The sequence below is a fragment of the Kribbella sp. NPDC050470 genome, assembly GCF_044458365.1.
Classification (GTDB): domain Bacteria; phylum Actinomycetota; class Actinomycetes; order Propionibacteriales; family Kribbellaceae; genus Kribbella.
Window position 1 is genome coordinate 558,791 of sequence record NZ_JBITHV010000005.1, and the last position, 55,742, is coordinate 614,532.

General features: G+C 69.4%; 53 protein-coding genes (1 of these 53 cut by a window edge). 28 read left to right on the forward strand and 25 right to left on the reverse strand.

From position 1 onward, the window contains the following. Together ACIBGM_RS17885 and ACIBGM_RS17890 are read left to right on the forward strand one after the other, a co-directional pair. Positions 1-1,217, forward strand: the 3' portion of a protein-coding gene (locus ACIBGM_RS17885; protein ID WP_396386192.1) for an AAA family ATPase. The gene continues 1,540 nt to the left of window position 1, outside the view; the window shows 1,217 of its 2,757 coding nt (coding positions 1,541-2,757); its start codon lies off the left edge, out of view; its stop codon occupies positions 1,215-1,217. Between the two features lie 166 nt (positions 1,218-1,383). After that, on the forward strand, positions 1,384-1,620 hold the full coding sequence (locus tag ACIBGM_RS17890; protein ID WP_360537549.1) for an SCO4848 family membrane protein: 237 nt from the start codon (positions 1,384-1,386) through the stop codon (positions 1,618-1,620). On the opposite strand, the gene ACIBGM_RS17895 is transcribed toward ACIBGM_RS17890, so the two are convergent. After that, entirely contained in the window at positions 1,592-2,383 is a 792-nt protein-coding gene (locus ACIBGM_RS17895; RefSeq protein ID WP_396386193.1) for an AraC family transcriptional regulator, read from the reverse strand. The genes ACIBGM_RS17890 and ACIBGM_RS17895 overlap by 29 nt on opposite strands. A gap of 24 nt (positions 2,384-2,407) precedes the next feature. Between ACIBGM_RS17895 and ACIBGM_RS17900 the strand changes: the two genes are divergently transcribed. Together ACIBGM_RS17900 and ACIBGM_RS17905 are read left to right on the forward strand one after the other, a co-directional pair. Then, positions 2,408-3,238, forward strand: a complete 831-nt coding sequence (locus ACIBGM_RS17900) for a M55 family metallopeptidase (protein ID WP_396386194.1) — start codon at positions 2,408-2,410, stop codon at positions 3,236-3,238. A gap of 1,353 nt (positions 3,239-4,591) precedes the next feature. Beyond that, a complete protein-coding gene (locus tag ACIBGM_RS17905; RefSeq protein ID WP_396386195.1) occupies positions 4,592-4,975 on the forward strand; it encodes a DUF2000 family protein in 384 nt (127 codons plus the stop codon). Here ACIBGM_RS17905 and ACIBGM_RS17910 read toward each other — a convergent pair. The 4 genes from ACIBGM_RS17910 to ACIBGM_RS17925 are packed head-to-tail and all read right to left on the reverse strand — an operon-like array spanning position 4,950 to position 8,653. Then, positions 4,950-6,206 carry an NAD(P)/FAD-dependent oxidoreductase gene (locus tag ACIBGM_RS17910; RefSeq protein ID WP_396386196.1) on the reverse strand — a complete coding sequence of 419 codons (1,257 nt, stop codon included), beginning with the start codon at positions 6,204-6,206 and terminating at the stop codon, positions 4,950-4,952. The genes ACIBGM_RS17905 and ACIBGM_RS17910 overlap by 26 nt on opposite strands. A gap of 8 nt (positions 6,207-6,214) precedes the next feature. Further along, positions 6,215-6,985 carry an amino acid ABC transporter ATP-binding protein gene (locus ACIBGM_RS17915; RefSeq protein ID WP_396386197.1) on the reverse strand — a complete coding sequence of 257 codons (771 nt, stop codon included), beginning with the start codon at positions 6,983-6,985 and terminating at the stop codon, positions 6,215-6,217. Further along, the gene (locus tag ACIBGM_RS17920) at positions 6,982-7,710 is read right to left on the reverse strand and encodes an amino acid ABC transporter permease (protein ID WP_360534655.1); all 729 of its coding nucleotides are present in this window, start codon (positions 7,708-7,710) and stop codon (positions 6,982-6,984) included. Before ACIBGM_RS17920 ends, ACIBGM_RS17915 begins: the two co-directional genes overlap by 4 nt. A 10-nt stretch (positions 7,711-7,720) precedes the next feature. After that, positions 7,721-8,653: a transporter substrate-binding domain-containing protein gene (locus ACIBGM_RS17925; RefSeq protein ID WP_360534653.1), complete on the reverse strand. Its 933-nt coding sequence runs from the start codon at positions 8,651-8,653 to the stop codon at positions 7,721-7,723. Positions 8,654-8,778: 125 nt separating this feature from the next. Here ACIBGM_RS17925 and ACIBGM_RS17930 point away from each other — a divergent pair, with 125 nt between their 5' ends. Beyond that, positions 8,779-9,948: a CdaR family transcriptional regulator gene (locus ACIBGM_RS17930; RefSeq protein ID WP_396386198.1), complete on the forward strand. Its 1,170-nt coding sequence runs from the start codon at positions 8,779-8,781 to the stop codon at positions 9,946-9,948. 62 nt (positions 9,949-10,010) lie between these two features. On the opposite strand, the gene ACIBGM_RS17935 is transcribed toward ACIBGM_RS17930, so the two are convergent. The 5 genes from ACIBGM_RS17935 to sdhC all read right to left on the reverse strand — a co-directional run bounded on the left by ACIBGM_RS17935 (position 10,011) and on the right by sdhC (position 13,690). Beyond that, entirely contained in the window at positions 10,011-10,235 is a 225-nt protein-coding gene (locus ACIBGM_RS17935; RefSeq protein WP_396386224.1) for a peptidase inhibitor family I36 protein, read from the reverse strand. 190 nt (positions 10,236-10,425) lie between these two features. Beyond that, complete coding sequence (locus ACIBGM_RS17940; RefSeq protein WP_360534649.1) at positions 10,426-11,130, reverse strand: succinate dehydrogenase iron-sulfur subunit; 705 nt, start codon at positions 11,128-11,130, stop codon at positions 10,426-10,428. Then, complete coding sequence (gene sdhA, locus ACIBGM_RS17945; protein WP_396386199.1) at positions 11,130-12,884, reverse strand: succinate dehydrogenase flavoprotein subunit; 1,755 nt, start codon at positions 12,882-12,884, stop codon at positions 11,130-11,132. The genes ACIBGM_RS17940 and sdhA overlap by 1 nt, the downstream gene beginning before the upstream one ends. Positions 12,885-12,897: 13 nt before the next feature. After that, a complete protein-coding gene (locus ACIBGM_RS17950) occupies positions 12,898-13,356 on the reverse strand; it encodes a succinate dehydrogenase hydrophobic membrane anchor subunit (protein ID WP_396386200.1) in 459 nt (152 codons plus the stop codon). 1 nt (position 13,357) lies between these two features. Next, positions 13,358-13,690: a succinate dehydrogenase, cytochrome b556 subunit gene (sdhC, locus tag ACIBGM_RS17955; protein ID WP_396386225.1), complete on the reverse strand. Its 333-nt coding sequence runs from the start codon at positions 13,688-13,690 to the stop codon at positions 13,358-13,360. Positions 13,691-14,009: 319 nt separating this feature from the next. Between sdhC and ACIBGM_RS17960 the strand changes: the two genes are divergently transcribed. Further along, entirely contained in the window at positions 14,010-14,825 is an 816-nt protein-coding gene (locus tag ACIBGM_RS17960; protein WP_360534643.1) for an MBL fold metallo-hydrolase, read from the forward strand. Positions 14,826-14,872: 47 nt separating this feature from the next. On the opposite strand, the gene ACIBGM_RS17965 is transcribed toward ACIBGM_RS17960, so the two are convergent. From ACIBGM_RS17965 to ACIBGM_RS17990, 6 genes are all read right to left on the reverse strand, one after another. Further along, positions 14,873-17,899: a hypothetical protein gene (locus ACIBGM_RS17965; protein WP_396386201.1), complete on the reverse strand. Its 3,027-nt coding sequence runs from the start codon at positions 17,897-17,899 to the stop codon at positions 14,873-14,875. A gap of 100 nt (positions 17,900-17,999) precedes the next feature. Continuing rightward, entirely contained in the window at positions 18,000-19,106 is a 1,107-nt protein-coding gene (locus ACIBGM_RS17970) for a glycosyltransferase (protein ID WP_360534639.1), read from the reverse strand. Continuing rightward, a complete protein-coding gene (locus ACIBGM_RS17975; RefSeq protein WP_360534637.1) occupies positions 19,103-20,227 on the reverse strand; it encodes a glycosyltransferase family 1 protein in 1,125 nt (374 codons plus the stop codon). Before ACIBGM_RS17975 ends, ACIBGM_RS17970 begins: the two co-directional genes overlap by 4 nt. A gap of 161 nt (positions 20,228-20,388) precedes the next feature. Then, positions 20,389-21,105 carry a hypothetical protein gene (locus ACIBGM_RS17980; protein ID WP_360534635.1) on the reverse strand — a complete coding sequence of 239 codons (717 nt, stop codon included), beginning with the start codon at positions 21,103-21,105 and terminating at the stop codon, positions 20,389-20,391. A 34-nt stretch (positions 21,106-21,139) separates the two neighbouring features. After that, positions 21,140-21,949, reverse strand: coding sequence for a hypothetical protein (locus ACIBGM_RS17985; protein WP_360534633.1), 810 nt, complete (start codon positions 21,947-21,949; stop codon positions 21,140-21,142). Positions 21,950-21,966: 17 nt separating this feature from the next. Then, the gene (locus tag ACIBGM_RS17990) at positions 21,967-23,334 is read right to left on the reverse strand and encodes a hypothetical protein (protein ID WP_360534631.1); all 1,368 of its coding nucleotides are present in this window, start codon (positions 23,332-23,334) and stop codon (positions 21,967-21,969) included. A gap of 175 nt (positions 23,335-23,509) precedes the next feature. Here ACIBGM_RS17990 and ACIBGM_RS17995 point away from each other — a divergent pair, with 175 nt between their 5' ends. Continuing rightward, a complete protein-coding gene (locus ACIBGM_RS17995) occupies positions 23,510-25,090 on the forward strand; it encodes a methylmalonyl-CoA mutase family protein (protein WP_360534629.1) in 1,581 nt (526 codons plus the stop codon). A gap of 39 nt (positions 25,091-25,129) precedes the next feature. Here ACIBGM_RS17995 and ACIBGM_RS18000 read toward each other — a convergent pair whose 3' ends face one another. Next, complete coding sequence (locus ACIBGM_RS18000) at positions 25,130-26,317, reverse strand: amidohydrolase (protein ID WP_360534627.1); 1,188 nt, start codon at positions 26,315-26,317, stop codon at positions 25,130-25,132. 233 nt (positions 26,318-26,550) lie between these two features. Between ACIBGM_RS18000 and ACIBGM_RS18005 the strand changes: the two genes are divergently transcribed. From ACIBGM_RS18005 to ACIBGM_RS18030, 6 genes are all read left to right on the forward strand, one after another. After that, positions 26,551-27,606: a BMP family ABC transporter substrate-binding protein gene (locus tag ACIBGM_RS18005; protein WP_360534625.1), complete on the forward strand. Its 1,056-nt coding sequence runs from the start codon at positions 26,551-26,553 to the stop codon at positions 27,604-27,606. Between the two features lie 116 nt (positions 27,607-27,722). Next, entirely contained in the window at positions 27,723-29,234 is a 1,512-nt protein-coding gene (locus tag ACIBGM_RS18010) for an ABC transporter ATP-binding protein (RefSeq protein WP_360534623.1), read from the forward strand. Further along, positions 29,234-30,343 (forward strand): ABC transporter permease, encoded by a 1,110-nt coding sequence (locus ACIBGM_RS18015; RefSeq protein ID WP_360534621.1) that lies wholly within the window; start codon positions 29,234-29,236, stop codon positions 30,341-30,343. The genes ACIBGM_RS18010 and ACIBGM_RS18015 overlap by 1 nt, the downstream gene beginning before the upstream one ends. Further along, positions 30,340-31,602, forward strand: coding sequence for an ABC transporter permease (locus ACIBGM_RS18020; protein ID WP_360534619.1), 1,263 nt, complete (start codon positions 30,340-30,342; stop codon positions 31,600-31,602). The genes ACIBGM_RS18015 and ACIBGM_RS18020 overlap by 4 nt, the downstream gene beginning before the upstream one ends. Positions 31,603-31,606: 4 nt before the next feature. Then, positions 31,607-32,017, forward strand: coding sequence for a cytidine deaminase (locus ACIBGM_RS18025; RefSeq protein ID WP_396386202.1), 411 nt, complete (start codon positions 31,607-31,609; stop codon positions 32,015-32,017). Further along, a complete protein-coding gene (locus ACIBGM_RS18030; RefSeq protein WP_360534615.1) occupies positions 32,014-33,294 on the forward strand; it encodes a thymidine phosphorylase in 1,281 nt (426 codons plus the stop codon). The genes ACIBGM_RS18025 and ACIBGM_RS18030 overlap by 4 nt, the downstream gene beginning before the upstream one ends. A 22-nt stretch (positions 33,295-33,316) precedes the next feature. Here the strand turns inward: ACIBGM_RS18030 and ACIBGM_RS18035 are convergent, their stop codons facing one another. Beyond that, positions 33,317-33,976, reverse strand: a complete 660-nt coding sequence (locus ACIBGM_RS18035; RefSeq protein ID WP_360534613.1) for a hypothetical protein — start codon at positions 33,974-33,976, stop codon at positions 33,317-33,319. A 97-nt stretch (positions 33,977-34,073) separates the two neighbouring features. Further along, the gene (locus tag ACIBGM_RS18040; protein ID WP_360534611.1) at positions 34,074-34,673 is read right to left on the reverse strand and encodes an ATP-binding protein; all 600 of its coding nucleotides are present in this window, start codon (positions 34,671-34,673) and stop codon (positions 34,074-34,076) included. An 83-nt stretch (positions 34,674-34,756) separates the two neighbouring features. On the opposite strand from ACIBGM_RS18040, the gene ACIBGM_RS18045 reads away from it, so the two are divergent. After that, positions 34,757-35,188, forward strand: coding sequence for a hypothetical protein (locus ACIBGM_RS18045; RefSeq protein ID WP_396386203.1), 432 nt, complete (start codon positions 34,757-34,759; stop codon positions 35,186-35,188). Here the strand turns inward: ACIBGM_RS18045 and ACIBGM_RS18050 are convergent. Both ACIBGM_RS18050 and ACIBGM_RS18055 read right to left on the reverse strand, forming a co-directional pair. Then, on the reverse strand, positions 35,148-35,933 hold the full coding sequence (locus tag ACIBGM_RS18050; protein WP_360534607.1) for a phosphotransferase: 786 nt from the start codon (positions 35,931-35,933) through the stop codon (positions 35,148-35,150). The two genes, ACIBGM_RS18045 and ACIBGM_RS18050, sit on opposite strands and share 41 nt — an antisense overlap. A 6-nt stretch (positions 35,934-35,939) precedes the next feature. Then, complete coding sequence (locus ACIBGM_RS18055; RefSeq protein ID WP_360534605.1) at positions 35,940-36,893, reverse strand: sugar-binding domain-containing protein; 954 nt, start codon at positions 36,891-36,893, stop codon at positions 35,940-35,942. 156 nt (positions 36,894-37,049) lie between these two features. Here ACIBGM_RS18055 and ACIBGM_RS18060 point away from each other — a divergent pair, with 156 nt between their 5' ends. The 7 genes from ACIBGM_RS18060 to ACIBGM_RS18090 all read left to right on the forward strand — a co-directional run bounded on the left by ACIBGM_RS18060 (position 37,050) and on the right by ACIBGM_RS18090 (position 44,290). After that, on the forward strand, positions 37,050-38,414 hold the full coding sequence (locus ACIBGM_RS18060) for a sugar ABC transporter substrate-binding protein (protein WP_360534603.1): 1,365 nt from the start codon (positions 37,050-37,052) through the stop codon (positions 38,412-38,414). A gap of 93 nt (positions 38,415-38,507) precedes the next feature. After that, entirely contained in the window at positions 38,508-39,461 is a 954-nt protein-coding gene (locus ACIBGM_RS18065; RefSeq protein ID WP_360534601.1) for a sugar ABC transporter permease, read from the forward strand. Between the two features lie 76 nt (positions 39,462-39,537). Then, the gene (locus ACIBGM_RS18070; protein ID WP_360534599.1) at positions 39,538-40,383 is read left to right on the forward strand and encodes a carbohydrate ABC transporter permease; all 846 of its coding nucleotides are present in this window, start codon (positions 39,538-39,540) and stop codon (positions 40,381-40,383) included. Further along, positions 40,380-41,843: a mannitol dehydrogenase family protein gene (locus ACIBGM_RS18075; RefSeq protein ID WP_396386204.1), complete on the forward strand. Its 1,464-nt coding sequence runs from the start codon at positions 40,380-40,382 to the stop codon at positions 41,841-41,843. The genes ACIBGM_RS18070 and ACIBGM_RS18075 overlap by 4 nt, the downstream gene beginning before the upstream one ends. Positions 41,844-41,853: 10 nt before the next feature. Then, positions 41,854-43,311, forward strand: coding sequence for an FGGY family carbohydrate kinase (locus ACIBGM_RS18080; RefSeq protein ID WP_396386205.1), 1,458 nt, complete (start codon positions 41,854-41,856; stop codon positions 43,309-43,311). A gap of 129 nt (positions 43,312-43,440) precedes the next feature. Beyond that, a complete protein-coding gene (locus ACIBGM_RS18085; protein WP_396386206.1) occupies positions 43,441-43,815 on the forward strand; it encodes a DUF3592 domain-containing protein in 375 nt (124 codons plus the stop codon). Then, positions 43,802-44,290, forward strand: a complete 489-nt coding sequence (locus ACIBGM_RS18090; protein WP_360534591.1) for a DUF3592 domain-containing protein — start codon at positions 43,802-43,804, stop codon at positions 44,288-44,290. Before ACIBGM_RS18085 ends, ACIBGM_RS18090 begins: the two co-directional genes overlap by 14 nt. A gap of 87 nt (positions 44,291-44,377) precedes the next feature. On the opposite strand, the gene ACIBGM_RS18095 is transcribed toward ACIBGM_RS18090, so the two are convergent. After that, complete coding sequence (locus ACIBGM_RS18095; protein WP_396386207.1) at positions 44,378-46,393, reverse strand: hypothetical protein; 2,016 nt, start codon at positions 46,391-46,393, stop codon at positions 44,378-44,380. Between the two features lie 175 nt (positions 46,394-46,568). On the opposite strand from ACIBGM_RS18095, the gene ACIBGM_RS18100 reads away from it, so the two are divergent. Together ACIBGM_RS18100 and ACIBGM_RS18105 are read left to right on the forward strand one after the other, a co-directional pair. Further along, complete coding sequence (locus ACIBGM_RS18100; protein ID WP_396386208.1) at positions 46,569-47,483, forward strand: aminoglycoside phosphotransferase family protein; 915 nt, start codon at positions 46,569-46,571, stop codon at positions 47,481-47,483. A 553-nt stretch (positions 47,484-48,036) separates the two neighbouring features. After that, a complete protein-coding gene (locus ACIBGM_RS18105; protein ID WP_396386209.1) occupies positions 48,037-48,858 on the forward strand; it encodes an alpha/beta fold hydrolase in 822 nt (273 codons plus the stop codon). 180 nt (positions 48,859-49,038) lie between these two features. On the opposite strand, the gene ACIBGM_RS18110 is transcribed toward ACIBGM_RS18105, so the two are convergent. Together ACIBGM_RS18110 and ACIBGM_RS18115 are read right to left on the reverse strand one after the other, a co-directional pair. Further along, positions 49,039-50,298 carry a HAMP domain-containing sensor histidine kinase gene (locus ACIBGM_RS18110; protein ID WP_360534583.1) on the reverse strand — a complete coding sequence of 420 codons (1,260 nt, stop codon included), beginning with the start codon at positions 50,296-50,298 and terminating at the stop codon, positions 49,039-49,041. Further along, on the reverse strand, positions 50,295-50,987 hold the full coding sequence (locus tag ACIBGM_RS18115; RefSeq protein ID WP_396386210.1) for a response regulator transcription factor: 693 nt from the start codon (positions 50,985-50,987) through the stop codon (positions 50,295-50,297). The genes ACIBGM_RS18110 and ACIBGM_RS18115 overlap by 4 nt, the downstream gene beginning before the upstream one ends. 126 nt (positions 50,988-51,113) lie before the next feature. Here ACIBGM_RS18115 and ACIBGM_RS18120 point away from each other — a divergent pair, with 126 nt between their 5' ends. The 5 genes from ACIBGM_RS18120 to ACIBGM_RS18140 all read left to right on the forward strand — a co-directional run bounded on the left by ACIBGM_RS18120 (position 51,114) and on the right by ACIBGM_RS18140 (position 55,379). Continuing rightward, on the forward strand, positions 51,114-51,404 hold the full coding sequence (locus ACIBGM_RS18120) for a hypothetical protein (RefSeq protein WP_360534579.1): 291 nt from the start codon (positions 51,114-51,116) through the stop codon (positions 51,402-51,404). Between the two features lie 140 nt (positions 51,405-51,544). Then, a complete protein-coding gene (locus ACIBGM_RS18125; protein ID WP_360534577.1) occupies positions 51,545-52,555 on the forward strand; it encodes a MoxR family ATPase in 1,011 nt (336 codons plus the stop codon). After that, positions 52,552-53,496, forward strand: a complete 945-nt coding sequence (locus tag ACIBGM_RS18130; protein ID WP_396386211.1) for a DUF58 domain-containing protein — start codon at positions 52,552-52,554, stop codon at positions 53,494-53,496. Before ACIBGM_RS18125 ends, ACIBGM_RS18130 begins: the two co-directional genes overlap by 4 nt. Then, on the forward strand, positions 53,493-54,431 hold the full coding sequence (locus ACIBGM_RS18135) for a VWA domain-containing protein (RefSeq protein WP_360534573.1): 939 nt from the start codon (positions 53,493-53,495) through the stop codon (positions 54,429-54,431). Before ACIBGM_RS18130 ends, ACIBGM_RS18135 begins: the two co-directional genes overlap by 4 nt. 18 nt (positions 54,432-54,449) lie before the next feature. Then, entirely contained in the window at positions 54,450-55,379 is a 930-nt protein-coding gene (locus tag ACIBGM_RS18140) for a trypsin-like peptidase domain-containing protein (protein ID WP_360534571.1), read from the forward strand. On the opposite strand, the gene ACIBGM_RS18145 is transcribed toward ACIBGM_RS18140, so the two are convergent. After that, complete coding sequence (locus ACIBGM_RS18145; protein ID WP_396386212.1) at positions 55,372-55,593, reverse strand: ArsR/SmtB family transcription factor; 222 nt, start codon at positions 55,591-55,593, stop codon at positions 55,372-55,374. The two genes, ACIBGM_RS18140 and ACIBGM_RS18145, sit on opposite strands and share 8 nt — an antisense overlap. Positions 55,594-55,742: the final 149 nt, after the last annotated feature.

The window sequence follows — 55,742 nt, forward strand, 5'->3', positions numbered from 1 at the left end:
ACACCGAGGCGATCGTCGACGCGTTGAGCGCGGCCTCGTCGGTGCAGATCGCCCGCGACGCCGAGCAGACCGCGGACGCGCTGCTGCAGCAGGCGGCGGAGCTGTCGCGCGACCTGCCGCTCACGAAGACGGTGGTCAACGCGCGGCAGATGGCGGCGATGCGGGAGCTGTTCCGCGGCCGGACCGCGGAGGCGATCTCGTCGATCAGCGCGCTGGTGGACGAGGTCCGTGACGGCGGGGCAATGCGGTGGCTGGCGTCCGTGCTGATCTCGGCGACCGCGATCTACGAACGCAGCGGGCGGGGCGCGGACGCGCTCGCCGCAGGCCACGAGTGCTACCAGTTGATGCAGGACATCGGCGAAGAGGCCGAGGTCGGCATGATCATCGCGAGCCGCGCGGAGTGGGCCGGCGGCACGGCGGCGATGGGTCGGCAGTTGGCCGAGGCCGCGCTGGAAGGTGTCCGGCTGGTTGGGAACGATGAGTGGACCGGACCCGCCCTGGCTTCGCTCGGGTTGATCGGCGTACTGACCGGGGATCCGCAGCGTGCGGTGGAGGCGTTCGACGCGATCGCGGACTCGGGGGAGGCGGCGATGCCGTTCGACCCCGCCGTCATCCCGTGGCACGCGGACTACGCGGAGGCGTTGGTCGCGGCCGGGCGGCTGGAGGACGCGGCGACGCTGATCGCGGACATCCGCAGTCGTGCCGAGACGCTGGACCGCGCGGTCGTGCGGGTCGGGCTGGCCCGGTCCGAGGCGTTGCTGATCGCCAAGCAAGGCGACCCGGCCGCGGCGTTGGACTTGCTGGAGGCAACGATCAGTACGGCGGGCGACCGCGTCTACCCGCTCGACCTGGCTCGCTGCGAGCTCACCCGCGGCCGCGTCGCCCGGCAGGCCCGCCGGCGCTCGGTCGCCCGGACGGCGTTCCTGGACGCGATCGAGCAGTTCGAGGCGTACGGCGCCCCGGCGTGGCGTGAGGTGGCGGAGACCGAGCTGGCGCGTCTCGACGTACCGAGTCGCAGCCGTCAGCCGTCGGAGCTCACCGACAACGAGCAGCAGATCGTCTCCATGGTCCGCGACGGCTCCACCAACCGCGAGATCGCGGCCGCGCTCTACCTCAGCGTCAAGGCGGTCGAGTCCCAGCTGACGCGGCTCTACCGGCGCTTCGGCGTGGCCAACCGGACGCAGCTCCTGCGCATGGTCGATCGGCCCAATCCGTAGTTGAACGTCGTACCGGTCTGCAGGGAAACCCTTGAGTAACCCGTCGGTAGCTTTCCGCATCTTGCCGTGCGCTCTCCGATGGACGAATGTCGTTCGCAGTGAGCTCGCCCCTCGCGCCGGGGCGGCCGAGTGAGGCGCGGCCGCCCCGTCTTGGGACAATGTGTTGGTGAAACTCGAACGCAAGCACGCTCTCGTCCTGATCGGCATCGCGGTCTGGAACGTGGTGACCTACCTGCGCTTCATCAAGGCGCTGGCCGACACCGAGGGGCGACCGACCGGGTACTACGTCGCGCACACGATCCTGATCGTCGTCAACCTGCTGATCGCCGGGGTGCTCGGCAGTTGGGGCGTGAAGGCGTACAAGGCGTCGAAGGTCAACGCTTCACAAAACTCGCCGGCGTGACGCCGAGCATCTTCCGGAAGTGCCGGTTGAGGTGTGACTGGTCGTAGAAGCCGGCCAGCGTCGCCACCTCGGCCGGTGGGCAGCCGTCGAGCAGGTACCGCCGCGCCAGGTCCACCCGTCGGCCGGTCAGGTAGCGGTGGGGCGGCATTCCGTACTCGCGGCTGAACGCCCGGACAAGGTGGGTCGGATGGGCGTGCACGAGCTTCGCGGCGTCGTCCAGCGTGATTCCTGCCGGGACGTGGCCGTCCAGTACGTCGCGTAGTCGGCGCGCGAGCCCGGGGTCGCGTCGATCCGGCGGGTCGGTGACGTTGCGGCGCAGGTGCTGGCGCAGGCGCTCCTCGATCAGGATCAGCCGGCTTTGCGCTTCCAGGTCCTCCTTGCCGTCTCGGAGTACGCCGTGGAGTTGGTGGATGCGGTGTCGCAGGACGGGGTCGACGTACTCGGGCTGGTCCACGGCGGCGCCGATCACGTTGTCGCCGAGGCGATCGGGCTCGAGGTACAGGACGCGTTTGCGGAAGCCCTCGGGATGGACCGAGCGGCCGTCGTGCGGGACGTTCGGCGGTAGCAGGGAGACCTGTGCCTGGGCCAAGCCGTGCTCGCGGTGGTCCAGGTCGTACCGTACGGCGCCTTCGTCGACGATCAGGACGGTCCAGGCGTCGTGCGTGTGGCTCGGGTACGCGTGCGACCGGAAGTGGGCGTGCAGCACCTCGACGACCCCGCTCAGCGCGGGCCGCCAAGCCCTGACCTCGGCGCCGGCGTTCACCCTTCAGAACATACGCTGCCTGCCGTGAAGGTCTATCTGAGCGTGGACATGGAAGGCATCACCGGGCTGGTCGACGCGGAGGACGTCCAGCCGCCGGGACGCGACTACGAACGCGGCCGGGTGCTGATGACCGAGGACACGAACGCGGCCATCCGGGGCGCCTACGAGGCAGGAGCGACCGCCGTACTGGTGAACGACGCGCACGGCCCGATGCGCAACCTGCTGCCCGACCTCCTCGACCGCCGCGCCACGCTGATCAAGGGCCGGCCGAAGCCGATGGGCATGATGGAGGGACTGACGAGCGAGTACGACGCCGCCCTCTGTATCGGGTACCACGCCCGCGCCGGTGTGCTCGGCGTGCTCAGCCACAGCTTCATGGGCCACGAGATCGAGGACATCTGGCTCGACGACCAGGTCACGGGCGAGATCGGCCTCTTCCACGCCGCCGCCGCCGCGTACGGCGTACCCGTCGCAATGCTCACCGGCGACGACACAGCCTGCGCCGAAATGACCGCCTGGGACCCGAATGTCGCCGTGGTCCCGGTCAAGTACGCCAAGGACCGCTTCGCCGCCGAACTCGTCCCCGTCCCCGACGCCCAAGCCGCCATCGAGCAAACCGCCGCCACCGCCCTCGCGGCCCTCCCGCCTCTCCCGTTCAACCGCTCCGCCAGCCGTGAACTGACCGTCCGCTGGCAATCCGCCTCCGTCGTCTCCCACCTCACCGCCATCCCCGGCGTAACCCGCCGCGACGACCGCACCATCACCGTCCAAGCCGACATGCCCCACCTCTACCGCCTCTTCAACCTCTTCCTCCGCGTAGCCACCGCAGTAACCACCAACCCGCCGTACTGCTAACCCCCCGCCGACTTACTGCCACGGACACCGCCCAAAGGACACCACCTTCGGCGGCGGCTGTTTGTTCGCCGCCTGCGGCGTCGCCGCACACCGTACTCACACGTCACGCGCTCGGCGAGCGGCCTGTGCTCGGGGTCGAGGTGGCTAAAGGACACCGCCTCCGGCGGCGGCTGCTATTGGCCACCTCCGGCGCGCCGCCGAGTGTGATCACGCGGGCAGGTGTTCGGCGAGTGGACTGGGCTCCGGTGTCGGGGGAACGGCCGCGGCCGGCCCTCTTGCAACTCCAGGGGATAACCATGCGGATGGTGGGTTATCTGCTCGTATCCGAGTAGATAACCCAGCATTTGGAGGGATATCCGGCTCTGGTGACGGATGTGTGGGTGGGTCTGGACGCCCGGAGGTGAGCCGCAAGCACCTGTTGGTGTCAGGCCGCATGCGGCGGCACCGCGGGGTGTGGTCGCGCGGGCTGGTGGTCGGCGGGTGGACTGTGCTCGGGCGTACGGGTGGCTAAGGGACACCGCCTTCGGCGGCGGCTGTTTGTTGGCGGCCTGCGGCGGCGCCGCGGAGTGTGGTCGCGCGGGCAGGTGGTCGGCGAGTGAACTCGGCTCCGGTGTTGGGTGGACTGCTGCAGCGGACCACGCAACTTCAGGGGATAACCACGCGGGTGGTGGGCTATCTGCTCGTATGCGAGTGGATAACCCAGCGTTTGGAGGGATATCCGGCTCTGGTGACGGATGTGGGTGGTTTCGACGGCCCGGAGGTGAGCCGGAAGCACCTGTTGGGGTGAAGCTGGGAAGGGTCACCGCCTTCTGCGGCGGCAGGTTCCTGGCCGCCTCTGGCGGCCGCGGGTTCCTGGCCGCCTCCGGCGGCGCCGGGGTGTGGTCGCGCGAGCTGGTCTTCGGCGGGTGGACTGGGCTCCGGTGGTGGGTGAACGGCTGCGGCTGGCCCCCGGCAACTTCAGGGGATAACCATGCGGATGGTGGGTTATCTGCTCGTCTGCGAGTGGATAACCCAGCGTTTGGAGGGATATCCGGTTCTTGTGGTGGATGTGTGGGTGGGGCGAGCGGGCGCATGCCGTTGGGTGGGTTGGGCGTTGTCGAGAAGCAGGGGGCGGATCGCCAGGCCATCACAATCGGGTGCTGTCGGCGGTGTCAGGCGGGCAGCGGGAGGTAGGTGGTGATTGTGATGGGCTGGCGGTCCGCCGCGTCGGGGGCCCGTTCACGGGGTGGCACGTTGGGCGTGCCGGGGGCGGGAGGCGCTAGGAATGTACAAGCCGGGGGGATGGGAGTGCGGGATGGTGGTGGGGTGGATGACGTTAGTGAGCCGGTGCGGTTTGAGACGAAGATTGCTGTGGTGTTGCGGGAGGATTTGGCCGCCTGGCAGCGGGTCAATGTGGCGGCGTTCCTGGTGAGTGGGATTGCGGGGACGCATCCGGAGGTGGTGGGGGACGACTACGAGGATGCGGACGGGCAGACGTATCTGCCGATGTTTCGGCAGCCGGTGATGGTGTTCGAGGGGGCCAAGGAGTTCATGCGTACGGCGCATGAGCGGGCGCTCAAACGGGAGCTCGAGTGTGCCGTGTTCACGCAGGAACTGTTTGCTACGGGCAATGATCGGGACAACCGGGCCGCGGTGAAGGCGGTGCGGACCGCGGAGCTCGACCTGGTGGGGATCGCGGTGTACGGGCCGAAGAATGCGGTCGACAAGGTGCTCAAGGGCGCGGCCAAGCACCCCTGAGGAGGTAGCGCTCGAGGGCGAAGGGCTTGAGTTCGGGTGCGCGCTCGTCGGACAGGATCAGGGGTACGACGTGGCGCGCCGTGCCGGGCGCCAGCGTGAGGCCGAGCATGCCGTGGCCGGTGGCGACGTACAGGCCGGGGTGACCGGGGACGGGACCGATCAGCGGCAGGCTGTCCGGGGTGGCTGGGCGCATGCCGGCGAACGTTGCTGTCGACAACCCGGGCCGCCAGTCGGCGAAGTACGGCCTGGTGCGGTTGACGATGGTGGACAGGAGGCGTTCGGCGATCGGGCCGCCGGGCCGGCCGAGGTCCAGACGAGCGGCCACGCGGACGCCGTCGGCGAACGGCGTGATCGCGATACTCGGCTCGACCAGCTTCACGGCCAGCTGCGGGGCGCGGCCGGTACCCGGTGTGGTGATGCTGTAACCAGTTGCCGCCAGCAACGGAAGTCGTACGCCGAGCACGGCCAGCAACTCGGTCGACCACGCACCCGCCGCCACGAGGAGCCGGTCACAGTCGAAGCTCCCCGCACTGGTCTCCACCCGCCAGCCGACCCCGTCCGGTCCCAGCCGGCTCGCCGTACCACTCACCAACCGGCCACCCGCGTCGGCCAGTTGCTTGTGCAGGGCACGCAGGACCTGTTCCGGCCGCACCTGCACCTCGTCAACGGCATGTACGGCGCCACTGACCGCAGAACCGAGCGCTGGTTCGCGCGAGCGAGCCGCGGACCCATCGAGCACCTCGTAGCCGCCCTTGTACCCGGCAGCCGTCGTAGCCTCGGCCAACTGCGCCACCTCGTCCAGCCCGGCCTGCGTGACCGCAGCCATCAGCAGACCGGTCTGCCGAAGCTCCAAATCCGCTGTCTCCTGCAACCGCGCGAAGTCGACCACACACCCGGCACCAAGATCCAGTACGGCGCGCAACCCGGCCGCATACCGACCAGCGGACCCGCTGCGCACGAATCCGACAAGCCAGCGCAGCAACGTCGACGTGAGCCGCGGAGCGACACTGAACGGCGCCTCCCGATGCAATGCCTGGCGTGCCGAGTGCAGCAGTACGCCGGGACCGGACAACGGAGCCGACAGCGCCGGCACGACCCACCCGGCCGCAGCAGGGGACGCGAAGCCCGCCTGCGGCCCGGCGTCCAGCACGGTCACGTCGGCCCCGGCTCTGGCCAGCTCCACAGCCGACCAGAGCCCGATCACGCCGCCGCCGATGACGATGATCCGCATCGCGCCGCCTACTGCCCGGCCGCGTACGACGCGAGGAACGTCCGCGTCCGCAGCTCACGCGGCATGCCGAGCACCTCGGCCGGCTCGCCCTGCTCGACGATCCGCCCGCCGTCGACAAACACGACCCAGTCGGCCACCTCCCGCGCGAACGGGAGCTCGTGCGTCACCAGCACCATCGTCATCCCGTCGTCGGCCAGTTCGCGCATCACTCGCAGTACCTCCGCGGTCGACTCGGGGTCCAGGGACGACGTGGGCTCGTCGAAGAGCAGGACGTTCGGCCGCAGGGCCAGCGCCCGGGCGATGGCGACCCGTTGCTGCTCACCACCCGACATCTGTTCCGGATAAGCGATTCCGCGATGGGCGAGCCCGACCCGCCGGAGCAGCTGGACCGCGCGCTCCAATGCGTCACGTTCCGGGATCCCGGCCCGCAGTTGCGCCAGCATCACGTTCTCCACCGCGGTCAGGTGCGGGAACAGGTTGAACCGCTGGAACACCATGCCGACCGACTGCCGCAGCTTCGCCAGGTCGCGGCAGCGCACCTCGTCCTCGGCGAAGATCGTCTCGCCGGCCACTTCCAGCAGGCCGTGGTCCGGTTGCTCGAGCAGGTTCAGGCAGCGCAGCAGCGTGGTCTTGCCGCCGCCGCTCTGGCCGATGATCGCGACGATCTTCTTGTGCCGGACCGTCAGGCTCACCCCGTCGAGCACCAGTCGCCCGTCGAAGGACTTGCTCAGGTTCTCGATCCGTACGACGACGTCCGGGTGCGCCACGCTGAGCTTCATGCCGACGGTCCTTCCAGGAGTGCACGCGCAGCCGCGAGCCGCCGGCGCCGCCGGGGAGTGAGCGGCACACCGGCCCGGATCCGTCGCTCGAGCCAGAGCAACCCTTGGGACAGCGGGTAGCAGAGCGCGAAGTAGATCGCCGCGATCACCAGGTAGACCTCCAGCGCGCGGAACGTCGCCGACGTGATCAACCGGCCCTCGGACATCAGCTCCGCCGCCGAGATGGTGACCAGCAACGACGTCGACTTCAGCAGGTCGACCAGCATCGTGTTCGTGCCGGGCAGCGCCGATCGCAGTGCCTGCGGGAAGACGACGTACGCGAAGGTGCTGATCCGGCCGAGGCCGAGCGCCTCCGCGGCCTCCTGCTGGCCGCCGTGCACACCGGCGATCGCGGACCGGAAGATCTCCGACAGGTAGGCGGCGTAGAAGACGATCAGGCTCACGCAGCCGGCGCTGAACACGTCGAGCTTCAGGCCGGCCGAGGCCAGCCCGAAGTAGGTGACGAAGATGATCGCGAGCAGCGGGATGTTCTTGAACACCTCGGTGTAGACGGCGGCCGGCGCCCGGAGCGCGCGGTGCCGGCTCACCCGCAGCAGCGCCAGCACCAGACCGAGTACGGCGGCGCCGGCGAAGCTCGCGACCGTGTAGGCGACGGTCCGGCCGAGGCCGTCGAGCAGGGCCGGTGAGTAGTCCGACCAGGGCACCTCGAAGAGTTGGGTCAGCATCAGGGGCTCCTCAGATCGACGGGGGCTGCCAGTCGGCCGGCCGGTCGACGCCACGCCGGGTCACGGCGATCTCCGGCGCCGGCTTCAGGAACTGGTCGGGCGCGCCGCCGTACTTCTCGATCAGCTTGGTCAGCTCGCCGCTGGCGTACATCGCCCGGATCTGCTCCGAGATCGCCTTCTCCAGCGCGGTCGCCTGCTTGGGCAGGTAGAAGCTGGTCATGTACGAACGGAAGTACTCGTACTGCGGACGCGCCTTGACCTCCGCATCGGTCGGCGGCGTCAGGTACTGCGTCTCGACCTTGAGCTCCGGTCGTTCCTTCTGCGCGGCGAGCACCAGCAGCGGGTCCAGGAACCCGACGTTGATGCGCCCGGCCCCGAGGTCGTCGAAGACCCCGTTGCCGTCCGGGTACGCGTGCAGCTTGGCGCCCGGCACGGCCTGGATCGACTTGACCCACACGTAGCCCTCGACGGTCCCGAGATCCTTGCCCTGCAGGTCGTTCACGGTCTGGTAGTGCTCACCGCTGCGGACTGCCATCGCGGGAGGCGAGTAGTACGGCGGGTCGGTGAACAATCCCTGCTTCTGCCGATCCGCGGTCCAGGCGACACCGCCGATGGTGATGTCGACCCGCCGGGACTGGACGTTGGCCAGCATCCCGGCGAAGTCGGTGAGCTCGGGTTTGACGGTCAGCCCGAGCTTCCCGGCCACGGCGTTGAGGATGTCGGCGTCCAGGCCGGCCATCTTGTCACCCACCATCGACGTGTATGGCGCGTACGGCTGGATGGCGACCTTGAGGACGCCGGGCTCGATCGTGCCGAGCGCGGCGGCCGCGTCGGAGACCGGCGCCTTGGACTCGCCGCCGCACGCGGTCAGCGTGCCGATCAGCAGTGCGGCGGCGGTGAGCAGTGGAGCGACCCGGGACCGGGCCAGAAGTGCCTTCGACATGGCGTGCCTTTCCGTGTCTCGACCCCGATTTCTTCAAGGCTAGAGACGCCGTCGGACCACGTCATTGGACGGCTGATCCAGGAATCGACGATCATCGGGGCACTTCGCTGTACGCTTCGTACAAGATGCTGTCCGCTCCGTTGGCCCAGCAGATCGCCCGGGAGACGTCCGAGGTGATCGGCTACAACGTGCTCATCACCGACGACCACGGCATCGTCATCGGCAGCGGCGACACCAGCCGGCTGGGCAGCTTCCACGAGGCATCGGTCGACGTACTGGCGTCCCAGCAGGCGGCGTGGCACACCGCGGCCGAGGCGCAGCGGCTGCGTGGGGTCAAACCCGGGATGACGCTGCCGATCGTGATCGACGGTGCGGCGGTCGGGACGGTCGGCATCACCGGGTCGCCGCGGCAGGTGCGGCGGTTCGGCCTGGTGGTCCGGCGGCAGACCGAGATCCTGCTGCAGGAGTCGGTTGAGCTCCGGTCCCGACTGCTGCGCGAGCGGGCGCTCGAGGAGCTCCTCCGCGACATCGGATCCTTCGACGCCGACGTGGTCGACCCGGCGTTCCTGGCCGGCCGGGCGAAGGAACTCGGCTTCGACCTCACCGCGCAGCGCACAGTCGTGATCGTCGAGGTGGACGAACCCGTGCCGGCCGGCGGCGGCGTACCGGATGTCGCGACGCTCCGGCCCGAGGTGCTGCGGACCTTGCGCCAGACCTTCGGATCGGCCGATCTGGTGGCCGCGATGACGGCCGGGCGGTTCGCCGTGCTGCCGGTGCTCGGACGCCGGAGCCGGGGGACCGCCGAAGACCGGCTGCGGCTGGGGCAGGTCGCCGTACGGGCGATCGCGTCCGAGCACGGGTTCGCGTCGCGGGCCGGGGTGGGCGGAGCCGCGCGCGGGATCGCGGCGTTGCGGGAGGCGTACGCCGATGCCGGCGACGCGCTCCACCTCGGCAAGGGGTGCGAGCCGGACGAGACGGCGTACGTGATCGATGGGCTGCGTGGGCACCAGGTGCTCGCAGCGGTCGGTCATCGAGCACGGTCCCGGCTGGTGTCACTGGTCGCAGGTCCGCTCGCGACCCAGGCGGACTGGCCGGAGCTCCGGGCCACCCTGATCGCCTGGTGCGAAAGCGGCTTCAACCTGGTGCGGACCGCCGATGCCCTGCACATCCACCGCAACACGCTGATCTATCGCCTGGAGAAGATCGAACGCCTCACCGGCCGCCCCTGGCGCGACCACCGCAGCACCCTCACCCTCTACCTGGCCTGCCACGCCTCCCAGCTCGATAGCCCCTAGCGCGAAACGCAACCAACCTCTGCCCGGACGATTCCCGGTAGACAGAGGTTGGTTGCGTCAGTTCAGCAGACGAATTCGTAGCTCTCGGCGTCGTTGTCGAAGCCCTGCAGCTCCAGGTTGTTGTACGACGTGTTGGCCTTGAGATCCACGCTCCGGCCGCCGAGGTTGTCGTCGGCGTACAGCCGGACGATGCAGTTGGTCTCGTTGCGGACCGACGAGATCTCGTTGTCGCCGTCCCAGCCGTCGATGTCACAGCCGTCCGGGCGGGTGTCGGGGGTCGTGTCGATGTACTGACTGCCGGTGTTGGTGGTTCTGCATCACCTCCAGCCAAAGCGCCCGGACTTTCAGATCACTTTCAGTCAGCTTTCGCAATCCCTCCGTGACGAAGCCGAGACAGAGCCGACGGACGGCCGTCACCCAGGCGACGAAAAGCCCCTGGACCGGACCGGTCCAGGGGCTTCAGAGGTGTCGCAGGGGTCAGACGCGCCGGAAGATCAGCGCCCGCTTCACTTCCTGGATCGCCTTGGTGACCTCGATACCGCGCGGGCACGCGTCGGTGCAGTTGAAGGTGGTCCGGCAGCGCCAGACGCCCTCCTTGTCGTTGAGGATCTCCAGCCGCTGCTCGGTGCCCTCGTCGCGGCTGTCGAAGATGAACCGGTGCGCGCCGACGATCGCCTGCGGGCCGAAGTACTGGCCGTCGGACCAGAACACCGGGCAGGACGTCGTACACGCTGCGCACAGGATGCACTTGGTGGTGTCGTCGAACCGGTCCCGGTCGGCCTGCGACTGGATCCGCTCCCGGGTCGGCTCGTGGCCGCTGGTGACCAGGAACGGCATCACCGAGCGGTACGCGTCGAAGAACGGCTCCATGTCGACGACCAGGTCCTTGAGCACCGGCAGGCCCTTGATGGGCTCGACGGTGATCTCCTTCTCCGGGTTCAGGTCCTTGATCAGCGTCTTGCAGGCCAGCCGGTTGCGGCCGTTGATCCGCATCGCGTCGGAGCCGCAGACGCCGTGCGCGCAGGACCGGCGGAAGGTGAGCGTGCCGTCCTGGTCCCACTTGATCTTGTGCAGCGCGTCCAGGACGCGGTCGGTCGGCTGCAGCGTGACCGAGTAGGTCTTCCACTCGGACTCGTCGACGACCTCCGGGTTGTACCGCAGGATCTTGACCTTGACGTCCATCAGTACTTGCGCTCCATCGGCTTGTAGCGGGTCTGCACGACCGGCTTGTAGTCCAGCCGGATGTTGACTGTTTCCTTGCCGCCTTCGGCAACCGAGACTTCGCGGTACGCCATCGTGTGCCGCATGAAGTTGACGTCGTCGCGCTTGTCGTAGTCCTCGCGGAAGTGGCCGCCGCGGGACTCCTTGCGGGCCAGCGCGGACACCACCAGCACCTCGGCCAGGTCGATCAGGAAGCCGAGCTCGACGGCCTCCAGCAGGTCGGTGTTGAACCGCTTGCCCTTGTCCTGGACCGCGACGTTCGCGAACCGTTCCTTCAGCGACTCGATGTCGACCAGCGCCTGCTTCAGCGAGCCCTCGGTCCGGTACACCTGCGCGTTCAGGTCCATGGTCGCCTGCAGGTCGCTGCGGATCGCGGCCACCCGCTCGTCACCGGTCGCGTTCCGCAGCCCCTCGACCAGGTCGACGACGAACGTCTCCGGGGTGTCCGGAAGCTCCTCGAAGACCGCGGTCTCGGCGTACTCGGCGGCCGCGATGCCGGCCCGGCGGCCGAACACGTTGATGTCGAGCAGCGAGTTCGTGCCCAGCCGGTTCGCGCCGTGCACGGACACGCAGGCGACCTCACCCGCGGCGTACAGGCCGGGGATCACGTCGTCGTTGTTGGCCAGCGCCTCGCCCTTGATGTTGGTCGGGATGCCGCCCATCGCGTAGTGCGCGGTCGGGAACACCGGGATCTGCTCGGTGTACGGCTCCACCCCGAGATAAGTCCGGGCGAACTCGGTGATGTCCGGCAGCTTGGCGTCGATGTGGGCCGGTTCCAGGTGCGTCAGGTCGAGCATCACGTAGGCGCCGTCCGGGCCGCAGCCGCGGCCCTCGCGCACCTCGTTCGCCATCGCCCGGGCGACCATGTCGCGCGGCGCCAGGTCCTTCACGGTCGGCGCGTAGCGCTCCATGAACCGCTCGTTGTCCTTGTTCCGCAGGATCCCGCCCTCACCGCGGGCCGCCTCGGACAGCAGTACGCCGAGACCCGCCAGGCCGGTCGGGTGGAACTGGAAGAACTCCATGTCCTCCAGCGGCAGGCCCTTGCGCCAGACGATGCCCATCCCGTCGCCGGTCAGCGTGTGCGCGTTCGACGTGGTCCGGAAGACCTTGCCGAACCCGCCGGAGGCGAACACGACGGACTTGGCCGAGAAGATGTGCAGCTCGCCGGTGGCCAGCTCGTAGGCGACCACGCCGCTGGCCCGGCCGTCGGTCATCAGCAGGTCGAGGACGTAGAACTCGTTGAAGAACTCCACGTTCTGCTTGATGCACTGCTGGTACAGCGTCTGCAGGATCATGTGACCGGTGCGGTCGGCCGCGAAGCACGAACGCCGTACGACGGCCTCGCCGTGGTTGCGGGTGTGGCCGCCGAAGAACCGCTGGTCGATCTTGCCCTCGGCGGTCCGGTTGAACGGCAGGCCCATCTTCTCCAGGTCCAGGACCGCGTCGACGGCCTCGCGGCACATCACCTCGGCCGCGTCCTGGTCGACCAGGAAGTCACCGCCCTTGACCGTGTCGAAGGTGTGCCACTCCCAGTTGTCCTCCTCGACGTTGGCCAGCGCGGCGCACATGCCGCCCTGGGCCGCGCCGGTGTGCGACCGGGTCGGGTAGAGCTTGGTGAGCACCGCGGTCCGGGTCCGCTTGCTGGACTCGAGGGCGGCGCGCATACCGGCTCCGCCCGCGCCGACGATGACGACGTCGTACTGATGGCGCTGCATTTTCCAGAGATCCTTACTTGCTGCAGACCGACAGCGTGCTGTTCGGGTCGAGGCAGGGGTCGAAGGTGAAGATCACCAGGGTGCCGAGCACGACGATCACGATCGACGCGGTGATCAGCAGGGACTTCAGCCAGAACCGGGTCTGGTCCTTCTCGGCGTAGTCGTTGATGATCGTGCGCAGTCCGTTGGTGCCGTGCAGCATCGCCAGCCACAGCATCAGCAGGTCCCAGACCTGCCACAGCGGGTTGGCCCACTTGCCGGCCACGAAACCGAAGTCCAGCGCGTTGATCCCGTCGCCGAGCATCAGGTTCACGAACAGGTGGCCGAGCACCAGGACGACGAGGGCGAGGCCGGACAGCCGCATGAACAGCCAGCTGTACAGCTCGAAGTTGGTCTGCCCGGACCGGTTCCGGCCGCCGCCCTTCAGCGAGCGGGAACGGGAACTGGAGCGGGGGGCTGCGATCTCGGACATCTCAGCCTCCGAAGACGTGGGAGAGGTGCCGGATCACGAACGGCACGAACAGGACCACCCAGATCACGCCGACGCCGATCATCAGCTGGCGCTGGTAGCGCGGGCCCTTGGCCCAGAAGTCCACCAGGATCAGCCGGATGCCGTTGAACGCGTGGAACAGGATGGCCGCCACCAGGCCGACCTCGAGCAGGCCGACGATCGGGTTCTTGTAGGTGCCGATGACCTCGTTGTACGCCTCCGGGGAGACCCGGACCAGCGCGGTGTCGAGCACGTGCACCAGCAGGAAGAAGAAGATCCCCACGCCGGTGATCCGGTGCGCGACCCATGACCACATGCCCTCCCGGCCGCGGTACAGCGTGCCGGCTGGTTTGCTGGGCAAACCGATCCTCCGATCGGACGTCTGACCGAGAGCCGTGCGGCTGCCGCGACCGGCTCGACCCGGGCGAAAACCAGGCCGCTTCGATGCTAGTCCTGTGATCAGGCTCGAAATGTCCTGACAGGTGTGAGATCGGTCGCGTCGGTGGCCCATCCGACCGGTCCGCGACTGGCCCTCGACGGTGACCCGGAGATCGTCTTGACTTCAACCGGGCTTGATTGTCGAGACTTCCGGGAGGCCGGGGATGTCGCCCGGGTCACATCGAGGGGAGAACACGGTGAGTTTCTGGATCTGTGCGACCTGTGCGGTCGAGCACTCCGAGCAGGTCGAGGTCTGCGCGATCTGCGCGGACGAACGCCAGTGGGTGCCCGCCGACGGGCAGCACTGGACCACGCTGGACGAACTGGCCGCCGCCGGTACCGAGGTCACCGTCGACGAGGTCGAGCCAGGCCTGTACGGCGTACAGTCGAAGCCGCCGGTCGGGATCGGGCAACAGTCGATGCTGCTCACGACCGCCGAGGGCAACCTGCTCTGGGACCCGATCGGGTACCTCGACGACGACGCCGTACGCCGGGTCCGCGAGCTTGGCGACGTGGTTGCGATCATCGCCAGCCACCCGCACATGTACGGCGTCCAGGTGGAGTGGAGCCACCGGCTCGGCAACGCGCCGGTCTACGTGTCCGAAGCGGACGCCGAATGGGTCGCCCGCCAGGATCCGGTCATCCAGACCTGGTCCGGCAAGCTCACCCCGCTCCCCGGGGTGACCCTGATCCAGCCTGGCGGGCACTTCCCGGGCAGTGCGGTCGTGCACTGGGCGAACGGTGCCGACGGCAAGGGCGTGGTCCTGTCCGGCGACACCATCTTCGCCAACCCCGACCGCACCTCGGTCAGCTTCATGCGCAGCTACCCGAACCGCATCCCACTGTCCGGCGCCGTCGTCGACCGAGTCGCCCGCTCCCTCGACCCCTTCGACTACGACCGCCTCTACAACAACTTCGGCTCCGTCATCCCGGTCGACGCCAAGGCGATCGTCCGCCGCTCCGCCGACCGCCACGCCGCCTGGACCCGAGGCGACTACGACCACCTGACCTGATGACAGCCCGGACCGCCCCCACGGCAAGGGGCGGTCCGGGGGCTGGGTCAGGTGCGGCCGACTGCCAGGCCGTCGATCTGGATGAGTTTGCCACTCGTGGCGGACACGAACTTGAGGGTGCCGCTGAACAGGGTGGTTTGCACGGGGAGGCCGAGAACGACCTGGCGGTGGGTGGTCGGGTAGGCGAGGTTGACCGTGGTCAGGTACCTGTTGCCTGCGTACACCGCGACCGAGCCACAGGTCGGGCACCGGGTCGCGATCAGGAAGAACCGCTTGCCCTGCACAGTCCGCGTCAGCGACTTGCCGTACGCCGTCGTCTGCGTCGTCGTGCCGTAGTAGAACGTCGACCCGGTAGCCCGCGTCCAGCCGGTCGAGGCCAACGTCAAAGACCGATCGTCCAGCGGCCGCGAGAAGCACCTTTCCGCACTCCACTGGCCGATGTTCCCGAGCTTGTCCTTGGCCCGCACGGACACGCAGTACTCATACCCAGCCGCAACCGCGAGATTCATCGACGTAGCGGTCGTGTTCGTCCACGGCTGTACATAAGCGCCGTATGGCCCGGCAGACGTGGCCCGGCGGTACTGCACGTCGTACGACGCAACCCCATTGGCATCCGTGGCCGACACCGTCAAGGTCGCCGTCGCGGCCACCGACGACTGGTACGTCGGCGCCACCATCCGCGCCACCGGGCCGTCCGCGTCGACGGTGATGTCCCGGTACGCGGAGGCGCCCGTTCCATCCGGTGCGCTCGCCCCGATGACGACCTGGTAGTCCCCGGACCGCAGTTCTTTCGCCGTGAAGGGCGAGGTGCACGGCGCGGCGGGCACGAACGATCCCTTCACCTCGCAGCGGAATGTGGTACCCGCAGGGAAGGCCGAACCGTCGAACGGAATCGAGATGTCCGGCCCCATCAGCGCCGGAGTCGGCTTGATCGTCAAGCCGAGCCGCTGCCAGGCCACGTCCGCTCGATTCGTCACGCTTTTCAGCCCGCTGTACACGTACAGGCCGCCGCCGATCGACGTGCCGAGCTGGTAGACGCGGCCGCTGGCCGTCAGCGCCAGGATCCAGCTGCGGCCGGACGGATCAAGGGTGATCTCGCGCACGTCGGCGTCGAGCGTTGGGGTCACACCCCCGGTGTCCCCGGCCAGTTGCACGGTCGAGCCGTCGCCGTAGGCGACCCACTTGCCGTCAGCCGAGACTCGAACCGGCCGGTCGGCCGGCACCTCGGCCTGACCCGGCCAGGTGGCGATCCGGGTCCCACCGGCCGTGGCGTCGATCTTGGCGAGCCGGCTCGGCGTGAGGCGGTGGTCGGACACCACCAAGGTGCGGGCGTCCGGCATCCAGCTCGGGCTGGACAGCCCGCAGGCGATCTTCGTCGGCGTACCGCCGGTGGCCGCGATCACGTACACGCACGGGCTATCGTTCTCGGGCGCCTGGAACGCGATGCGGGTGCCGTCCGGCGACCAGTCCAGGCGGGTGATCGGCGCCGCGGAGCTCCAGAGTTTCACCGGTACGCCGAGCTCACCCGGGGCGACCTTCTGCGTCCACAGGGTTCGCTCGGTGGTGTTCGTGACGTAGACGAGCGACTGCCCGTCCGGGGAACTGGTGACGGCCTCCTTCGGCTTGACCGAGTTCGGATCCGCCGGGAACGGGACGACGTAGCCGAACTTGTCCGCGGCCGCCAGGTCCCGGCTGTCCGGCTCGCCCTGCGTCACCACGATCTGCTCGTTCGTCCGCGGGACGGCCAGACGCGCGCTGACCGGTCCCTCGCCGACCTCGTTGACGACCGAGACGGCGTACTCGATGCCGGGCTTGGCGGTGGGCTCGGGGACGACGAAGTCGCCGGTCGTCCTCTCCGGGAACCACTCCTTCGTCTCCGCGCCGTTCAGGTAGCGGTGCAGGTTGTAGCCGAGAACCGGTGTACCACCTGCGGTCTGCAACGACCGCCAGCTGACCGTGTTGCCGTTGTACGTCGGCCGCACGTCCACATTCTGCGCCTGGGCGACATCGACTCCGTAGCCAGTGAGCTTCACGCTGTGCCGGCCCAATGAGGTGGAGTCGTGGACGGTCATCGTCGTCGACTCCGGACCGGGCACCTGGGGCATGAATCGCACGGTAGCGGTGCAGGTCGCCCCGGGCGGCAACGTTTGCGAGCAGTTGTGCGGGAATTCCGGGTCCATTCGCCAGTCGATCCACTCGTTGGCGACCAACACTCCGGAGATCCGGACCGGATCGATTCCCGTGTTCTTGACGGTGAACGAGGTCCTTGTGGCCACACCGACGCGGACCCTGCCGAAGTCGTACTTCTCCGGCGTGACGGTCAGCGCCTGGTAACCGATCGTGCTGCGGTAGCGAAGGTCGATCGCGGTGACGGCCATGCTGCCCGCGCAGTCGGTCACGCGCAGTTTCGCAGCGAGGGTTTCGAGCTCGAGGGCGGCGGTGTAGGCGACCGCCGTGACAGACAGGTATCCGTCGGCGGTGCAGCTGCGGTCGCCTTGGGTGAGGTCGAGCTCCGATGGCCCCAGCGAGTAGTTGCCAGGCCCGCTGATGAAGGCCGGGAGCCGCAGCTTCACGGTGCCCGCCGACAGCGTGCGGGACCCGTTTGCCGGCGCGGATGCCGTCACCGTTCCGGCGATCTCGTTGTGCGGCCAGGTCATGCCGGAGGTCGGGTCGACGGCGAGTACGTCGATGTCGCCGACGGCCGGGGCCTCGGCTACGCGGGTGGCCTTGACCTCGGGGCTGATCACCGGGTCGGTGTCGGAGGTGGCGATGACGCGGTAGTCGGCGGTGGTGCCGGCGGGGATGGTTTCGTCGATCCAGGTGGTCGTCGAGTCGGTCAGCGCACCGCTCACGTCCTGCCAGTCGGCGGTCTGCTTGCGTTCGACGCGGTAGCCGGTGGCGTCCACGTCGTTCCAGGTGACGCCGATGCCGGTGCGGGTCGGGAAGACCTGGGCGGTCGGGGTGGTGACCGTCTCTTCGCCGAAGGCGGCGTGGGCGAGGAACGGGATGGTGATGGCCGCGAGGGCTGCGGCGAGGGCATAACGGAACAAGGCAGATCTGCGGGCGCGGCGCATCGAATCTCCAGGCAGGGGGATTCCGGTGCGCCCCGATCACACCGGCGAGAAAGGAAAGAAATACCGCGATTGCGGTCTTCACCGCAACCCGGTTGCAGCTTTATGCAGCCATGCGGGACTGGGCCAGGCGGTGGTGGAGGGCGAGCATGCGGTCTACGCAGGTCTGCCAGTCGTAGAGCTCGGCTCGGCGGCGGGCTGCGGCTCGGCGGCCGGGGAGCTCGGACAGGGCCAGGACGGCGTTGGCCAGGGCTGAGGGGGTTGCGGGGGCCCAGCGGCCGCAGGATTCGTCTACCAACTCGCGGGCGCCGCCGGTGGAGGCGGTGACGACCGGAGTGCCGGCGGCCAGGGCTTCCAGGACGGCCAGACCGAAGGTTTCGCCGGGGCAGACGGAGAGCGCGATGTCGGCCTCGGCGAGGTGGCGGGCCAGGGTCCGACGGCCGTCGACGTACCCGTGGAAGGTGACGGGGGCCGAGCCCGCGATGGCGATCAGCTCGTCCAGGTGAGGGCCGGAGCCGTAGACGTCCATCCGCATGTTCACGCCTCGCCGGTACAGCTCGGCTGCGGTGGCGACGGCCAGGTGCGGGCTCTTCTCGCGGGACAGGCGGCCGGCGTGCACGAGTTTGAGTACGCCGTCGTCCGCCGGCGACGCCAGGGACGGGTGGAACGTGTCCAGGTCGACGCCGAGCGGGATCCGGACGAGTGGCGTGGTCACCTCGTCGAACTCCGCCGCCGCGTAGCGGGACGTCACCACGACAGCGTCGTACGTCCGGCTGAGCAGTTTGTAGAGCGCGCCGACTCCGGCGGCGACACCGAGCTGGCGGCCGGTGCGTAGTGACAGCATCGCGTCCAGGCGCTCGTGGCTGAACAGGATCGCGCCGATGTCGTTCTTGCGCGCCCACCGGGCCACCGGCAGCAACGTCGACTTGTCCGAGATCTCCACCGTGGTGGGACGGAAGCGCTCGAGCGTGTCGATCACGCGCCACGGGTCGGTGATCAACCGGTAGCCGCCGCCGACCTTCGGGGCCTTCATCCGGATCACGGTGCCGACCTCGGTCTCGGTCACGGTGTCGCGTTCGCCGGGCGTGATCACGATCCGTTCCGCGCCGGCGTCGGCGTACCCCTGGCCGAGGTGCTCGATCGCGGTCCGCATCCCACCCGAGGTCGGTCCGACGAAGTTGGCCAGCTGGGCGATGCGCAATTGGGTCATGCGACCCGCCGTACGGCCGCCGCCTCGCGGAGGACCTCGGCGTAGTGCCGGTCCACAAGGTCGTCGACCACCGCCGGCCAGGTCCGGCTCTGCACCCGTTCCAGTCCGGCGGCAGCCATCCGGCCGCGGGCAGTCGGATGGTCGAGCAGGGTCTTGACCGCGTTCCGTAGCGAGCCGGGCTGACCGGGCTCGAACAGCAGCCCGTTGTCACCCGGACGGATCAGGTCGAGCGGACCGCCTGCGGCCGGGCCGACCGTGGCGACCCCGGAGGCCTGTGCCTCCTGGATGGTCTGGCAGAAGGTCTCGTGCTCGCCGGTGTGCACGAACACGTCCAGCCCGGCGAAGATCGATGCCAGGTCGGCGCCCCGGCGCATCCCGAGGAACGTTGCATTGGGCAAGGAGTGCTCCAGGGTGGCGCGGTCCGGGCCGTCGCCGACGACGACGATCCGGCAGTCCAGGTCGGTCAGCTCGGCGAGCCGCCGGACCTTCTTCTCCGCGGCCAGCCGGCCGACGTACCCGACGATCGGCCGGCCGTCCGGGGAGATCTCCCGGCGCCAGGCCTCGTCGCGGTGGCTGGGGTCGAACAGGTCCAGGTTCACGCCGCGCCCCCACAGGTGCACCCGCGGTACGCCGCCCTGCACGAGCTGCTGGACCGACGAGGTGGACGGCGCCAGGGTGCGGTCGGCGCGGGAGTGCACCCGCCGTACCCAGCGCCAGACACCGCGGTCGGCGGCCGCGAACCAGGGGTACTGGCGGGCGAACCCGGCGATGTCGGTCTGGAAGATCGCGACCGTCGGCAGGCCGAGCTTCCGTGCGCTGCGCAGGCCGTAGGCGCCGATGATGAACGGCGAGGCCAGGTGCACCAGGTCGGGCCGGAACTCGGCCATCGCCCGCTCGATCGAGGGATCGGGCAGACCGACCGGAAACTCCTTGTACCCCGGGATCCCGAAGCTCCGCGCCCGCAGCACAGGCACGTCGCGGTAGGTGTCGGGACCGGGCCCGGCGGCGATGATCAGCAGCTCGTGCCCGCGGGCGAGCAGCCGGTCGGCGACGTGGCGAACCGTGTTCGCGACGCCATTGATCTGCGGCAGGAAGGACTCAGCCACCATCACGATGCGCACGCTCCGAAGGTTCCCCACCGTGCATGAACCCTCGGCGACACTCTCGTGACACCGCGTCGATTCCCTGTCGACGCGTACAGAGACGTGAAGTGTCCTTCAGGTTGCCACCAAGCGCCTGTTCGTTAGTGCGGCGCGAACACTGGGAATCGGCTGGGCTGATGTCATCCGGAAAATGGCAGGGCGAGGTAGGCCTTGAGGCTGCCGCAGCCTTGGCTTGCTGCTTGTTGCGCGGACTTGGACAGCGGAGTGTTCACGGTCTGCAGGTTGGGGATCGTCGTGACGCCCAGCTCGACCGCCGCCAAGGCCTGTTGCGGTTGTCCGGCGGGTGGTTGGTCCCAGTGGATGCAGACGATCCCGACGGTGATGGCCTCGTTGTTCAGATTTCGCAACTCGACGGCGGCGAACGGCCCGAACTTCGTCGTCGGGCGCCGGTACCCGTTCATGGCCTGCGGATCGGCGACCTCGAGCGGGATGGCGTAGTTCACGGAGACCAGGTCCCGCACCTTCACCCGGACGTCGACCACCCGGGCGACGTCAGCGCCGCTGAAGGCGAGAACGTCCCAACCCTCTCCTCGCCACGAGACGACCACCTGGCCCCGATCCGATCCGTAGGCCGTGCGCACGGTGATGCCCGGAACCGGTGCCCCGGTGCTGTCCAGCGGCGTGATCTCCAGGGTCGGGGCGACGGCGGACGGCCCTCTGTTGAGGATGGTCAGAACCTGGTCCATGCGACCGGGCCCCCCGAACCGCTGATAACCGAAGAACAGTTGGTCCGGCTTGGTGGTCATCGGACGCTCAGGAGCCGGCGAGCAGCCGGTGATGCCAAGGGCAACCGCGATCAGTGCCAAGGCTGCCGGGATCAGGCCACGCACGCGCATTCGTACTCCGCTTCTGGAGGTGAACAGGAAGTGGTCAGCTCATGACCAGCCAGACTTCCTCGTTGAAGAGGGTCAATCGGACCTGTTGACCCACCGGCTTGAGGTCAACCCGCCAGCCGGCCACGTAGGCGGTGTGGGAACGACCGTCGAGGTGCTGGTTCGTCCACTCCCGCACGGGCTGTACGGCGCTGCCGCTCAGGTGTCCGAGGACCTTCTCGAAGTCCTTTGGAGCGGCAGCGGTGGCGACCAGATAGGTGATGCCGCTGTCCGGCCCCGAGAACTTCAGCGCCAGACCGGGTTTGCGTTCACAGGTGTCGTTGTCGGCTGTGCAGGACAAACCGTCGGCACGCAGAGCGTCGGCCAAAGTCGATTCGGTGGTGTCGAGGTGGAGTACCGGGACCTTGAGTTGGGTGCTGTTGAGCTTCGCCGCGCTGACCTCGGTCTTCTCACCCCGGCCGATGATCTGGTAGTTGCCCCAGGAGCCGTCGACCCATCCGCCCCAGGCCCGCAGCACGTTGTTCACCCGCGGTAGATCCGTGGGGAACACGATCTCCCCCACCGTGCCGGCCAGCGACCGCAGCGCAGGGCCGGTTTCGCCGGTGCCCCTCACCTTGATGGTCAGCCCGGTGACGCTGCCGTCCGGCCGGTACTGGAAGACGACGTCGGAGGTGACTCGGCCGGTCGCCTGGAAGGCGAAGCAGCCGCTGTGCCCGCCGTCCGGTGCGGTGAAGCGCACGCTGCACTCCAGGCCGCGGCCAGTCAGCGCATCCGCGAGCGTCCGCGCCTCACCGATGACCGATCCGCCGGCGGTTGCGAGTGCCGATGCGGGACGGTGCAGCGACATTGCGATCCTTCCGACGGTCAACGGGTGAGGGTGGTGGTGACGGTTCCTGCGGGGTACCAGTTCTCGAAGTCTTTGTACTGAGCGGTGAACGTGGTGGTGCCGCGGGGCAGGGCGTAGGTGGCGGTGAACGTGCCTGCGGAGGTCAGCTCGGGGTTGCCGATCGAGCGGGGCGTCGAGCCCGATGGGGTGGCGAAGAGCTGGAGGAACTGCTGGTTGGTGGAGCTGCCCGGGCGGGACATCGGCGAAGTCCACGTGACGGTGACGTAGGCGGTGGACTTGTCCTTGCCCGACCCGGTCCGTGCAGTGACCTGGATATCGGTGACCGGCGCCTTCGGCGCGTGGGACGGGCCGAACGAGTGCAGCAGCTGGACGTTCTGGTACGTGTCGTCGTATGTGATGGCCCACGCCCGGGTGCCGCTGGAGTTCAGCAGCAGCGTGCCCTTCCAGATCTCGTCGCTGCGCCGGAAGTCCACGGCGTACGTCGGGGTCGTGCTGCCCTTGGCGTAGAAGAGGACGTCGGCGTCGTTGGAGCCGGTGCTCGAACGAGCCACCGCGACCGTGGAGCCGTCGGCGGACCATGCCGCGTCGGCCGGGTAGACGCCACTCGGGTAGGTGGTGGAATCGGAGAGGTCCGGCAGCTTGTACGAGTGGTGCTCGTACGGGTAGCCGGTCGTCTCGATGACCTCGTTCCCGTCGGGACTGACGGTGTAGTCGATGAGATTCTCGCCGGTCTTCTCGCGCCGCCCGACGATCGCCGGTGTCGCGCCCGAGACGTCGATGACGTACGTCGTGACCGGCGAGATCCCGGTGTCCCCGGCGACCAGGAGGCCGTTGGCGGCGCCGGAGATGATCGGGTGGTAGTCGGGCCCGTCGGTGTAGACGATCGGGGCCGTCCCGGGCGCGGACCAGATCAGCAGGCCGGACTTGCCGACGCCGCAGTCGAGGAAGGCGGCGACGACCTTGTCCCCGGTCGGTTCGGCGGCGTAGACGCAGGCGCCGGGCGGGGCGGCGTACGTTGCCGAGGGCACCAAAGTGTCCGCGTCCAGCGCGGTCACCCGCTCGTAGTCATGAGTGACGAGGAGCTGCTGACGGTCGGCGCTGAGGACCACATCGGAGGCGCCGGTCACAGCCGTGACCTTGGTCTGCAGTACGCCGTCCAGATCGGTCACGACGAGCGGGAGTTGGCTCCCGGCGCCTTGCGCGAGATAGAGCCGGCCGCGGGGCTCGTCGAGTTCCATCGCGCGGAGGTCCTGCACCGGCAGTTGGGTGCCGACGCTCTTCGCAAGCACCGGCTCGTCGGCCGAGCTGGGGTCGGCGATCACCACGCCGACAGCGGACAGAGTGATCAGGGCGAGGCCACCGAGGGCCAGTCCACGCGCACGCATTCGAGTACTCCGGGGTTCGGCGGAAAGTCCTTCCCCCGAAGCCGGGTCAGCCTAGAAGGAATTCACCGGACGGCCAAATCGACCGGACGACTGTGTCGGAGCCCACCCGCTGCGTGCGCGATGTCACCCAGGCGGTGCATACCAGTGCGGGTGTGGTTCGGCCTACCGTTGGGGGATGAGTCATCGGAGTGAGTCGGGGTTCGAGTTCGCGCCGGTGTACGGGCCGGAGGCGCTGGACGGGTTCGCGGCGGACGCGAAGCTCGGGGAGCCGGGGCGGTTCCCGTTCACCCGCGGGGTCTACCCGACGATGTACACCGAGCGGCCCTGGACGATGCGCCAGTACGCCGGTTTCGGTACGGCGGCCGAGTCGAACCAGCGCTACCACCAGCTGATCGACCACGGCACGATGGGCCTGTCGGTGGCGTTCGACCTGCCCACCCAGATGGGCTACGACTCCGACGCCCCGATCGCGCACGGCGAGGTCGGCAAGGTCGGGGTGGCGATCGACTCGATCGACGACATGCGGGTGCTGTTCGACCGGATCCCGCTGGACCAGGTGTCCACCTCGATGACGATCAACGCGCCCGGCTCGGTGCTCCTGCTGCTCTACCAACTGGTCGCCGAGGAACAGGGTGTCTCCGGGGACAAGCTCACCGGCACGATCCAGAACGACGTACTGAAGGAGTACATCGCGCGCGGCACCTACATCTACCCGCCGAAGGAGTCGCTGCGGCTGATCAGCGACATCTTCGCGTACTGCAAGGCGGAACTGCCGCGCTGGAACACGATCTCGATCTCCGGCTACCACATGGCCGAGGCCGGAGCGACGCCCGCGCAGGAGATCGCCTTCACGCTGGCGGACGGGATCGAGTACGTCCGGGCCGCGGTCGAGTCCGGCCTGGACGTGGACGAGTTCGCGCCCCGGCTGTCGTTCTTCTTCGTCGCCCGGACGACGTTGCTCGAGGAGGTCGCGAAGTTCCGCGCCGCCCGCCGGATCTGGGCCCGGGTGATGCGCGAGGAGTTCGGCGCCACCAACCCCAAGTCGATGATGCTGCGGTTCCACACCCAGACCGCCGGCGTCCAGCTCACCGCGCAGCAGCCCGAGGTCAACCTCGTCCGGGTGGCGATCCAGGGCCTGGCCGCCGTACTGGGTGGAACGCAGTCCCTGCACACCAACTCGTACGACGAAGCCATCGCCCTGCCCACCGAGAAGGCGGCCCGGCTCGCGCTGCGCACCCAGCAGGTGCTCGCCTACGAGACCGACGTGACCGCGACCGTCGACCCGTTCGCCGGTTCGTACGTCGTCGAGTCGCTGACCGACGAGGTGGAGGCGGCCGCGGTCGAGCTGATGGAGCAGGTGCAGGAGTACGGCGGCGCGGTCGCGGCGATCGAGAAGGGCTTCCAGAAGCAGGAGATCGAGCGGTCGGCGTACCGCATCGCCCAGGAGATCGACTCGGCCGAGCGCGTGGTGGTCGGGATGAACAAGTTCAAGATCGCCGAGGAAGAGCCGTACGAACCGCTCCGGGTGGATCCGGCCATCGAGGCCCAGCAGGTCGAGCGGCTGGCCAAGCTGCGGGCCGAGCGGGACCAGGCGGCCGTGGACGGGGCGCTGGCCGCGCTGAAAGCTGCTGCCCAGGGCAACGAGAACTGCCTCTACCCGATGAAGCAGGCCCTGAAGGCCCGGGCCACCGTCGGCGAGGTCTGCAACGCGCTGCGGGACGTCTGGGGCGTGTACGTGCCGGCCGACACCTTCTGATTCCCGGCCATCGAGGTCCAGGTCCCGAACCGCTGATCCTCAGTCCAGCAGGGCGCAGGACGCCAACACCGTCATCCCGAGGGCGATGGCGTCTTCGTCCGGCGTGAAGCCGGGCGTGTGCAGGTCGGCGGCGTCCTCCACGCCCGGTGAACGGACCCCGAGCCGGGCCATCGCACCCGGGACGTGCTCGAGGTACCAGGCGAAGTCCTCGCCGCCCAGGCTCTGATCGGTCGACGCCACCGCATCCGGCCCGACCGACAGTTCGACGGCCCGCTTCAGGACGCCGATCGCCTCCGCGTCGTTCATCACCGGCGGCACCCCGTGGGTCACCTCGGTGCTGACCTCGACGCCGTACGGCGCGATCAGCTGGTCGGCCAGCGACGGGATCAGGTCGGCGGCCAGCTTCCAGGCGTTCACGTCCAGGCAGCGCAGGGTGCCTTCGGCCTCGCCGCGGGACGGGATCGCGTTCGCGGCCGACCCGGCGGTGATCCGGCCCCAGACCAGTGACATCCCGGACCGGGGGTCGACCCGGCGGGACAGGGCGGCCGGCATCTCGGTGACCAGGGTGGCGAGGGCGTAGACGAGATCGCCGGTGAGGTGCGGGCGCGAGGTGTGGCCGCCGGCGCCGGTCAGCCGGACCAGGACCCGGTCGGCGCCGGCGGTCAGGGCGCCGACCCGCAGGCCGACCTCGCCGACCGGGAGCCGCGGATCGCAGTGCAGGCCGTAGATCCGCCGTACCCCTTCCATTCCGCCGGCCGCGATCACGCCGAGCGCGCCGCCGGGCATGACCTCCTCGGCGGGCTGGAAAATCAGCCGCACGCGGTGGTTCAGCAGGCCGTCGGCCGCCATCCGGGCGAGCACCACCGCGGTGCCGATCAGGACCGCGGTGTGGACGTCGTGACCGCACGCGTGGGCCACGCCCTCGTGGGTGGAACGAAAGGGGCCGTCGTGACCGTCCGTGACAGGAAGCGCGTCGATGTCGGCTCGCAGGGCCACGCAGGTGTCGCCGGAACCGATGTCGCAGATCAGGCCGGTGCCGGTCGGCAGCACCTCCGGGGACAGCCCGGCGTCCACCAGCCGCCGCCGGATCAGCTCGGTCGTCCGCACCTCGTGCCAGCCGAGCTCCGGGTGGGCGTGCAGATCGCGACGTACCGTCACGATCTCGTCCCGGACCGCGGCGATCCGGCTCTGCAGATCGCTGAGCAGCACCTGCTGCGAAATCGTCATTGCGCGATTCTCGCACCGGCGCCACGAGACGACGGTCCCAGGCTCCGAGACCGGACGGATCCGGTCAGGCCTAGCTCACCCGGCGGAGTGGAAATCTGGCGGAGCGTCACGACGGAAACTACGATTGAGTAACGAGCATTTCAGTCACGCATTGTCAGTGGCTGGGGGGTCTGGGCGGGTCTATGGTGTCGCTGCGAACGCCTGCACGGGGCGATCTGGAACGAGGAGGCATCTTGCGGCACACGACGAAGCTGGTGGCACTTGCCGCCACCGTGGCGCTGTTGATGGCGGGCTGCGCCAAGAAGGAAGAAACGGGCGCCGCCGCCAGCGACGAGCTGTGCGCCGACAAGTCGGGGGCGGGACCCAAGATCGGCCTGGCCTACGACATCGGCGGTCGCGGCGACAAGTCCTTCAACGACCTCGCCGCGGCGGGTGTGAAGAAGGCCGTGGAAGAGCTGGACGCCACCTGTGAGGAGGCCGAGGCCGGCCAGGAGGAGCCCGACTCCGCGAAGGAGGAGCGGCTGCGCACGTTGGCCGAGGCCGGCTTCAACCCGATCATCGGCGTGGGTTTCGTCTACACCGAAGAGGTCGTCAAGGTCGCCAAGGAGTACCCGGACATCAAGTTCGCCATCGTCGACGGCTTCGGCGAGGCTCCGAACGTCACCAACCTGGTGTTCTCGGTCGAGCAGGGCTCGTTCCTGGTCGGTGTCGCCGCGGCACTGAAGTCGAAGGCGAAGAAGGTCGGCTTCATCGGTGGTGTCCGGGGGCCGATCATCGACCCGTTCGCGGCCGGTTACAAGGCCGGTGTGGCCGCTGTCGACCCGGCGATCACGGTCGACATGAAGTGGCTGTCCGACAAGGGTGACGCGAAGGCGTTCGCGAACCCGGCCGGTGGCAAGACCGCCGCGACCGCGCTGTACGACGCCGGCGCCGACGTCGTCTTCCACGCCGCCGGTCTGTCCGGCAACGGCCTGTTCGACGTGGTGGCGACCAAGCCGGAAGGCACCTGGGCGATCGGCGTCGACGCCGACCAGTACCAGACCGCGACCGCCGAGCAGCAGAAGCGCATCCTGACGTCGTCGCTGAAGAAGGTCGACGTCGCTGTCTTCGACTACGTGAAGATGTTCAAGGACGGCACCACCAAGCCCGGGTTCGACCTGTACGACATCAAGCGGGACGGTGTCGGCTACTCGACCAGCGGCGGTCACCTCGACGACGTGACGGCCCAGATCGACGAGTACAAGGCCAAGCTGGTGTCCGGCGAGCTGACGGCGCCGTCGAAGCTCTGACGACCGAAACCTCGGGCTCGGGCCGGTGACGCGGTAGCGTTCTGGCCCGAGCCCGAGGCTCGTCGCGGTGACAACGAGGTCGCCGCAGAGATCTGGGAGCGTGCGAGATCGACACCTTGACTCAGACGCTGGCCGTCCGGCTCCGGGGAATCGGCAAGAGTTTTCCCGGTGTGGTGGCCAACCACGACGTCGACATCGACGTGCGGACCGGCACCGTGCACGCCCTGGTGGGGGAGAACGGGGCCGGCAAGTCGACCTTGATGAAGATCCTGTACGGCGTGCAGAAACCCGACGACGGCACGATCGAGATCAACGGCGACGAGGTGGTGCTGCACTCGCCGGCGGACGCGATCAAGCAGGGCGTCGGCATGGTCTTCCAGCACTTCATGCTGGCCGACAACCTGACCGTCCTGGAGAACGTCGTCCTCGGCGCCGAGAAGCTGTACGGCATCGGCGACAAGGCCCGCGCCAAGATCAAGGAGCTGTCCGGCGCCTACGGGTTCGGCCTGTCGCCCGACGACCTGGTCGAGGACCTCGGTGTGGGCCAGCGGCAACGAATCGAGATCCTCAAGGTCCTGTACCGCGGCGCGAAGATCATCATCCTGGACGAGCCGACCGCCGTCCTGGTGCCGCAGGAGGTCGATGCGCTGTTCGGCAACCTGCGCGAGCTCAAGGCCGAGGGCTACACGCTGCTGTTCATCTCGCACAAGCTCGACGAGGTACTCGCGGTCGCCGACGACGTCACCGTGATGCGGCGGGGCACGACCGTCGCGTCGGTGCACCCGAAGGACGTCACCGCGCGCCAGTTGGCCGAGCTGATGGTCGGCTCGGAGCTGCCCTCACCCAGCACCGAGGAGTCGACCGTCACCCAGGACGTCCAGCTCACGATCGAGAACGTGACGCTGGCCGGGGCCGGCGAGCGGAACCTGCTGGACGACGTGTCACTGGAGATCCACCGCGGCGAGGTGCTCGGCATCGCCGGTGTCGAGGGCAACGGCCAGACCGAGCTGGTCGAGCTGGTGATGGGTATGCGGCCGGCCACGTCCGGCCGGGTCCGGCTCGGCGAGAAGGACATCACGGAGTGGAGCACCGCGGAGCGGCGGAACGCCGGCATCGGCTACATCCCGGAGGACCGCCACCGGCACGGCCTGCTGCTGGACTTCCCGCTGTGGGAGAACCGCATCCTCGGTCACCAGGACCGGTCGCCGAGTGTGCGCGGACCGTGGATCAACAAGACCGGCGCCCGCAACGACAGCGAACGCATCGTCGAGAAGTTCGACGTCCGGACGCCGTCGATCGAGACCACCGCCCGGGCGCTGTCCGGCGGCAACCAGCAGAAGTTCATCGTCGGCCGCGAGATGAGCGGCGACCCGGTGCTGCTGATCGCGTCGCACCCCACCCGGGGCGTGGACGTCGGCGCCCAGGCCGCGATCTGGGACCACATCCGGGAGGCGCGCCGGCAAGGGCTCGCGGTGCTGCTGATCTCCGCCGATCTGGACGAGCTGATCGGGCTGTCGGACCAGATCCAGGTGATCCTGCGCGGCAAGCTGGTCGGCGAGTTCGACCCTGACACGGTCACCCCGGAGCAGCTCGGCTCCGCGATGACCGGTGCCGGAGAAGAGGAGTGATGGGCAAGTTCGACCTGCGCCGGTTCGGCCTTGCGCTCGCCGCGCCCGTGCTCGCCATCGCCGTCGCGCTGGTGATCACCTGCCTGATCCTGCTGGCGGCCGGCAGTTCCGTGTCCGGCTTCCTCAGCACGATCTTCTCGGCGCCGGCCGAGCGCAACATCATCAACATCCTGAACAACGCCTCGATCCTGTACCTGTCCGGCCTGGCGGCCGCGATCGGGTTCCGGATGAACCTGTTCAACATCGGCGTCGAGGGGCAGTACCAGGTGGCGGTGTTCACCGCCGCGGTGTTCGCCGCCCAGGGCTGGCTGCCGGGACCGCTGAACGTGCTGGTGGCCATCGTGCTGGCGATGGCGGTCGGCGCGCTGTGGGCGTCGATCGCCGGCCTGCTGAAGGTCACCCGCGGGGTCAGCGAGGTGATCTCGACGATCATGCTGAACGCGATCGCGATCTCGCTGACGGCGTACCTGCTCCGCCAGGTCGGCGTGCAGACCGGCAGCAACCTGGCCACCGAGGAGATCCCGCAGGACAGCTGGGTGGCCGGCATCCCCTTGTTGCCGGGGGCCCCGAACGAGTTGCTGGGCCTGTCCCTGCTGGCCGTCCTCGGCGGGATCGCCTACGCCGTCCTGCTGAACCGGACGAAGTTCGGCTTCAACCTGCGGGCCACCGGCACGTCGGCCAGTGCCGCCGTTGCCAGCGGCATCGACGTACGGCGGATGGTGGTCGTCTCGCTGATGCTCTCCGGGGCAGTGGCCGGCCTGATCGGGCTCCCGCTGCTCTTCGGCAGCTCGCACAGCTACGGCACCACGTTCCAGGCCGGGATCGGCTTCGCCGGCATCGCGGTCGCGCTGCTCGGCCGGAACAACCCGATCGGAATCGCGTTCGGCGCTCTGCTGTTCTCCTACCTGACCGAGCAGAGCAACCTGCTCGAGATCAAGGCGCAGGTCTCACCGGACATCGTGGCGATCACTCAGGGCGTCATCGTGTTGGCCGTCGTCATCGCCTACGAGGTGGTCCGCCGGTACCGCAACGCGCTGGAGCAACGGCAGGTGGCAGCGGAACTCAGTAGCTCGGCCCCGTCCGAGGTGACCCCGGAGGCGACCCGATGACGATGGCTCCCGAAGAGCTCCGGCCCGCCGGAGCCCCGTCCGAGGCCCTCGTGCCGCGGCGCCGGATCAGCATCTGGATCTGGCTGCTCATCGGCCTGGCGCTGGTCTCGGCGGTCCGGGTGCTGACCGGCGCGAACGAGGTCGACTCGGCCGGCACCATGCGCGAGGCGGTCAACGCCTCGGTCCCGATCGCCCTGGCCGCGCTGGCCGGTCTGTGGTCGGAGCGGGCCGGCGTGGTCAACATCGGTCTCGAGGGCATGATGATCCTCGGCACCATCGGCGCCGGGTACTTCGGCTACTGGTACGGCCCGTGGAGCGGCGTCGTCGGCGCGATGATCTTCGGCCTGCTCGGCGCCGCGCTGCACGCGCTGGCGACGGTGACCTTCGGCGTCGACCACATCGTGTCCGGTGTCGCGATCAACATCATCGCCATCGGTACGGCGGCCTTCCTGGCCGACACCTGGTTCTCCGGGCTGCAGGGTGGTGGCCCGACCCAGTCGCCACCGCTCGACGCCCCGCTGTCGATCACCATCCCCGGTGTTTCGGAGGCGATGATCGACCTGCAGAACAAGCACTGGTTCATCGTGTCCGATCTCGCCTCGCTGGTGGCCGCGGTGACCACCGAGCTGTCCACGCTGACGATCCTGGCGGCCCTGTTCATCGTCGGAAGCGCGCTGCTGCTGTGGCGCACGGGGTTCGGCCTGCGGCTGCGGTCCTGCGGCGAGAGCCCGGTGGCGGCCGAGACCCTGGGCGTCAACGTCTACCGGTACAAGTTCATCGCCGTCCTCACCTCGGGGGCGATCGCCGGAGCGGGCGGTGCGTTCATCGCGCTGGTCTCGTCCGGGATCTACCAGAACGGGCAGACCGGTGGGCGCGGCTACATCGGCCTGGCCGCGATGATCTTCGGCAACTGGCGTCCGGGTGGGCTGGTGATGGGCTCGGCGCTGTTCGGCTACACCGACGCGCTCCAGCTCCGGGCCGGTGGGGAGGCGGTGCACGCACTGCTGATCATCGTCGCGATCATCCTGCTCGGCGTCGCCGCTCTGCAGTTCCGCCGGGGGCAGAAGATCGCCGCGATCACCTCGCTGCTGATCGGGATCGGGTTCGCGATCTGGTTCTTCACGACCGACACCGTGCCGGCCGACTTCACCCGGATGACGCCGTACGTGACGACCCTGCTGGTCCTCGGGCTGGCGGCCCAGCGGCTCCGGATGCCGGCTGCCGACGGGCTCCGATATCGACGAGGTCAGGCAGGTTAGCGCCGTGCCGGACGAGCCCTCGACCGTCGACTGGCCGGCGCTCCGGTCGGCCGCGGTCGAGGCGATGGGGCGGGCCTACGCGCCGTACTCGCACTTCCCGGTCGGGGCCGCGGCGCTGGTCGACGACGGCCGGGTCGTGACCGGGTGCAACGTCGAGAACGCGTCGTACGGGCTGGGGCTGTGCGCCGAGTGCGGGCTGGTCTCGGAGCTGATGAACACCGGCGGCGGCCGCCTGGTCGCGTTCACCTGCGTGAACGGGCACGGCGACCTGCTGGCACCGTGCGGCCGGTGCCGTCAGCTGCTGCACGAGCACGGCGGTCCCGCACTGTTGCTCGAGACAACGAGCGGGATCCGGTCGCTGCGCGAGCTGCTGCCGGACGCGTTCGGGCCGGAGGCCCTGGAGGAGGACAAGTGAGCTTCGACGCTGTCGACGTGATCCGCGCCAAGCGGGACGCCGGTGAGCTGAGCGACGGCCAGATCGACTGGGTGATCGACGCCTACACTCGTGGCGACGTCGCCGACGAGCAGATGTCCGCGCTGGCGATGGCGATCCTGCTGAACGGGATGAACCGCCGCGAGATCGCCCGCTGGACCGCGGCGATGATCGCCTCCGGCGAGCGGATGGACTTCGCCCGGCTGTCCCGGCCGACCGCCGACAAGCACTCGACCGGCGGGGTCGGCGACAAGATCACGTTGCCGCTGGCGCCGGTGGTGGCGGCGTGCGGGGTCGCCGTACCGCAGCTGTCCGGGCGCGGCCTCGGCCACACCGGCGGCACGCTGGACAAGTTGGAGTCGATCCCGGGGTGGCGCGCCGCGCTGTCCAACGAGGAGCTGATGCGCCAGCTGGAGGACGTCGGCGCGGTCATCTGCGCTGCCGGTGACGGGCTGGCGCCGGCCGACAAGAAGCTCTACGCGCTGCGGGACGTGACCGGCACGGTGGAGGCGATCCCGCTGATCGCCAGCTCGATCATGAGCAAGAAGATCGCGGAGGGCACCGGCGCGCTGGTGCTGGACGTGAAGGTCGGCTCCGGCGCCTTCATGAAGGAGCTCGCCGACGCCCGCGAGCTGGCCGAGACGATGGTTGCGCTCGGCACCGATGCGGGCGTGAAGACCGTTGCCCTGCTCACCGACATGTCCGTGCCGCTCGGCCTGACCGCCGGGAACGCCCTCGAAGTCCGCGAGTCGGTCGAGGTGCTGGCCGGCGGCGGCCCGGCCGATGTCGTCGAGCTGACCGTCGCTTTGGCCACCGAGATGCTCGCGGCCGCCGGCGTCACGGACGTGGACCCGGCCGAGAAGCTCCGCGACGGTACGGCGATGGACGTCTGGCGCGCCATGATCACGGCCCAGGGCGGCGACCCGGCTGCGGAGCTCCCGGTCGCGCCCGAGCGGCACGTCGTACCGGCGCCGTCGTCGGGAGTCCTGTCGAAGCTCGATGCGTTGGCCGTCGGCGTCGCCGCCTGGCGCCTAGGCGCGGGCCGGGCCCGCAAGGAGGACCCGGTGTCCGCCGTCGCGGGCGTCGAGCTCCACGCCAAACCCGGCGACCAGGTCACCGAAGGCCAACCCGTCCTAACCCTCCACACCGACGACCCAACCCGCTTCGACCGCGCCCTCGAGTCCCTGAACGACGCGGTCGCTATCTCCACGTCGTACCACCCGAACCCCCTGATCATCGACCGCATCACCGCTGAGTGAACCGCGGCCGCGGGTGACTTGTTCAGCTGGATTTGGCGGTCAGGCGGGACTTCTGCTGGGCCGCCAAGGTGGTGAGCAGGGCGGTGTCCGGGCGGGGGTTGGTGCCCAGGGCACCGGTCTGACGGACGGTGAGCTCGGCGACCAGGGCGCCGACCACAATGCTGACCTGAGCGACCGCCTCGGACTGACCGGTGCCGCCGTCGTAGTCGACCCGGGCGTCACTCAGAGCGTTCGGTACGCCGAAGGCGCGCTCGTGCGTGTCCTGGCTCCAGAAACCCTGCTGCAGCGTCTTCGCCTTCGCCGCCGACGCGGCCCGGAACAGCTGCACCGTGTACTGCTTCTTCTTGTCCGGGCTGATCAGGCTCGCGCGATACCCCTCGACGAAGCCCGCGTTCAGCAGCAGCGCCCGGTCCAGCGCCGGGTCGGCCGACCAGTTCTCCAGGAATGCGGTCGCGGTGAACGCACCGGTGGCGCTGCGCGGATCGGCGACGTACCCACGGGGCAGCACGGCCAGGCCGGCCAGCGTGGTCTTCGCGGCCTTGTCCCGCACCGCTGCCGGGGCTTTGGTTGCCGAGGGCGTCTGTAGCGTGCCGACCGAGGCTCCGGCGTCGTTCCCGCAGCCGGTCACCCCGAGCAAGAGCGCGGTCACTACAGCGGCAACGCCTGGCGCAGTCCGCTTCACGTTCTTCTCCGTCCGACTTCTCGCCCCGAGATCATCAGAAGGTCTCCGGGCCAGATGCCATCAGACCAAGGTGAACCCCGGGCGAACAGACGGCGAATCAGCGGGAGCGCGCCTCCGTGAGAAGCGCCTCGATCCGGCGCCGGGCCGCCTTCGGGTGCAGGGGTTCACAGCCCGCGTCCAGGCAGCGGCGGACCACCTGCGGGTCGTCGCGGAGCAGCAGCAGACCGCGGCGCAGCAGCGTGAGCGGCGGCTTGCGGTGTTCCCGCAGGTCGCGCTGGAACCGCCGGACGAAGGTGACGAGCCGGTGGTGCCGGACGCAGATCGCGGCGGCGAGCAACCCGCGGTCGCGGAGGGCGCCGACGACCTGGTCGGCGAAGATGCCCTCGGCAATGATCAGCGGCGATCCCGCGGTGGACACCGGTCGGTGTCCGACCGTGCCGTCGGCGGCGATGTCGTAGATCGGGAGGTCGGCGACGCCCGTCGTACACAGCGTCTCCAGCGCCGCGACCGCCCGCTCGCCGTCCCACGACCGCGGGTCGTCCCAGTCCACAATCCCGAGCGGTGAGCGCGGCATCGCCTCGTCGTCGCCGTCGCGGTAGAAGTCGTCCAGGCGAACCACAGGCAGCCCGACCAACTCGGCCAGATGCGACTTCCCCGTCCCCGAAGGCCCCGCCAGCAACACCACACGCGCACTCACCGGCCCATTCTGGGCCACTTGCCGCAGTAACGGCGAACCCGCACCCGGCGATAGGTTCACCAGACAACCGTGAGGAGCCGAGCGTGCCGAAGCTGAAACTGGGGGCGGTGGTCTACGGGCTCGCCGCGATCGGCCTGGGCGTGTCGGCTGTCGCCGTCCACCGGGGCTGGGGTACGTACTCCGGGGCGCACGGGTGGCCCGTCGGGGCGACCGTGGCGGTGGATGCGCTGGCTGCTCTCGTGTTGGCGATCGGCGCCCTGACGCGGCGCGGGCTGATCGCGGACGACGGGCCATGGATCCTCCGGCGCGGCTGGCTGGTGCTGGTGGGGCTGACCGGCGCCGGGGCCGTCGTGGCGTTCCTGAGCAATCAGGACATCTCGCCGTGGCCGATCGGCCCGGCGCCCTTCCTGCCGCACTTCGTTCGCAGGATGCAGGAGAGGTACTACGCCGGGGTGGCTGAGGCTGAGGTGGAGCTCAGAGCAGGGCGTGATGGAGGGCGGGCGCCTGGGTCTTGAACCAGTGGTTGGTGCGGTCGGTGAGGGCGGCTTCGCCGGTGGTCCAGCGTTGGTGGAACCACGGGTGGCCGGTTTCGGCGCCGCGGCGGACGTAGTCCATGCACCAGACGTGGTTGCGGGCGGTCGCGTCGACCAGCCGCCGGCGGTCCGCCTCGTCGAGGCCGTAGGCGTCGGCGAACCGGCGGAGCCGGGCCAGCGTGCGGCCGCGACGCGGGTCGGCGATGTCCGCCTCCGGGCGCAGCGGAGCCCACAGCCGTACGGCGGTGGCCACGTCCCACAGCGCCGAGCCGGGCCCGGCCAGGTCGAAGTCGATCAGGGCAACCGCCATTCCGTCCCGGAACACCACGTTGTCCAGGTTCGGATCGTTGTGGCTGACGAGATCCCCGACGTACTCCGTCGGCACCGGCTCGGCCCAGTCCAGCCCGGACGGGTCGAAGCCCGCGACCGCCTGGTGGTACTCGCGGAGCAGTCCGGCCACACTGTCGAGCGCCGCATCGGTCATCGACCAGGCCGGGTACGGCTTGGTCACCGTCTCGCCCGGCAGGTACGACAGCACCTCACGCTGCTGGGAGTCCACCCCCAGGAAGGTCGGCGCACCGGTGAAACCCACGCTCTCCAGGTGCTCGAGCAGCGCGTGCGTGGCGGTGCTGCTCGCGCGCAGGGGCCGCCGTACGGTGTCGCCGACGCGCACCACGAGCCCACGGTTGGCGGTACCGCCGAGCAGCAGTGTCTCGACCTCGGACATCGGGCGTCAGTGTGTCTCGTCCAGCAATGCCTTCGCCAGGGGTGAGTGGGTAACGATCCCGTTCACCAGGCCGCTGCGGATCGCGGCCCGGACGGCGTCGACCTTCGCCAGGCCGTAGGGGATCGCGATCACCTCGTCGATGGCGTCCATCTGCCCGGCGTTGATCGCGACCACCCGGTCGGTCACCCGGCTGTGCACCGGCTGCCCGTCCGCGTCCACGAAGACCCCGGAGATGTCCGCGACCACGCCACGTTTCAGCAGCTGGTCACAGGCCTTCTCGTCCATCGCGTCGTACAGGGTCGACTGGCCGGCCGCCCAGGAGCCGAGCCCGACGACGGCCTTCGTCACCGAGTCGAAGTGGCTGATCGCCTCGGCCACCTCCGGCTGCTGCCGCAACGCCCGCGCCGTGGCGGCGTCCGGCACGACGAGCGGGGCGTAGAAGAGGTACGCCGGTCCGCCCGACAGCCGAGCCGTGTGCCGGACGAGCTCCACCGAGTTCGCCTCGACGTCGGGCCGGGTGAGCGCACCGGTGAGCTGTACGACGGGGACGCGTGCGAGCGTCGTGAGTTGTTCAGTCATCGCGGTGACCGCGCGGGCCCAGGCGAGGCCCAGGACGTCCTCGGCGGTGACGATCTCGGTCAGCAGGTCGGCGGCGGCCTTGCCGAGCTGGAGCCGGAGCGCGGCCGGGTCCTCCTCGGGCGTGTCGACCACGATCGCGCGACGGAGGCCGAGGGTCTCCTGCAGCCGGGCGGACAGGTCGATGTCGATCGCGCCCGGGTGGTTGATCTCGATTCGCACCAGGCCGCTGTTGCGCGCCTGGTCCAGCAGCCGGGCCACCTTGAACCGGCTCAGCCGGAACTCGTCGGCGATCTCCACCTTCGACCGCCCGTCGAGGTAGTACCGGCGCGCGATCGACGCCGTCAGCACCAGCTGTGCCGGGCCGAACGTGCTCGACTCCATGAAGCCTCCCCACCTAGCGCTCCGCTCATATGAGCAGCCCTGCGCCCTAGTGTTGCACAGACCCTTGACAGGTCAAGGCCCTTCCCGGTTCACTTCTGGAGTGAGCAGACCCCTGCTCAAATGAGCGAACCCCTTTTGACAGCGAAGGAGCGGCTCGTGCTGGGACAGCGGAAACGCCTCGGGGCGGTCGCGGTCGCATTCCTGGTGAGTGCGGTCAGCGGCTGTGCCGGGTGGGGCGGCGGTGCGGGCGGCGGCGGCGCCGACAGCATCAACGTGCTGATGGTGAACAACCCGCAGATGGTCGACCTGCAGAAGCTGACCGCCGACCACTTCACCAAGGAGACCGGGATCAAGGTCAACTTCACCGTGCTGCCGGAGAACGACGTCCGGGACAAGATCAGCCAGGAGTTCTCCAGCCAGGCCGGCCAGTACGACGTGGCCTCGCTGAGCAACTTCGAGATCCCGATCTACGCGACCAGCAAGTGGATCGCGCCGCTCTCGGACTACATCGCCAAGGACCCGTCGTTCGACCAGGACGACGTGCTGAAGCCGATGACCGAGTCGCTGTCCGGTGAGGACGGCAAGCTCTACGGTGAGCCGTTCTACGGCGAGTCGTCGTTCCTGATGTACCGCAAGGACGTCCTGGCCGCGAAGGGCCTGACGATGCCGGCCAAGCCGACCTGGCAGCAGGTCGCCGATATCGCCGCGCAGGTGGACAACGCACAACCCGGTATGCGTGGCATCTGCCTGCGCGGCCAGCCCGGCTGGGGCCAGCTGTTCGCGCCGCTGACCACCGTGGTGAACACCTTCGGCGGCACCTGGTTCACCGAGGACTGGCAGGCCAAGGTGGACGCGCCCGAGTTCAAGGAGGCCACCAACTTCTACGTCGACCTGGTCCGCGCGCACGGCGAGCTCGGCGCACCGCAGGCCGGCTTCACCGAGTGCCTGAACAACACCATCCAGAGCAACGTCGCGATGTGGTACGACGCCACCTCCGCAGCCGGATCGCTGGAGGCGCCGAACTCCCCGGTGAAGGGCAAGATGGGCTACGCGCCGGCGCCGGTGAACAAGACTGACAGCTCCGGCTGGCTGTACGCGTGGGCCTGGGGCATCCAGGAGGCCAGCACGAAGAAGGACAACGCCTGGAAGTTCATCTCCTGGGCGTCCGGCAAGGACTACGAGCAGCTCGTCGGCGAGCAGCTCGGCTGGTCCCGCGTCCCGGCCGGCAAGCGCGCGTCGACGTACGAGAACGCGCAGTACCTGAAGGAGGCCGGCGCGTTCGCGGAGCCGACCCGGCAGGCGATCGAGACCGCCGACCCGCGCAACCCGGGCACCCAGCCGCGGCCGGCGATCGGGATCCAGTTCGTCGACATCCCGGAGTTCCCGGACCTCGGCACCCAGGTCAGCCAGGACGTGAGCTCGGCGATCGCCGGGCGGATGAGTGTGGACGATGCGCTGAAACGCGGGCAGGAGCTCGCCGACGACGTCGCGGAGCGCTATCGCTCCCGCGAAGCGAAGTGAGGGGAGCGGTCGCATGAACGAGCGAAGCGAGTTCATCATCAAGCGCAGTGCGCCACGTGTCTCATCGGCGCCCGGAGCGAAGCGAGGACGTCGATGAGCATCGACACCAAGACTCGGCCCGGTCGTAACGCCGCGCCGCCGCCCGGCTCGGAAGGCACGATGATGCGCAAGGCCGGCGACTGGGCCCGCCGGGCGCCGCTGATGCCGGCGCTGGTGTTCATGATCATCGTGACCCAGCTGCCGTTCGTGGTCACGATCATCGTGTCCTTCATGGACTGGAACGCCTACTACCCCGACGAGCGCGGGTTTGCCGGGGTGGACAACTTCCGCCGGGTGCTGACCGACGCGAACACCCGGAGCGCGATCTGGGTGACGATCGTGCTGACCGCGGGCGTCGTCCTCATCAGCCTGGTCCTCGGGCTGGCGATCGCGTTGCTGCTGGACCGGAAGTTCCGCGGTCGCGGTGCGGTCCGGACGATGATGATCACGCCGTTCCTCGTCGTACCGGTGGCGGCCGCGCTGCTGTGGAAGCACGCGCTGTACAACCCGACGTACGGTCTCTTCAACGGGGTGCTGAAGTGGTTGTTCGGTGACAACGCGCCGCAGCCGGACTGGATCAGCAACCAGCCGTTGTGGTCGATCATCTTCGCGCTGGTCTGGCAATGGACGCCGTTCATGATGCTGATCCTGCTGGCCGGGCTGCAGAGCCGGCCGCTGGACGTGATCGAGGCGGCCGGCATCGACGGCGCGAACCAGTGGGAGATCTTCCGCTACATGACGCTGCCGCACCTGCGCCAGTACCTCGAGCTGTCCGCACTGCTCGGCTCGATCTACGTCGTACAGAACTTCGACGCCGTCTTCACGATCACCTCCGGCGGCCTCGGTACGGCGAACCTGCCGTACACGATCTACCAGACCTTCTACACCGCACACGACTACGGCCGGGCCTCCGCGGCCGGCGTGATCGTGGTGATCGGCACCATCGTGATCGCGACGCTCGCGCTGCGGTCGGTGTCCACGCTGTTCCGAGAGGAGACCGGACGATGAATGAGCGAAGCGAATTCATAATCCAGCACAGCGCGCTTGGTGCCTCATCGGCGCCCGGAGCGAAGCGAGGACGTCGATGAGTTCCCAGGTGCAGATGGTGACCGGCAGGAAGCGTCGTGGTGGTGGGTGGGCGCTGACCGGGCTGGCCTGGATCGTCGGGCTTCTGTTCGTGCTGCCGGTGCTGTGGATGCTGCTGACCTCGTTCCACTCCGAGGAGGACGCGGCGAAGAACCCGCCGGACGTCGCGGCGCCGCTGACGCTGGACGGCTACCGGTCGTTCTTCGACACCGGGCCCTGGCCGTCGCTGCTCAACTCGCTGACCGCGAGCATCCTGTCCACGGTGCTGGTGATCCTGCTCGCGTTCCCGGCGGCGTACGCGCTGTCGATCCGCCCGGTGCGGAAGTGGACCGACGTGCTGTTCTTCTTCCTGTCCACGAAGATGCTGCCGGTGGTGGCCGGCCTGCTGCCGATCTACCTGTTCGCGCAGTCGGTCGGGTTCCTGGACAACATCTGGCTGCTGATCATCCTCTACACCTCGATGAACCTGCCGATCGCGGTCTGGATGCTGCGCAGCTTCCTGTCCGAGGTGCCGGTGGAGATCCTCGAGGCCGCGTCGGTCGACGGCGCCAACCTGACCCGGACGTTGCGGTCGGTGGTGGCGCCGGTGGTGACGCCGGGGATCGCGTCGGCGGCGCTGATCTGCTTCATCTTCAGCTGGAACGAGCTGCTGTTCGCCCGGGTGCTGACCGGCACGGTGGCGCAGACGGCTCCGGTGTTCTTGACTGGGTTCGTGACCAGCCAAGGATTGTTCCTCGCCAAAGTCTGTGCCGCGTCCATCGTGGTGTCGCTGCCGGTGCTGATCGCCGGGTTCGCCGCCCAGGACAAGCTCGTCCAGGGCCTGTCGCTGGGGGCGGTCAAGTGAAGTTGTCCGCCGCTGCTGTTGATGCCCTGGGCAATGACGTCGGCGTGCCGTCGTACGAGCGTACGGCGGTGACGCCGGGGATCGTGCACTTCGGCGTCGGTGGGTTCCATCGTGCGCATCAGGCGATGTATCTCGATCGGCTGATGAGTGAGGGGAAGGCGCTCGACTGGGGGATCGTCGGGGTCGGGGTGCTTCCGAACGATCACCGGATGGCCGAGGTGATGTCGGCTCAGGACTGCTTGTACACGTTGGTGATCAAGCACCCGGACGGGACGCTCGAGCCCCGGGTGATCGGGTCGATCGTCGACTACCTTTTCGCGCCGGACGACCCCTCCGCCGTCGTGGATCGGATGGTCGACCCGACCACCCGGATCGTCTCGCTGACGATCACCGAGGGCGGGTACCACGTCAACCAGGTGACGGGTGAGCTGGACACGTCCGACCCGGCGCTCGCCGCCGACCTGGAGCCGGGGGCGACCCCGCGGAGCGCGTTCGGGTTCATCGTCGAGGCGCTGGCCCGGCGGCGGGCGGCCGGTGTGCCGCCGTTCACGGTGATGTCCTGCGACAACATCCCGGGCAACGGACACGTCGCGCGCAAGATGCTGGCGTCGTTCGCCCGGCTCAAGGACCCGGACATCGCCGAGTTCCTGGAGACCGAGGTGCGGTTCCCGAACTGCATGGTGGACCGGATCACGCCGGTCACCGCGGACGCCGACCGGGAGGCGCTGGCGGAGCGGTTCGGGGTCGAGGACGGCTGGCCGGTGGTGTGCGAGCCGTTCACGCAGTGGGTGCTCGAGGACGACTTCGGTGGCGACCGGCCGCCGTACGAGGATGTCGGCGTCCAGATCGTCGGCGACGTCGAGCCGTACGAGCTGATGAAGCTGCGGCTGCTGAACGCGAGCCACCAGGCGCTCTGCTACCTCGGGTACCTGGCCGGTTACCGGTACGCGCACGAGGTGTGCCAGGACAAGCTGTTCGTCGACTTCCTGCTCGGCTACATGGACGCCGAGGGGACGCCGACCCTGCCGCCGGTGCCCGGGGTCGACCTCGACCGCTACAAGCACCAGCTGATCGAGCGGTTCGCGAACCCGGAGGTGCGGGACACGCTGGCGCGGCTGTGTGCGGAGAGTTCCGACCGGATCCCGAAGTGGTTGCTGCCGGTGGTGCGCGAGCAGCTTGCGGCCGGGCGGGAGATCGGCCGGTCGGTCCTGGTGGTCGCCTCCTGGGCCCGGTACGCCGAGGCCGTCGACGAGCAGGGGCAGCCGATCGAGGTGGTCGACCGGCTGCGCGACAAGCTCGTGGAGCGGGCGCAGCACAACCGCGAGGACCCACTGGTCTTCATCTCCGACCCGGACCTCTTCGGCGACCTCGCCGCCAACGAGCAGTTCGTCACGCAGTACAAGGCCGCTCTGCAGTCGCTCCACGAGATCGGCGCCCGCAGCACACTCGAAGCGCTCTAGTCTGGGGCCCATGACTGAGCAGAGGCTGGTTGCCGGGGTGGACTGTTCCACGCAGGCGACCAAGGTGGTCGTGTGCAACGCCGAGACCGGTGAGGTACTGCGGGAGGGTCGCGCACCGCATCCGGACGGGACGCAGGTGGACCCGGCCGCGTGGTGGAAGGCGTGGGAGATCGCGTCCGACGGCCTGCTCGACGGGGTCGAGGCGATCTCGATCGGCGGGCAGCAGCACGGGATGGTCCTGCTCGACGAGGCCGGTGAGGTGGTGCACCCCGCCGTACTGTGGAACGACACGTCCTCCGCTGATGCGACGGCTGAGCTGGTGTCCGAGCTCGGTGGGCCTGGTGCGTGGGCCGACGCGGTGGGGTCGGTGCCGGTGCCTTCGTTCACCGTGACCAAGCTGCGGTGGATCCGCGACGCGGACGCGAGCGCACCGGCTGACGCGGCGCGGCGGGCGGCCGCCGAGCGTGCCGCGGCCGTCGTACTGCCGCACGACTGGATGACGCATCGCCTGGCGGCCGACCGGCAGGGCATCTCCGGTATCACGACGGACCGCGGCGACGCGTCCGGTACCGGGTGGTGGTCGCCGGCGACGAACAGCTACCGCCCGGACCTGGTCGAGCTGGCCTTCGGGCGGTCGCTGGAACTGCCGCGGGTCGCCGGACCGGCCGAGATCGTTGGCCGGACCGCGTCGGGTGCTGCGCTGGCCGCGGGCACCGGTGACAACATGGCGGCCGCGCTCGGGCTGGACCTGCAGCCGGGCGATGTCGCCGTCTCGCTGGGCACGAGCGGTACGGCGTTTGCCCGGTCGGCTGACCCGACTGCGGACGCGAGCGGTCTGGTCGCCGGGTTCGCTGACGCCACCGGGGGCTATCTGCCGCTGGTCTGCACGCTGAACGCCGCCCGCGTCCTGTCGGCGACTGCTGAGCTGCTCGGCATGGACCTCGAGACGTTCAACGACGCCGCGCTCACGTCATCGGGCACCGACGGGCTCGTCCTGCTGCCGTACTTGGACGGCGAGCGTACGCCGGACCTGCCGCACTCGACCGGCCTGATCTACGGCCTCACCCGCGCCACCGCCAAGCCCGCCACGATGGCCCGCGCCGCGGTCGAGGGCCTGCTCTGCGGTCTCGCCGACGCGGTCGACGCCCTCCGCGCCCAGGGCCTCCCGGTCCGCCGCATCCTCCTGCTAGGCGGCGCCGCCCGCTCCCGCGCCGTCCAGGCCCTGGCCCCCGCCCTCCTGGGCGCCGAGGTCATCCTCCCCGAACCAGCCGAGTACGTCGCCCTGGGCGCCGCCCGCCAAGCCGCCTGGGCCCTCACCGGCACCGACACCCCACCCACCTGGCAAGTCCCCTCCGGCAAACCCGAGCCGTCCGTCATGACCGACGCCGAGGCCGCGAGAGTCCGCTCCCTCTACACCCAAACCCTCACCAACACTCGCCCCCTCCTCTCCACCCCGTACAACCGCTAGGAGCCGGACGTCTCACGTGCACGTCGTACGGACGTGACGAAGGACAGGAGCTCAGCCCGGCGGGCCCGACCGCGCAGGCGCGGTCGCAGACTTCCGCCACGGCGGTGGCGTTTCGAGCTCGAAGGCGTCATGTCTCTGGTTGCGGCGGTGGTGCTCGCGGTTGTCTGCTACGCCGAGTTGGAGGATCTGTACTGGCTTCAGCGACGCGGGGAGGTGGTCAGCGCGGCGGTCCTGGACGAGTCCGGTGGACGGACTACGCGCATCGAAGTCAGATACGTGACGCTCGCGGGCGAGGTCGTCACCGGTGAGACCTCCAACTACGAGGATGCCGAGGTGGGCGGCACGATCGACGTTGTCTACGACCGCGTCGACCCCAGCCGCATGCAGGCGGCGGCCTGGGGCTTCGACTACTGGTTCCCGGGCGTCTTTCTCGGTGGGGCGAGCGTGGGCTTCCTGATCTACGGAATCAACAGTCTCTGGGGTAGGCGTGGTGACGAGCGGTAGGCGGTGGGAGATGACGCCGGAGGACGAGGGCACCCGGGAGAAGCGGCGGTGGCGGGTTGCGCCTGAGGGGGTGATCTTCGTGTTCATCGCGGTGCTGATGGCCGGCGTTGGCTACTCGGAGATCCAGGACGAGCTCGCGCTGGAGCGCCGGGGAGAGGTCGTCACGGCGACTGTGCTGCACAAGGAGACGGCTCCGCGGTCCGGGGAGCCGATCGACATCCGGTTCGTGACGAAGGACGGCGAGACCGTCGAGACCACGACCGAGAACTACTCGGCGGCTGAGGTCGGGCAGCGCATCCAGGTGGTCTACGACCCGATGAAACCCACCCGGGTGCAGTCCGCCGACCTGGGGTACGAGTACCAGTCCTCCGTCGTCGTCTTCGGCGGCGGGGCTGTGGCGATCCTTGTCGTCAGCCTGTCCAGATTCTGGAGCCGGCCGACGGAAGCCGACGATTCGACGGCCGCACCAGGGTGAGCACGCCGCCACGGTGGCCGTGCGGGCGAGACGGATGCGCGCCGCGCCCCAGCGTGCCGTGCAAAAGCACGGCAGCCGGCGTACCGCTCAGAACGGCGGGTGGTCGTCAGCCTTCTGCAGTGTGCCGATGGCCGACTGGCCACGGGGATCGGTGCAGGACAGCGCATCGGGAGGACCGGATCTGGTGCTCTGAAGTGGCTGACCGGTTGTGGGCGCTTCGTTCGCCTGTCGGGTGACGGGGCCAAGGGCGGATGGGACGGTGGTGTAGCGATGGCCGGTCGGAGTGGTCAGGGTGATCGATCCGCCTGGGCGGCTTGTCGTCCGCCAGCCCCAGGCGCGGGTGTCCTTGATGACATGGTGGAACTCGCAGTACGGCGCCAGTCCGGCGAGGCTGGTCGTGCCGTTGTCCGCGAACGGAGTGATGTGGTCGCGGTCGCAATCTCTGGAGGCCCGGTTGCATCCAGGCCACGCGCAGACGGGATGCCGGGCGAGCAAGGTCTCCGTGACGAGGGCGCCGGGATCGTGGCGGGTGGTGGAGGCTTCGAGGACTGCGCCGTTCACGGGGTCGGTGAGGAGTCGTCGCCAGGTGCCGTCAGCGGCGATGCGGCGGGCCATGCGTGCGGGGATGGGGCCGTAGCCAGTCAGCTCGGCGGGATCGTCATCGAGGCCGAGGAGGGTGGTGGCTGCCACGATGACTTCGATGTGAGGGCGGCGGCGGTGCTGATCGGGGAGTCGGCGGCCGAGCCAGTCAAGACCGTTGCGCAGGATGTGTTCGAACAGGTCGGCGGCGACGTCGGCGCGGCGCTGTTCGGCGGTCCGGGCGTCCCTCGTCGCACCACAACGACGCAGCCCCGCACCGATGCGCCCTGCATCGCTGCCGGGTGCGGCAGCCTTGTTGTGCGCCGCGTTCTCGCCTCGCGGCGTGCGATGCTCCAGCTCAGGCCTGGTGGCTGCCATGCGATCCCTTGTCGGCTCGCCGGTCGTCGGGCTGTGGCCGTCCAGGACGACTGCAGTGGCTGCCGTGGTGTCGTCGGTGGTCGTGCCGGTCTCGGCGGGGTTCGGGATGACGGGGCCGGTGGCGGAGCGCTTGGCGAGGGCGGCCATGGCCTGGATGGTGATCCAGATCTGCTGGATCTTGTCGGCGGTGTGGACGATCCACAGGCCCGCCATGCCGTTTGCCAGGGGGACGATCTTGCAGGTGCGCTCGGTGGCGGCGGCACGATGGTTGTCGTCCGCCTCACCGGTGGAGTGTTTGGCGACCTGGCGGCGCAGGGATACCAGTAGATTGCGGTGAGTCTGCGAGGCGGCCTGTCTCAGCACGTGCGCCTCTACGGCTCGGGCCGTGTCGTCGTGCAGCGCGCTGGTGGCCTCGGAGATAGCCAGGGCCTTGCCCCAGGTGAGGGCGCCGCACTTGAGCGCGGTGTGCGTCGCCCTCAACGACGAGGTGAGTCGGAGCGCGGTCTCCACCCGCAGGCCGACGGTGTTTGGCGACAACCCGAGCGCGAGCGCGATCTCGCCGTACCAGGAGCGTTCGGGGTCGATCGGGCGGCCCTTCGTGTCGAGTTGCGTCGGGCGGGGTGATTCGCGGTGTTCGGCTCGGCGTTGCCGGATGAACGATGCCATCGCGCTCGCCTTGATCGCTTCGGCCCAGCCGGACAGGCGGTTGGCGGACTTCATCAGTTCGATCAGGGCCATCGGGGACATCGCCTCGGGCCGGGTCTGCTCTAGCGCGCCGGCGAGCTCCCCGCCGGGCGGCAGACACACCCAGGCCGGTGCGCAGCGGCGAAGCATCTCACGCTCCGCCTCGTCCTGATCGACCCCGTCCCACAGTTCCCACTCGAGGGTGTCGACCTGGGAGAACCTGTTCCGGCCTAGCAGGACGTCGAGCTCGGCGTCCTGCTCGTCTTGTTCATTGATGAAGCGTGGGCCGCCCGAGGCGTGAGGGTCCTCGGGGATGTCGAGGTCTTCCAGTGTCGAGACAACACCGGACGGCAAGAGAGTCCGGGACGCGGCCGGATCGGCGATGACCAGGTCGTCGCCGATCCGGCAGTTGATGAGCTCTCTCATGTGCCAATAATAGAACATACGTTCCCTTGAACTCAAGTTTCGAGAGGGTGCTGTGTGTTATGTCGCAGGACATCGGTGACAGTTCTGCATCAGGACATCGGTGACGATTCGGGCGATGTTGGTGGTGACACTTCCGGAGCCCGCCCGGCCCGCCTGCTGTTGACCCACTGGATCCGAAACCGGATTGACAGCGGACGGGCCGACCGTTCCGATGGTGCTCGTGAGTTCCCGTAAGGTCCACGCCGATCAGGCCGACATCGACACACCGCTCGTCCGCGAGCTGGTGGCCGTTCAGTTCCCGCAGTGGGCGGCGTTGCCGCTGGAGCCGGTCGACTCCAGCGGATTGGCGAACGCGATCTACCGTCTCGGTTCCGACCTGTGCGTACGGCTGCCGCTCCGGCCCTCGATCACCGACCACGTCCGGCGGGAGCAGGCGAAACTCGCGGCACTCGCGCCGCTCCTGCCCGTGGCCATCCCCGCGGTCGAGGCGATCGGCTCACCCACCGACGCGTTCCCGGGCGAGTGGTCCGTCCACCGCTGGCTCACCGGTAGGCACCCGTCCCCCGATGCGCTCGCCGACCCACGCGGGCTAGCGACGGACCTCGCGGCATTCGTCGACGCGTTCCGGCGGATCGACCTGCCAGACCGGCCGCCGGCGTATCCGGGCGAGCGCCGCACGCGCGCTCCGATGGTCGAGATGGACTCCTCGACGCGGAAGGCGATCGGCGAGCTGGACGGCCTGATCGACACTGGCGCAGCGCTGGCGTCGTGGGAGGAGTCACTCGCGGCGCCGTACGACGGGCGCGAGGTGTGGGTGCACTCGGACCTGACGCCGAGCAACCTGCTCGTGTCAGTGGAGGACCGGCTGACCGCGGTGCTCGACTTCGAGACCTGCGGGGTCGGCGATCCGGCGTGCGACCTGTTCCCCGTGTGGCACCTACTGCCCGTGAATCTCCGCGACGAGTTCCGTGCGGCGCTGGACGTGGACGACGCGACGTGGCTCCGCGGCCGCGGGCGCGTGCTGTCCCAGGCCCTGATCGTGTGGTCGCATCAAAAGGACACCAACCCAGCGATGACGAACTGCGCGCGGCACGTCATCGGCGAGGTGCTCGCAGTTCCTCGATGAGGTCTCTGAGCTGGCGATCGACGCGCCAACTCCCGTATCTCCCAGCCCAACAGACGTTCCACCAGCTTGCCAGCCGGGCGAGCATGACAGTTCATCGAGGACATCCAACCGGTGCCCGGTGTGCCTTACCTCGGCAACGGCCGACCCCAGGCCAGCGCCCGAGACCGGCTGAAACGTCACCGATGTCCTGACACACCAACTGTCACCGATGTCCTGAGACATCACACGAGAGGGTGCTGTGACGTGGGGGTCTGTGTTGTGGGCGGTGTCGTAGAGGCACGCTCTTGGTGATCCGGGAATGCCCATTGGCACATCCCGAGCTCTGACGCACGGGAGCTTCCGCCGAAGCTGCGTCACTTCGCCCGCAGCGGCCGCGTCACACCACGTACCGAGCCGGCATTCGCCGACGTCGGCCGCACCAAGCAAGAACATGGGTAGGTCTACCGACGCGCGGTTTCCCTCGCCCCGTTGAGCATGGGAAGCGGCGGCCATGGCGCGCCTTGAGCGCATCTGAGTGTTCAGGGGCGTTGGCCGAATCGGTGAGGAGCCAGCCATGTCCGAGATCGAAGCGAATGACGTCCGGCTGTACTACGAGGTGTACGGAAGCGGCGAGCCCCTCGTACTCGTCCATGGATCGTGGGGTGACGCCCGGAACTGGCGATTCGTCGTCCCCGGGCTGGCCGAGTCCTTCCGCGTACTCGTTTACGACCGTCGCGGCCACTCCCGCAGCGAGCGCCCGCAGACACCGGGCAGCGTTATCGAGGACGGCGACGACCTCGCTGCCCTGCTCCGGGTACTCGACCTCGCTCCGGCGCACGTGGTCACGAATTCGTACGGCGGCGACATCGCGCTGCGCCTGGCCGCACGGCACCCGGAGCTGTTCCGCTCGCTCTCCTGCCACGAACCACCCCTGTTCAGCCTTCTGGAGGATGATCCCGCGAGCCAGGTCATCCTCGGGCAGGGCGCCGCCAGCCTCGAATCCGTCGGCCGGCGGATCGCCGAGGGCGACGCTGTGGGTGCGGCGCAGCAGTTCGCCGACGAGGTCGCCTTTGGGCCGGGCGCCTGGGACAACCAGTTGCCGCCGGAGCTGCGGGCGATCTTCGTTCAGAATGCTCCGACGTTCCTTGACGAGCTACAAGACCCCCACGCGCTCAGCATCGACCCGGACCTGCTGGCACAGCTTGCACTGCCGGTCCGGCTCACCCAAGGCTCCGAAAGCCCGCCAGCATTCCCTGCGGTCATCGAGCGCCTCATGGGCCTGATCCCACACGCCACGCGAGAGACGATCCCGGGCGCGGCACACATTCCGCACCTGACGGCACCGAGGCGCTACGTCGAGGCCACAACGCGCGCTCTCCGACGCACCACCGTCTGAACCCATCGCCGTTGGCGACGCGTCCGCGCCCAAGCGGTGGGCCGCGGACGGCCCCCATCTAGCTCGGCCCTGAACTCCCGACGTGTCCCAGGCCGCAACAAGGCCCCCGACGCCAGCCTCGACCGGTGGCGCGCCGGCGTGCCGGGTCATCCCGTTCGACCCCGATGGTTCTGGCGCGCGCTATAGGCGGGGGCCGAGGGGGTCTTCGTCGGGTGGGGTGGGGGTTCGGCGGGTGGTGTTGGTGAGGGAGCGTTCGGGGAGCCAGAGGATGAAGGTGCTGCCTACGCCTATCTCGGAGTGCAGGGCGACGGTGCCGCCGTGGGACTCGGCGATCTGGCGGACGATGGCCAGGCCGAGGCCGGTACGGCGTTGGCCGGTGGACGGGACCGTGGCCGGGGGCTGGCGCTGACCGGAGCGGAAGAAGCGGTCGAAGACGCGGTCGGCGTCCTCGGCCGCAATGCCGGGACCTTCGTCGCGTACGGCGATCCACGCCCACCCGTTGCGGCTCCCGACCGCCAGCACCAGCTCACTCCCACCACGAGCGAGCCGGACCGCGTTGGAGAGCAGGTTGTCGACCGCCCGCCGCAACGCGGACGCGTCTCCGGCCGCGATCGGCCCGGGGGACAGGCGCCGTACGACGTGCAGTTCGCGATCCGCCGCGAGCAGTTCGTACTCCTCGGCCGCCTCGCCCGCGATCGCGGCCAGATCCACGTCCGCGTCGACGAAGGCCGGTGACGAACGGCGGGCCGACGCGAGCAGATCCTCGACCAGCCGGGTCATCCGATGGATCGCCCGGCTGACGATCGCGGTCGCCTGGGCCCGGTCCTCCGCGGTGGTGTCGTCGTGCGCGAGTACGGCGTCCACGTTCGCCTGGATCACCGCCAGCGGGTTGCGCAGCTCGTGCGACGCGTCGTCGACCAACTGCCGCTGCGACATGAACGCAGACTCGAGCCGGCCAAGCATGTCGTCGACGGTGTCGGCCAGGTTCCGCAGCTCGTCCCGTGGCCCGTCCAGGGCGATCCGGCGGGACAGGTCGGTCGCCGAGATCTCCTGTGCTGTCGTGGTGATCCGCCGTACCGGACGCAGGGCACGGCCCGACAACCACCAGCCGGTCCCGAGACTCACCAGGAGCAACGCCCCCATGCCCGCGGCCGAGTAGTTCCGCAGCGTCTGCAGCGTCTGGTAGTTCACCGCGGACTCGATCGTCGAGATCTCCGCGGCCTCGATGACATGCCCCGGCTTCACCTTCAGGTTGCCGTTGGCATCCTTGTAGACCTTGTTCACCGTGATCGGACTCAACGGCTTCGGATCCAGGAACGCCGACAGAGCGACGTACACCCCACCGAGCAGCAACGCCGACAGCGCAATCAGCACCGCCGAGTACGTCACCGTCAACCGGAACCGAATCGTCTGGGTCCACGGCGGGCGCTTGAACTTCATGTCTCACCTCGAAGGCGGTAGCCGCGGCCGATGACGGTTTCCAGGACGGGCTCTTCGCCCTCCTGGGTGAGTTTGCGGCGGAGGGTGCCGACGGTGACGCGGACGCTCTGGGTGAAGGGGTCCGCGTTCTCGTCCCAGACGTGCTCGAGGAGCTCCTCGGCCGAGACGACGTGACCGGGTCGCGACATCAGGTAACGCAGTACGCCGAACTCCTTCAGCGTCAGCGGGAGCTCGCGGCCGGACCGGGTGGCGAGGTGGCGGGACGAGTCGAGCACCAGGTCGCCGACGTGCAGCTGGGTGGTCCCGTTGGTGACGTCGCGGCGCAGCAGGGCGCGGATCCGGGCGAGCAGCTCGACCAGCGCGAACGGCTTGGTCAGGTAGTCGTCCGCGCCCTCGTCGAGCCCGCGGACCCGGTCGGCCAGCGAGGCGCGCGCGGTCAGCATCAGCACCCGCAGCTCGCGGCCGGACGCGACCTCGATCTCACCCCGGCGTACGGCGCGGCACAGGTCGAGGCCGCTGGTGTCCGGCAGGGTGATGTCCAGGATCGCCAGGTCGTACGCCGTGGTCGCAAGCTTCTCCACTGCCTCGGCGCCGGTCGTCGCCGTGTCCACGGCATAGCCGGCCCGGCCGAGTCCGGAGCGCAGCGCGCTGACCAGGCCTTCCTCGTCCTCCACCACCAGTAGTCGCACGAGACCAAGGTAGCCGGACCGGCCGGGTTGGCCGGTCTGCGCTTTCGGTGGACTTTCGCTCCGCTTTCCGGTCGTTTTCGCGCCCCTTTGATGTGGTGGGGGCCAATCGACCGAAGGAGTTTCTTGATGAACGTCCCAGGAAAGCGGCTCATCCTCGGTACGGCGGTCGCCGCGGCGGCCCTCGGGGTCGGCGGGATCGCGTACGCGACCACCGGTGACCCGGCGCCCGAGCAGGGCTACGTGACCATCGAGGACGGCGCCACCACCCCGTCGCCGGGCACTGGCAGCGCCCAGCGGGACGGCACGGACTGCCCCGAGAAGAACGGCGGCCAGGGCCAGAACCAGGGGCAAGGCCAGCAGGGTGAGCAGCCGGCACAGCCCGAGCAGACCCAGCCGGACGCATCCGAGAACGCATGACAGCGAATCCGAACGATCCGGGTGCCGGACGGCACCCGGATCGGGGGGTGATGGAGGAGGCGCCGGCCCGGTGGCCGGGGGCCGGCCAGAGCCGGCTGGGCCGGCTGGAGGCCGGCGGAGGAGATCACGTGGAGGTTGGTGTGGAGAGACGTAGTGACACCGGGGTGTCGGCAGGGCTGCTCGAGCATGCGTTGTTCGAGGTGAAGCGGGTTGTGGTGGGGCAGGACCAGCTGGTGGAGCGGATGCTGGTCGGGCTCCTGGCCCGCGGGCACTGCTTGCTGGAGGGTGTGCCGGGTGTCGCGAAGACGCTGGCGGTGCGGACGCTGGCCGAGGTGATCGGCGGGCAGTTCTCCCGGCTGCAGTTCACCCCGGACCTGGTGCCGGGCGACATCATGGGCACCCGGATCTGGCGCCCGTCGGCGGAGGGGTTCGACACCGAGCTCGGCCCGGTCTTCGCCAACCTGGTCCTGGCCGACGAGATCAACCGCGCACCCGCCAAGGTGCAGTCGGCGTTGCTCGAGGCGATGGCCGAGCACCAGGTCAGCATCGGCGGCCGCAGCTACAAGCTGCCGGAGCCGTTCCTGGTGCTGGCGACCCAGAACCCGATCGAGTCCGACGGCGTGTACGCGCTGCCCGAGGCGCAGCGGGACCGGTTCCTGCTGAAGATCACGGTGGACTACCCGACTCCGCTCGAGGAGCTCACCATCCTGCAGCGGATGAGCGCGCACCGGCCGCACGCGAACGCCGTGCTCACCCCGGAGCAGGTCGCTCAGTTGCAGGAGGCAACGGACGACGTCTTCGTCCACAACGCGGTCGCGGAGTACGTCGTACGCCTCGTGCATGCGACCCGGGTGCCACAGCAGTACGGCGTCAACGACCTGCAAGGCGTCCTGGAGTTCGGCGTGAGCCCGCGGGCCACGCTCGGCCTGGTCGCCGCCGGGCGCGCGCTCGCGTTGCTGCGAGGCCGCGACTACGTCCTGCCCGCCGACGTGTACGACGTTGCCCTCGACGTGATGGCGCATCGTCTGGTCCTCACCTTCGACGCGCTCGCCGACGGTGTCGACCCGCGGGCCGTGATCTCCCGCATCCTGCACGCCGTCGAGCAACCACACGTCGTCCCCGCGGACGGCGCCCAGGGGTCGGCAGCATGAACGATTCGGGTCCCGACCTGCTGAAGGGGCGGGAGCGGGCGTTGCGGACGCTGGAGCTCTCGGTCAAGCGGAAGCTGGAAGGGTTCCTGCACGGCGAGATCACCGGACTGCGGAGCGGGCCGGGCAGCGAGCCGAACGAGGCGCGGCCGTACCAGGCCGGCCAGGACGACGTCCGCCGGATGGACTGGAACGTCACGGCTCGCTCGCTCGAGCCGCATGTCCGGTCGCCGCTGGCCGAGCGGGAGCTGGAGACCTGGGCGTTGCTCGACGCATCGGCCAGCATGGACTTCGGCACTGCGCTCAGCGAGAAGCGCGATCTCGCCATCGCTGTGGTCGGGGCGGTCGGCCTGCTCGCCGACCGGCCCGGCAACCGGCTCGGCGTTCGCGTCGCCGTCGGGGACCACCTGTCCCGGATCCCCGGCGTCGGTGGGGCGGCAGCACTTCGCCGTACCCTGCGAACGCTGCTATCGTTGCCCAGGGCAACGCCTGGCGAGCATCCCGCGGTTCCGCTGGGGGCTGCGATCACCCGGTTCAACCGCGAACATCCCCGCCCCGGGCTGCGGGTCGTCGTCTCGGACTTCCACGACGACACCTGGGCGGACCCGCTGCGCCGGCTGGCCGCGCGGCACGAGGTGATCGCCGTCGAGGTGCTCGACCCGCGCGAGCTCGAACTCCCCGAGGTCGGCCTGCTCACGCTGGTCGACCCGGAGACCGGGCGGCGCCGTGAGGTGCAGACGACCAGCAAGAGACTGCGGCGCAAGTACGCCGACGTGATGACAGCCAAACGTGAACAGACCGCTCGCGACCTCCGGGCCGCGGGTGCGGCGCACCTCGTGCTGCGGACCGACACCGACTGGGTCCGCGACGTGGCGGCCTTCGCCACCGCCCGCCGCCGCGCGAGCGTCCGCCGGAACCCGATGGGAAGGACCGGAATCCGATGAGATTCGAGCAACCGCTGTGGCTTCTGCTGCTCGGCCTGGTGGTGGCGCTGGTCGCCGCCTACCTGGTCGCCCAGCGGCGCCGCAGCAAGTACGCCGTCCGGTTCGCGACCCTGCCGATGCTGGAGAAGGTCGCGCCGACGCGGCCCGGCTGGCGGCGGCACGCGCCGGCCGTGGCGTTCCTGGCCGCAGTGACCGTGCTGACGATCGCGATCGCCCGGCCGGTCGCCGACATCCGGGTGCCGCGGGAACGCGCCACCGTGCTGGTCGCGATGGACGTCTCCAACTCGATGGCCGCGACCGACGTGGCGCCGAACCGGTTCGAGGTGGCCAAGCAGGCCGCGGTCCAGTTCGTCGAGGAGCTGCCGGAGAAGTTCAACGTCGGCCTGGTCTCGTTCGCCCGGACCGCGACCGTGGTCGCGCCGCCGAGCACCAACCACCAGGCGACCGTGGACGCGATCAACACCCTGACGCTAACCGATAGCACCGCGATCGGCGAGGCCGTGCTGACCAGCCTGCAAGCGGTCCGCACGATCGACCCGAACGACCCACCGCCGAGCCGGATCGTGCTGCTGTCCGACGGCGGGAACACCTCCGGCCGTCCGATCGACGAAGCCGCCGAGGCGGCCGACCAGGCCGGTGTGCCGGTGTCGACGATCGCGTACGGGACCCCCGAAGGCACTGTGAACCTCGAAGGCCGGAACATCCCGGTCCCCGCCGACAGCGAGGCGCTGCGCGGCCTCGCCGAGGCGACCAGCGGCGACTTCTACGAGGCTGAGAGCGACGAGCAGCTACGCGACGTCTACTCCGACCTGCAGTCGTCGATCGGCTGGACCACCGAACCACGCGAGATCACCAATCTGGTGGCGGGAATCGCCCTGGTCGCGGCGCTGCTTGCCGCGCTGGCCTCGCTGCTCTGGTTCTCCCGTCTGCCCTGAGCAGTGAAGGAGCCTTCGATGAGCCCTCATCTCGGTCAACCGTTCCGCGGCCCGCACTACGCGCCCGGTCCACCCCCTGCGGAGCCGCTGCCTGCAGCGGAGCCGCAGTACCCCTTCTCCGTCACCCCGGCTTCCGCTGGGTCGGCTCCCCCCTCTCCGGCCGCGGCACCTCAGGCCGGGGTGACGGTCCAACCTCCTCGTACGGCGGCCCGCCGCGGACGGGTCGTGGTCGCCAGCCTCGCGCTGTCGATCGTGGCCGGCGGGCTGGCCGGCGCGGTGACGGGATCCCGTGATCCCGAGTCCGCGGCGGTCGAGCTGCCGCAGGCGGCCGCGCCACCCGCGGCGGCCCAGGGGTCGATCACCGCGGCTGCCGCGAGCGTGCTGCCGGGTGTGGTGTCGGTGCGGGCCGGCCGGGCGACCGGGTCCGGGTTTGCGATCGACCAGCAGGGTCACGTGGTGACCAACGCACACGTGGTGGAAGGAGCGAGCGATGTCTCGCTGGTGCTGTCGAACGGCCGCCGGGTCGACGCCGAGATCATCGGGTCGGACGAGGACAACGACCTCGCCGTACTCCAGGTCTCGACCGCCGACGCCGAGGGACTGCGTGCGCTCACGCTCGGCCGGTCCGCACAGCTGCGGGTCGGCGACCCGGTGCTGGCCGTCGGCTCACCGCTCGGGCTGGAAGGGACGGTGACCGCGGGCATCGTCAGCGCGGTCGATCGGCAGGCGCGGTTCGGTGACAACAACAGCCGCCAGTCGGCGATCCAGACCGACGCCGCGATCAACCCGGGCAACTCCGGCGGTCCGCTGGTCAACTCCGCCGGGCAGGTGGTCGGCGTCAACACGGCGATCGCCACTCTCGGCAGCTCGTCCCGCGGCAGCATCGGCATCGGCTTCGCCATCCCGGTGGACCGGATGAAGACCATCGTCGAGGGGCTGATCAACTGACCTGAAGGAGCGCCTCGGCAAGCGCAGTTCTGGCGTAGAGCACGAGGCGGCCGGAGCGGTGGGAAGTGACGAGACCGGCGGCGCGTAAGGCACTCAGGTGTTGTGAGACGCCGCCGGGCGTCAGGCCGGTCCGGGCGGCCAACTCTGTCGTCGATCTCGGGCTGCCGAGCTGGTTCAGCAGCTCGGCCCGAGATCGGCCCAGTACGCCGGCCACCCCCGCCGGAGTCGGGGGGGGGGGGGGGGGGGCCCCCCGGGGGCGGCCCCCCCCCCCGGGGGGGGGGGGGGGGGGGGGGGGGCGGCCCCCCCCGGGGGGGGGGGGGCCCCCCCCGTGTCTCGCGGTCCCCGCCCCATCCCGATGGCCCA

Coding starts and splice junctions, on each gene's coding strand:
- ACIBGM_RS17970 (WP_360534639.1), bottom strand. CDS start 19,106: ATGACCCAATTGCGCATCGCCCAGCTGGCCAACTTCGTCGGACCGACC.
- ACIBGM_RS17965 (WP_396386201.1), bottom strand. CDS start 17,899: ATGCGCCGCGCCCGCAGATCTGCCTTGTTCCGTTATGCCCTCGCCGCA.
- sdhA (WP_396386199.1), bottom strand. CDS start 12,884: ATGCAGCGCCATCAGTACGACGTCGTCATCGTCGGCGCGGGCGGAGCC.
- ACIBGM_RS17930 (WP_396386198.1), top strand. CDS start 8,779: ATGCTGTCCGCTCCGTTGGCCCAGCAGATCGCCCGGGAGACGTCCGAG.
- ACIBGM_RS18120 (WP_360534579.1), top strand. CDS start 51,114: ATGAACGTCCCAGGAAAGCGGCTCATCCTCGGTACGGCGGTCGCCGCG.
- ACIBGM_RS17920 (WP_360534655.1), bottom strand. CDS start 7,710: ATGCTGACCCAACTCTTCGAGGTGCCCTGGTCGGACTACTCACCGGCC.
- ACIBGM_RS18015 (WP_360534621.1), top strand. CDS start 29,234: ATGGGCAAGTTCGACCTGCGCCGGTTCGGCCTTGCGCTCGCCGCGCCC.
- ACIBGM_RS18050 (WP_360534607.1), bottom strand. CDS start 35,933: ATGTCCGAGGTCGAGACACTGCTGCTCGGCGGTACCGCCAACCGTGGG.
- ACIBGM_RS17980 (WP_360534635.1), bottom strand. CDS start 21,105: ATGCGCGTGCGTGGCCTGATCCCGGCAGCCTTGGCACTGATCGCGGTT.
- ACIBGM_RS17995 (WP_360534629.1), top strand. CDS start 23,510: ATGAGTCATCGGAGTGAGTCGGGGTTCGAGTTCGCGCCGGTGTACGGG.
- ACIBGM_RS17915 (WP_396386197.1), bottom strand. CDS start 6,985: ATGAAGCTCAGCGTGGCGCACCCGGACGTCGTCGTACGGATCGAGAAC.
- ACIBGM_RS18130 (WP_396386211.1), top strand. CDS start 52,552: ATGAACGATTCGGGTCCCGACCTGCTGAAGGGGCGGGAGCGGGCGTTG.
- ACIBGM_RS17950 (WP_396386200.1), bottom strand. CDS start 13,356: ATGTCCGAGATCGCAGCCCCCCGCTCCAGTTCCCGTTCCCGCTCGCTG.
- ACIBGM_RS17925 (WP_360534653.1), bottom strand. CDS start 8,653: ATGTCGAAGGCACTTCTGGCCCGGTCCCGGGTCGCTCCACTGCTCACC.
- ACIBGM_RS18020 (WP_360534619.1), top strand. CDS start 30,340: ATGACGATGGCTCCCGAAGAGCTCCGGCCCGCCGGAGCCCCGTCCGAG.
- ACIBGM_RS17985 (WP_360534633.1), bottom strand. CDS start 21,949: ATGTCGCTGCACCGTCCCGCATCGGCACTCGCAACCGCCGGCGGATCG.
- ACIBGM_RS18140 (WP_360534571.1), top strand. CDS start 54,450: ATGAGCCCTCATCTCGGTCAACCGTTCCGCGGCCCGCACTACGCGCCC.
- ACIBGM_RS18055 (WP_360534605.1), bottom strand. CDS start 36,893: ATGGAGTCGAGCACGTTCGGCCCGGCACAGCTGGTGCTGACGGCGTCG.
- ACIBGM_RS18085 (WP_396386206.1), top strand. CDS start 43,441: ATGTCTCTGGTTGCGGCGGTGGTGCTCGCGGTTGTCTGCTACGCCGAG.
- ACIBGM_RS18135 (WP_360534573.1), top strand. CDS start 53,493: ATGAGATTCGAGCAACCGCTGTGGCTTCTGCTGCTCGGCCTGGTGGTG.
- ACIBGM_RS18100 (WP_396386208.1), top strand. CDS start 46,569: ATGGTGCTCGTGAGTTCCCGTAAGGTCCACGCCGATCAGGCCGACATC.
- ACIBGM_RS17910 (WP_396386196.1), bottom strand. CDS start 6,206: ATGCGGATCATCGTCATCGGCGGCGGCGTGATCGGGCTCTGGTCGGCT.
- ACIBGM_RS18080 (WP_396386205.1), top strand. CDS start 41,854: ATGACTGAGCAGAGGCTGGTTGCCGGGGTGGACTGTTCCACGCAGGCG.
- ACIBGM_RS17990 (WP_360534631.1), bottom strand. CDS start 23,334: ATGCGTGCGCGTGGACTGGCCCTCGGTGGCCTCGCCCTGATCACTCTG.
- ACIBGM_RS18070 (WP_360534599.1), top strand. CDS start 39,538: ATGAGTTCCCAGGTGCAGATGGTGACCGGCAGGAAGCGTCGTGGTGGT.
- sdhC (WP_396386225.1), bottom strand. CDS start 13,690: ATGTGGTCATGGGTCGCGCACCGGATCACCGGCGTGGGGATCTTCTTC.
- ACIBGM_RS18110 (WP_360534583.1), bottom strand. CDS start 50,298: ATGAAGTTCAAGCGCCCGCCGTGGACCCAGACGATTCGGTTCCGGTTG.
- ACIBGM_RS18000 (WP_360534627.1), bottom strand. CDS start 26,317: ATGACGATTTCGCAGCAGGTGCTGCTCAGCGATCTGCAGAGCCGGATC.
- ACIBGM_RS17940 (WP_360534649.1), bottom strand. CDS start 11,130: ATGGACGTCAAGGTCAAGATCCTGCGGTACAACCCGGAGGTCGTCGAC.
- ACIBGM_RS18065 (WP_360534601.1), top strand. CDS start 38,508: ATGAGCATCGACACCAAGACTCGGCCCGGTCGTAACGCCGCGCCGCCG.
- ACIBGM_RS18105 (WP_396386209.1), top strand. CDS start 48,037: ATGTCCGAGATCGAAGCGAATGACGTCCGGCTGTACTACGAGGTGTAC.